We start from the raw sequence: 57,671 nt of genomic DNA, 5'->3' as shown, positions 1-57,671 counted from the left end.
ACCGCATCCACAACTGTGTTAAGTTTTGCCGATTTGTCTTGAATATCTTCAGCAAGCTTGTTTGTCTTATGTAGCAACTGTGCTGTCTCTGTGGTGATACCTTGCATCTGACCTTCAAGACCTTCTAAAGTTGATGCAACATTCTTTAATGTCAGCTGTAAGGATTTTAATGTTTTGGACAAATAGATGACAAGAATGAGGAAAGCAATTGCGATCAGTGCAACGCTTAGATATAGAATAATAATCATCTGATACCTCCTTTGCTGCGGGCATATTCAATTCATTACCCTCTCGTTGTATCATTCAAACATCGCCTAGAATGACCGATTGAATAATAATTCTACACTTATTCGCTAATTCCTGTCCACAGCGAACGAAAAAAAGCGGCACATGTTGACACATTTGCTCTTTTGTCACATTTTATTCAAAATAAAAAAAAGTGCCGCGTGAAACGGCACTTTTTTAAGCATTTATACAGCGACTTTTTCATAAGCGCGCAAATATTTTTGAATGTCTCCTGCTCCCATAAAGATCAGAATCGCATCTTCGTGCGCTTTCAGCACAGATGTATCTTCTTCCTCAATCAATTGGGCCTGCGGGATTTTTTCTCTTAAATCTTCAATGCTCAGCTTCCCAATGTTTTCGCGGGCTGAACCGAAAATATCACAAAGGTAGACATAGTCGGCTTTCTTTAGACTATCAGCAAATTCACTTAAGAATTGCTGTGTACGTGTGAAGGTATGCGGCTGAAAGACAGCCACAATATCACGGTCCGGATATTTTTGGCGAGCTGCTTCAATTGTGACTTCAATTTCAGTTGGATGATGTGCATAATCATCAATTAAGACCTGCTCACCGACCACTTTTTCATTAAAGCGTCGTTTCACACCGCCAAATGTCTTTAATGCGCCTTTGATAAGCTCTACATCAATGGACTCATAGTGACATAATGCGATAACAGCTAACGAGTTGAGGACATTATGATTTCCGTAGGCAGGAATGTAGAAGGTATCATAAAACGTATTGCGTACAAATACATCAAATGTAGTGCCTTCCGTATTTTTCACAACATTACGAGCTTGGAAATCATTTTCTTCGTTGAAACCGTAGTACACAACGGGTACCTTCGCTTGAATTTTTGGCAAGTGCTCATCATCACCGCAAGCAATAATCGCTTTTTTCACTTGAAGCGCCATGTTTTGAAACGCGTCAAACACGTCATCAATATCTGAGAAATAATCAGGGTGATCAAAATCAATATTGGTCATGATCGCATAATCTGGATGATAGCTGAGGAAGTGTCTGCGGTATTCGCATGCTTCAAAGACAAAATACTCGCTGTTTTCTTTCCCCATTCCAGATCCATCACCGATTAAGTACGAAGTAGGTTTTGCTGCCTGCATGACGTGAGCAAGCAGTCCTGTTGTCGATGTTTTGCCATGAGCACCAGTAATCGCAACGTTTGTGAATGAATCCATGTATTCTCCAAGAAATTTATGGTAACGAATGACAGGAATCCCTTCAGAAAGGGCACGTTCAATCTCAGGGTGTGTATCGGGGAATGCATTTCCTGCGATGACCGTCATCCCTGGCTGAATATTATCTGGGTCAAATGGTAGAATTTTAATATTTCGTTCTTCTAATGCTTTTTGTGTAAAGATATGTTTTTCGATATCCGATCCTTGGACAGTATACCCAGTATCATGAAGAATTTGGGCCAGTGGACTCATACCTGTCCCTTTTATTCCAACAAAATGATAAACAGTCATAATTGTACCTCCAACAAACGTCTATCTGACTTACAGTATATGACGCTCATTTCAATTTGCAACTTGTGATTTTTGCCTCTAGCTGATCACAGATCGCAGCTCCAAATAAAGATTTTTTTCCGATCTTCCTATTCTAATCAATATTAACTATGATTAGTATCCGACAACTTTCCCATTTCTAACACCTGTTTCCGCTTATTTTACATAAAAAAGCGTTTTGGCAGACATGCGAAAAGCGTCCAATTTCAAAATTGCACCTATGTGCTATCATACCATGTTTATAAAAAAAATGAAGTGGTTTGTTTAGATCAACTGTTCTAAGTCACTCAGCGTCATGAGTACTTCTCTTGGCTTACTGCCTTTCGCACCAGAAATCATGCCCTCGCGCTCCATCATGTCAATCAGTCTAGCTGCACGATTGTAGCCAATTCTAAATCTTCGCTGCAAACTTGATGTACTAGCGCTATTCTGCTCGATGGCAAAACGGCAGGCATCCATAAACAATTCATCTTCGTCTGTAATCGCAGAGCCTTGAAGCATTAGTTCCTCCTGTTCAAAAAGGAACACTGGCTTGCGCTGCTTTCTCACATGTGCCACCACTTGATCAATCTCACGGTCTGATACAAAGTTCCCTTGCAGCCTTGTCGGCTTGCCGGAGCCATTTTCTAAGAAGAGCATGTCTCCTTTTCCAAGAAGCTTTTCAGCACCGGCCATGTCAATGATCGTTCTTGAATCAACCTGACTTGAAACAGAAAACGCAATTCTTGTTGGGATATTGGCTTTAATGAGACCTGTGATGACATCAACAGAAGGTCTTTGTGTCGCAATCAATAAGTGAATGCCACATGCTCTTGCTTTTTGAGCAATTCGGCAGATGCTTTCTTCGACTTCATTTGGTGCGACCATCATTAAATCAGCCAGCTCATCGATCACCACGACGAGATAAGGCAGTTTTTCACCCATTTGTTTTTCTTTTACAAGCTCATTGAATCGTTTAATTTCTCTCACGCCAGAGTGTGCAAATAGTTCATAGCGTCTTTCCATTTCATCCACTACCCATTTCAGAGCAGCTGTTGCTGTCTTGGCATCGGTAATGACAGGACTCACAAGGTGCGGAATGTGGTTATACGGCGCTAATTCAACCATTTTAGGGTCAATTAAGAGCATTTTCACTTCATCTGGTGATGCTTTAAACATTAAGCTCACTAAAATCGTATTAATGCAGACACTTTTTCCTGAACCAGTTGCTCCAGCAATTAAGCCGTGCGGCATTTTTTGCAGATCAACCACGACAGGCTGGCCTGAGATATCTAATCCAAGTGCTGCTGTTAAAGGAGATGGATTGTCTCTAAACGCACTGCTTCTAATCATTTCTCTTAAGAACACCATTTTACTGTGCAGGTTTGGCACTTCGATCCCGATCGTGTTTTTTCCTGGAATCGGTGCTTCAATTCGAATATCCTTTGCGGACAAACTAAGTTTAATATCATCTGACAGGTTCGTGATTTTGTTCACTTTGACACCTGGTTCTGGATGTACTTCAAACCTTGTCACAGAAGGGCCCTGCGTGACATGGACAACACTTGCTCTTACATTGAAATTTTTAAGTGTCGCATTGAGCAGCTCTGCCCGCTCTTTCACCCATGTCCCGTCCTCTTCTTTTTGAGCTGGCGGTACATCTAATAGGGCGAGACTTGGAAAAACATACCCTTGTGTGTCGGCTGCTTTCTTTTGCCCTTGCACGCGCTGATCGCTTTTTAACATCATGACATTAAACGGAACCGTAGAGGTTTGACCGCTTGCGCGTGGTGGCTGCGGAGATGTCTGTTTTGGTTCTTCTTTCTTGACTTCGTGCGTTTGTTCTTGCTGCTCTTTCTGTTCTATGACTGTTTCTGCCGGTTCAGATGCAGTTTGTTCCTCTGTTACTTGTTCTACTGGCATCACTTGTTCTTCTTCAATTTCAGCTTCTTGAACCAGCTGATCTTCCTGCAGGTCATGTTGGACTGGCTCAGCTTCTTCATATGCTGCCGCTGGCGCTTCTTCTTGTTTGTCTTCTATTGGATCAGCTTCTACTTCTTCCACTGGTTCTGCTGACATATTTTCTGTTAACGCCGCTTCTTCTGCTGGAATGTCTACTTCCATTTCAATTGCTGGCTGCGAAGGTTCCGGTGTTTCGAAGGTCAACATGTCTATTTCCTCAGTATGATCTTCAAACTGCTCGTCTTTTATTTCTTCTTCATCGCTGGTGGCAGCCTGTTCCGGCTCGGACTGTACCGGCTGCTCCTGATAGACTTCGGCTTGCTGCTTATGTAAATCAGCTTCATGATGATCTTCTGCCTGGAAAGGCTCGTCAGTTAAACGTTCCATCGTCGATTGAACATGATCTTGAAAAGCGAGTTCCTCTTCCAATGTATGCGGGGTTACTTCTGGCTCCTTATCCGCTCTCTCTTTTGCTGATGCTGAAACCATTTCCTCGATACGTTTTTCTTTCTGAATAGATGGGATGTTCATTTGCTGCCTGACATTCCGTTCACGCTCTGCCTCTTCTGATAACAGTGTGACACGCTGCGCCGTTTCTTCTGCTGCTTTCCTTTGAACTGATCCTGCTTCTTCTTTTGCTTCTGCCTTTTTTGGACGCATATCCTGATGATAGCCATAGATCGGTGATGGAATTTGCTCTGGCTTGAATGGCTTTTTATTCATATCAGGCTGAAGCGTTTGTTTAGGCTGATAGGTTGTCTGTCTAGTCTTTGACTGTCTTGGTTTGGCGTGTTTTCTCTCCGGCTTCACTCCGTCACGCAGAGGTTCATCTGGAACGAGCGGAAACCGAAAGTTGCCTTTTGGATATTCATAATACACTTTCGTATCTTCGATTTTTTTATATTCTTTATGCTGTTCAAAAGCTGGCTGCTTTGGTGCAGCTAGATCTTCTTCAGGTCTTACAGCTTTTTCTTCTTTCTTTTCTTCTCCTAAAAATACACTAAAAAATTTATCTAACCAACTCATCATTTATCACTCACTTTAACTCCCCTTACGTTTTCTTGGGCGATTTTTAGTATACCATTGCTTTTTCATGCAGAAAAGCGAGAAAAGTGCCGGTTTATGCTGTTCATGCTGTCTGTAGATGAAAAAAAGTCACTAAGTACGTACTTAGTGACTTTTGGTATAACACATTCTTCGCTCCTATGTGCCCGTTTATGGGAGGTTAAGCTTTAAAGGGTTCGCCAGCTTGATGGCTATCATCTAAAACAAGTATCCCTTTTTCAGCAGGTGCGTCTGGAAGATCTAACTCTTTTGCTGAACAAATCATACCGCTTGATGGAACCCCTCTTAGCTCAGCATCTTTGATGACCATACCGCTTGGCATTACTGCGCCGACTTTCGCCACCACGACATATTGGCCTTGGTCAACGTTTGGTGCACCGCACACGATTTGTAAGGTTTCATCGCCCACATCAACTTGGCAAATGTTTAATTTATCTGCATTCGGATGCTTTTCTTTTTCCTTTACATAGCCGACAACAAATTTTGGTGATAGATCCACAGTCAACGTTTCACTGACACCGTTGCGGTTTAAAATTTCATTGATATCTTGAACAATGGTTTCAGAAAGCGGGACAGATCCGTTTTCTTCAATTTTCATGTAAGTAGATGCATTGAAGATATTAAAGCCTGTTGTTTCTTTTGTTTCTTGATTGAAGATTCGTACAACATCTCCAAACGTCTCATGTCCTACTTCTTCTCTCGTCACATCTTTCAATGAAATAAGGAGTGTGTCGCCTACACCTTCTGCATTATAAAAAACATTCATTCTTCAAAATTCCCTTCTACTGCTGTTTTGGTCTGCTTTTTGCAAGTATAAAGATCGGTTCAAGCTTACCCTCATCATACAAAAATGACAATGCGGTAATCGGAACCGTACCGCTGGCGAAGAAGCTCATCGACATCTGTCCTAAAATATCATAGCCTGAATCATTGCGAACATCTGCAATGATGAATACATCTTGATGAGGAACAGAAATCGCCATTTGTCCTTCTATTTTTTGCGCGTATTCTTGTAATAACGACTCATTTAAAAGTCTGCTGGCGTCATACCCGTCATTTGCGCGGAAGAAATAAAACAGGTTGCCTGCCACTTCATCCATTTTCACTACAGTTTCTAGTGAACGGACGTTGAAGCTTGCAGTTTCTCTGATTCGTTCTTTTGTCCAGTTTTCCTTTTGAAGCATCTTTTCATCAATTAATCGGTAGCTGCTTCCAAGGTCAAGTGCATAGTAGATTCTCGTTTCAGCTGTATGCTCATCAAATACGAGCGGAAATCCATCACTTGATGCCTCAGGAAAGGAAGTGGAACGAATGACCGGATAGATCTGCTTTTCTTTTCCTGAAATGTGCTGCGCTTCGCCTTTCATGGCACTCAGCGCTTCTTTCACATAATAAACAATCTCATCAATTGTTTCATCAGGCTTTACTTCCCACTTTGCAATAATTGGCGGGAGCTCTAGTGTGATGCCTTTGCCTGTTTGTTTATCTTCAATACGAAGTGTATCTTTTTCCCGATCAAACTGGTGTGACCAGCTGTCGTTCGTTAGACGGCTTTTGAGTTCATTCGCAAGCTGTCTTGATGTCATTTTTGCCATCGTTTTAGACTCTCCTTTCGTTATTTAGAAAGAGAATCTGTTAAAAATGCTTCAATCTCTTCCTTTGTCTTACGATCTTTGCTGACAAAGCGGTTAATCTCTTGTCCGTTTTTAAAGACTAAAAAGCTTGGAATGCCGTAAATTTCCCACTCTGCACAAGTGTCAATGAACTTGTCTCTATCGACATAGAAGTACTCAAATTCTGGGTAGTTTGCTTCAAGCTCTGGCAAGAATGGCTCAATAAATGTGCAGTCCGGGCACCAGTCAGCTGAAAATAGCAATACCGTTAAGTCTTCTTGAATCACTTTTTGTAATTCTTCGTTAGATTCAATTTTTTTCATGTTTCATTCCTCCAGTTTGTATGGTTAAATCTCCGAATTGTATATAGCCTTTCTTTCTCATCCATTCTGATACTACCAAACTAATCACTGCCGGGCCAACGATATGCAAGAGAGCTATCGATAGAAATACAGATGGATGAAACCCCATGACGGTGAGGGTCATGAGCTGTCCAACAAGCCCACTCGTTCCCATTCCCGCTCCTGCCGCATTATTGACCATCCCAAAGCCAATAATACCAATTGGCGCGAGAATCAGACCAGCAATCGTCGGCGGAATTAGGATGAGGGGGTTTTTCACAATGTTCGAAAGCTGCAACTTTGACGTCCCAATGCCGACAGCCGCAAGACCGCCAAAGCGATTTTCTCTAAAACCTGCAGCAGCAAAGCCAACCATCTGAGCACAGCAGCCAATCGTTGCAGCACCAGCAGCTGTCCCGCTTAAATCAAGCATGAGCGCAAGTGCAGCACTTGAAATCGGAGAACTGAGAGCAAGTCCAACAATGGTCGCTACCAGCATGCCCATGATCAGCGGACTTTGGTCTGTCCCCCACATGATAAGTCTGCCAAGCCCTGTCATCATCGCCTGAATGCCAGGACCGATGAAAGCAGCAGTGAAAAAGCCAGTGATAATGGTGACAAGCGGCGTTAAAATAATATCAATTCTTGTCTCACCACTAACCAGTTTGCCTATTTCCACCCCAATTAGAGCAGCCACGAAGCTTCCGGCTGGTCCCCCAAGCTCTGCTCCAGCGGCACCTGAGACAACACTTGCAAAAATGATTAATGGAGAAGCATTTAAGCGATAAGCAACTGCTACGCCAATTGCCGGCCCCATCAGACCCATAGCAAGCGTACCCATTTTCACAATGAGAGAAAGTGATAACAGACCACCTGCTGTTTTTAAAATCAGACCTACCACTAATGTAGCAAATAGACCTAAAGCCATATAAGAAAGTGCATCAATGAAATACACCTTTGGCGAAAGGGAGATCCCCTTTCTTTTCAAATAAGTCATCAACGTCGTCTTCCTGCTTTCTCATAGGAAAGACGAAGAGGCCTGTCCTTCCCATTATATGTAGTATTCTTACGATGAAAAATTGTCTCTACCATGAATATCATAATCATATTTTTTTTGCTTTATCAAGCACTTCTTGTGTAACATGAAAAGAAACAGGACAAACCTTTACTAAGTTTGTACAAAAGGAGGAGTTCGTTATGCAATTAACTGTTTATTTAGCTGGAGAAATTCATAGCCAGTGGCGTGATGAAATCAAGGAAAAAAGCCAATCTTTGAAGCTGCCGGTGACATTTGTCGGTCCAATGGAAAATCATGACCGCTCAGATAACATCGGTGAGGATATTTTAGGTGAGCAGCCGAATGCCATTTTCAAAGATGATGCAGCTTCTGATTTGAACAATTTTCGTACTGAAATTTTATTAAACAAAGCAGATGTCGTCATTGCGCGCTTTGGTGAGAAATATAAACAGTGGAACACAGCCATGGATGCGTCTGCTGCAATTGCAAAAGGGAAACCTCTGATTTTAATCCGTCCAAAAGAACTGCACCATCCGTTAAAAGAACTCTCAAACAAAGCAAATATCACTGTGGAAACTGTAAACCAAGCGATCAAGGCGTTATCTTACGTGTTTGAACAGCAATAAGAAAAAAGGCTGCTCTTATTGAAGAAGCAGCCTCAGATTGTTGACAAAGGGCTAAAATGATCTTTATTTTAGCCCTTTGTCTTCTTTTCAGCGTGATAGAAAACCTTTGCAGCCCTAGGAAGGACGAGTACCGGAGCGGAGCGAATTGTACATTCGTGAGCACCGGCACGCAGGACTGACAAAGAATGCGAGGGTTTGTCTACACGCTGAAGCTGCTCTCATTGAAGAAGCAGCCTTTTTCTATTCTATTTATACTTGTTGATAAATAGAATCCACTGTACTTTGATCACAATTTTTCACTAGGCGGACAATTAACTCTTTTGCCGCTGCGTAATCATCCACATGTAACACAGAATGACTTGTATGAATGTAGCGTGCGCATACCCCAATGACAGCAGAAGGCACACCTTGGTTTGAAATATGAACACGTCCAGCGTCCGTACCACCCGGTGATACGAAATATTGATATGGAATGTTGTTTGTCTCAGCAGTATCGAGTACAAAGTCTCTCATTCCGCGGTGCGTAATCATTGTGCGGTCAAAAATACGCAGAAGTGTACCTTTTCCAAGCTGGCCGAACTGTGTTTTATCACCTGTCACATCGTTTGCAGGACTTGCATCTAAAGCGAAGAAAAGATCTGGCTGAATCATGTTTGCAGCTACCTCAGCTCCTCTAAGCCCTACTTCCTCTTGAACAGTTGCTCCTGAATACAACTGGCATGAAAGTGATTCATCTTTTAATTCTTTTAATAATTCAATTGCAAGGCCGCAGCCATAACGGTTATCCCAAGCCTTTGCCAAAATCTTTTTTGGATTCGCCATTGGGGTAAATACCGTTGCAGGAACGATTTGCTGCCCTGGGCGAACGCCAAGCTCTTTTGCCTCTTCTTCACTGTCTGCACCAATATCAATAAGCATATCTGACGGCTTCACAGGTTTGCTTTTTTGTTCTGGCGTCAGAAGATGAGGAGGTGTACTCGAGACGACACCAGGAATTGGCCCGTGATCGGTATGAACGTCCACACGCTGCGCCAGCATGACTTGACTCCACCAGCCGCCAAGTGTTTGAAAACGAATCATTCCGTTTTTCGTGATCGATGAGACCATGAATCCGACTTCATCCATATGACCAGCTACCATAATTTTCGGTGCGTTTTCCGGCCCTTTGCGTACGCCAAACACTCCGCCAAGGCGGTCTTGAATGAGTTCATCAGAATATTTCTCAAGTTCTTTTTTCATAAAAGCACGCACATGGTGCTCATTTCCTGGAGTTCCCTGTAATTCTGTTAAATTTCGGAAAAGCGACAATGTTTCTTCGTTCATTCTACAGTTTACCTCGTTTCTATGTAATGACCATATATATTCCTATAAAAATAACACTCACTTTATACTATAAGAATTCTTTCGGTTTTCCAAGTATCTCTCTAAAAATTTTGAATATGCTTTCAAGTATTCGGATTCCTTAACATCAATGGACAAGTTTTGTATAATGGAAAAAACAGCAATACGGAGGTGCAGCACGTTGAAGTTAAAACATGTTTTGATTGGTGCGAGTATTGGAGTAGCCGCTGCAATTGTTGCAAAGAAAGTATTTTTCCCTACGTATATCTCATCTGAAAAAGCATTAAAAATTGTGAAATCTGCTTTTAAACAGCGCGGCCCGATTGATGGCTCTTGGATTTATACTGTACCAGAACCGTATACCGTAAATGGTGAAACGATTGATGTGTACAAATCTGGCATTACCCGCTCTGCCTTTGGCGAGCTTGAACAGTATGAAGTGATGATTGATGCCAAAACAGGCATGATCGTTGATGTAATTGATTCTGTTGCTTGATCAAGAAAGCTTCGCAAAGACATGTCCTTGCGAAGCTTTTTTTATATGGCTTTGATTTTTTTGTACACAGGATGCCACATCGCGTCCTGCACAGCCTGAATAAGATCATCAGGCGTTTCTTCTGCTATTCCTTCATCAATTGCTGCCTGCGCCACGCGGACGGCCACTGTTGCTGAAACGGTTCGAAGCTGATCGACACTTGGCAGCATCGCTGCACCCGGCTTCCCCACATTGACCATGCTTGCAATGGCTTCAGCACTCGCAACAAACATACTGTCTGTCATCAACCTGGCTTTTGACACAATCGTGCCTAGACCAAGACCTGGGAAGACAAGGGCATTATTCGCTTGTCCAATTTCATATGTGACACCGCCATATTCGACAGGATCAAATGGGCTTCCCGTTGTCACAAGTGCGCGTCCTTCAGTCCACTCGATCAGATCTTGCGGCTTTGCTTCTGAAAGAGGTGTCGGATTCGACATCGGTAAAATCGCAGGGCGCTCCACGTGAGACGCCATTTCTTTTACAATTTCCTCTGTAAATGCTCCTCCGACCGTCGAGGTGCCAATTAAGATTGTAGGTTTCGCCTGTTTGACGACCTCTAATAGATCAATCGAATGCTTTGGACCATTACGGGCATAATCCTTTACTTCGTCAGAACGTCTTGCATACGGCTTTTGAAATGGCTGAATGTCAGGTGAATCATCTGTGAGCAGCCCCGTTTTATCAATACACCAGAAATGATCATAGGACTCCTCTTCTTTGACTCCGTCTCTGACGATCGCATCACGGATTTGCTCGGCTATGCCAATACCTGCCGTACCCGCTCCAAAAATGACGATACGGTGATCTTTCAGCGGGATCTTCGAAGCTTTTGCACATGCCATAACTGCAGCAAGTGAAACGGCGCCAGTTCCTTGAATGTCATCGTTAAATGTACAAATGCGGTCCTTATATTTTTCCAATATCGCACGGGCATTCTTTGTACCAAAATCTTCCCAGTGAAGAAGTGCATTTGGGAAAGTAGCACGGGCAAGCTCGACATATTGATCAATGAACTGATCATAGCGCTCTCCTCGAACGCGGGAGTGCTGATTGCCAACATAAAGCGGATCATTTAAGAGACTTTCCTGGTTCGTCCCGGCATCAAGCACTACCGCCAGCACGCGGCTAGGATCAATGCCTGCTGCAGCTGTATAAACAGCAAGTTTCCCGACTGAAATGGCAATCCCGCCAACGCCCCAGTCTCCGATGCCTAAAATGCCTTCTGCATCAGTTGCAACGATTAAATCAATTGATTCATCAACACCATAAGAAGCAAAAATTTCTTCCATGCCTTCTAGATCATCAATCGATAAATAAAGCCCTCTCGGCTTTCGATACTCATGGCTATAACGCTGAATAGCCGTTCCTACAGTCGGCGTGTAGACAATCGGAAGCATTTCCGCCAAGTGCTCATTAAGTAATTTGTAAAAAAGCACTTCGTTTCTATCATGAAGTGATGTTAAATACACATTTTTCCCTAGCTCATCCGGCTGTGCCTTGAACTGCTCATATGCACGCTTTGCTTGATCCTCTAAAGTTAAAACCTTAGGCGGAAGAAATCCCTTTAACCCGAGCTCCTTCCGCTCTTCCTTTGTAAATGCAACCCCTTTGTTTAAATAAGGGACTGACATGACTTCCATCCCTCTTAATGGTGTTTCGATCACATCACCATGTACACGATAAAATTGGTTCACCTGCACTCTTCCTTTCACAAGTTCATTTTGTCGTTATTTTGTGTGAAAGGCGAAAAAAACATACAGATGATCTTTTATCTTCCTGTTTCTCTTTTGATTTCTTGTGTGATCTGCCCATCTTCGTCCCATTTTACAGCACGATAAATGGCATCATGATAAAACAAGTACCACGCATTTTTTTCTTCTGCAAATGCCTGCACTTTGCTTGGCTGGAATCGACGTCATTGGGTAATCATCATATGCCAAAACCCAAAGTGGATTTTTATGAGCGTGTGTAGGCATGATATCAGCTAAATGAATCGCTGTTTCGCCCTCACTTGTGAGCGTTAAAATACTATGACCATTGCTATGGCCGCCTGTATGATTCAGCTCAATTCCTTCTGTCACTTCGATACTTTCTTCAAATGTGACCACTTGATCTGCCACAGGCTCCCAGTTATCTTTCCAATATGTATTTCTAGACCGAATGTTCGGCGCTCTCATTTCATCCCATTCGATTTTCGATGTGATGATTTTTGCCTGCTGAAAAACAGACACGAGCTTATCGCCTTCACGTTTTGTTAATCCGCTGGCATGATCAAAGTGAAGGTGTGTCATTAATACGTAATCTATATCTGATGGGCACAGGCCAAGGGCCGCTAGAGATTCTTCCAATTTGGTTTCCTCTGTCACGCCGTAATTGCGTTTTTGTTTATCTGTCAGCTTCCCTGATCCGATGCCGGAATCCACTAACAGATGCAGTCCCTTCCACCGAATGAGAATTGGATCACATCGTAATTCAATTTGATTGCGTTCATTAACCGGGTATTTTTTTGACCATAAAGGCTTTGGCACGACACCGAACATCGCACCGCCGTCCATGTGCGTATCTCCCCCGTTTAACCAAAACAGTTCCATTTCACCTATTTTCATTGTCTCCATTGCTGTCATCCCTCCTATTTCTATCGTAGCAAATACAGCCAAAAATCGCATGCACCAATCTTTTCATAAAAAAAGCTGACTGCAATTTTTTTGCAGCCAGCTTGATGTCACTTGTTATTCTGGGAATTTGACTTCTGATCGATAGATGGGTTGTCCCATAGATGAGAATTTCTCTTCATATTCAGTCATCACGTTTCCTTCTAAGCCGTCCTCATGTAAATCTAGGCTGACATACGTTAAAAGAAGGCCATAGGCAGAAAAACTTTTTAAGGAATATTCAAATAACCCGCGGTTATCTGTTTTGAAATGTAATTCACCGCCTGGACGAAGAATATGTTCATATCGCTCTAAAAAGGTTTTAAACGTCAATCTGCGCTTTTCGTGTCTTGCTTTTGGCCACGGATCAGAGAAATTCAAATACACCCGGTCAATCTCATTTTCCGCAAACACATCTGTCAGCGTCTCAGCATTGATGTTCAAAAGCTTTACATTTTCAACATCTGTCTCTTTGATTTTATCTACTGCCGTCACAATGACACTTTTAAATAATTCAATGCCAATATAGTTGATATCAGGATGAAGCTTGCCCATTCCAGCAATAAAGCTCCCTTTTCCTGTCCCAACTTCGATATGGATTGGATGATCATTTCCAAACAGCTCATGCCATTTCCCTTTATATTGCTCGGGATTTGCTAAAGCAATATGAGCATTCTCAGCTAAGTAATCATCAGCCCATGGTTTATGTCGCATTCTCAATTTGATACACCTCTATTTTCTTTACATTTTATCAAGATACCATGAAACATAAAGACCCGCAAGACAGCATATTCTATGTCCATATAAAAAGACCAGCCCTTCGCTTGAGCTGGTCTGCCGCATGTATAAATTGGGCGCTGATTGCACAGTTTAACCTCATAAATGACACGCAGGAAAGGAGCATTTGTATGGGTTTAAACCGTCAACATCAGCTTCAATTAATCAAAGATATTTTAACCGATCACCAGCTGGATTGCTGCGGGACTGTTGCAGAATATGAACAGGTGGGACGCGTAATTCAATTAATGCTGGCAAAAGAAGATCTGGATCCCGACATTCGTCAGCTGTTAACAGATATTTATGATTACAGCCAAAAGGGCACCTCTGTCAGTTCAATTGATGCACATATCGAGGAGCATCAATCACATCTGTCTGAGTGGGTCGAAAACATTCCACTGTCTTAATGGATGTTTAACCTTTTTAAAAGTGCATTTAGCTCCGCTTGCACTTCTTTTTGCGCCTTTTCATTCCCTTTTCGTTTATGCCAAACGACAAACGATACGGTTTCAGCGAGCACGTACCACGCCATGCGCTTTCGCAAATTATCCGTCAGCGGGGCGCCGTACATAGAGAGCCAGCTTTCCCAGTTCTCTTCCTCAACATAATGGTATAAAAGCGGTCCAAGATCAATCGCTGGGTCTGCAATCATCGCCCCATCCCAATCGATCAAATAGAGCTGGTTTTCATCTGTCAGCAGCCAATTATTATGATTGAGATCACAATGACAGACGACCTTGTCCTCAAAATGGACAGCCTCCACATGCTTCTCTAAATACTGAATGGCAAGCGTGATGTCTTGTGAAACAATTTGCTCGTTTAAAATGGACTGTTTTAAATGCATCAGAATGGATTCTGGATCTAGAGAGTGCTTCTCTAATCGTTTCAGCATATCGAGCAATTCTTTTGATGTATGAATTTTTCTTAGCTGCTCTGCTACAGGACGATCATTCATGTCCTTTGGCTTCAGCTCTCTACCGCTCAGCCAGTGCTGTGCAGTAATTACATCTCCATTTTCCATCCGTTTTGTCCAGACAAGCTTCGGCACAATGCCTTCAGCTGACAAAACCGCAAGAAACGGTGACGTATTGCGTTTTAAAAATAGCTTTTGGTCATTGTGTGTTGCGAAGTACGCATCTCCCGTAGCGCCTCCAGCCGGAGAGATGTGCCATTCGCTACCTAATATTTGTCCCAACCAGTTCATATCAATTTTCAACCCATCATTCTTAAATAATTTAAATTAATCTTGCTTTTTTAGTCGACAAAATTCAGCCGATTGAGGATCAATTGGCTGTTTCTTTTTTTTATTTATATGATCATAAAACAAAAAGGACAGCTATTGAGAATGAGATGCTAAACAATAGCCGTCCTATAGATTTTATCGTTACATTCTTATACTCGTCAAGCAAAACTAAAAAATCAGGACAAGAACCTTACGAAAAAGAAGCCTTTTTTCATGGTTCTTTGACTGCGGACATACCGCAAGTTATTTAAGCACGTAATTTTAAGGATCGTTCACTTGCCTTCACAAAGACAGGCGTTGCACCGATCACTTCTCCATCTGCGTGAAATAAGATTTTTTCATCTGCTTCTAAGTACGCTTCCTCATGCTGAAACAGGGTAACCCCCTTCATCCCAAGGTGCTTTCGAAACACCATTGCACTTAGAAACAAGAGGACTTTGAATGGATTCAAATCTGTGACAACCATCGTTTGAAAACCTGGCTGCCTTGCACTCACTTCCGGTGCTGCTTCCAGCCCTCCCCCGTAATACGGGTGATTGCATACGATCACAAACCACACTTGTCGAAAGACTTTCTTCTCATTTTCAATAAATAACGCAAGATCAAATGGCTTAAACGACCATAGAGAATGGAGAAATGACAGCGGGTAGATGATAAAGCCAAGCCCCAGCCGTTTCAGCCACTTTTTTCCTCTAAAATGCACCGTTTTCCTCAGCACATGTGCATCAAAACCCACACCGATATGATTGAGAAAAAGAACAGATTGCGGACTTTCGGCATGATCTTGAAAGGAGCCGAGAGAAAATGTTTTGGTGAGCATTCTCTTTTGCTTTTTCACTTCTTTTAGGACATCATGACGATGGATACCGAGACCCTTCGCAGCATCATTCCAATGACCAGCAGGGACAAAACTAAGCTGCACATGATCGATTTCCTTTAAGCCATTCAGCACTTCATGAATCGTTCCGTCACCGCCAATAACAATCAATCGCTTCAGCCTGTCATCCTGCATGGCACTGATTTGTCTTGCCAAAACTTCTGCATGGCCTTCATGCTGGGTGAGAAACGATCGATAAGAGACCTCCACCTTTTGTAATTCTTTCTCTATGCTCCTCCATGTGCGGAGTCCTTTTCCATGTCCTGCTTCTGGATTAACGATAAAGTACCATTCATTCATATATTAGCTCCACTCGGGTCTCATTTTTCGTGACCTTCCATCATGCCTTTAATCGAGCCATTCCTGCCTTCTTTTGCTGTCTGTTTCACCATAAGCAAGCAGCGCCTTTGTCGCCTTAAATTGCTGATGTTTTGTCGGCGCCGTATTTTTCCGCTGCTTTTCAAACCACTCTTCTGCCTTCTTCTTATCGATAACCTCCATCCCATATGGAACTTCTGGTAAATCAATATAAGAGGTTCGGCTGATGAGAATTTTTTTCACAGGAAGGTCTACACCACTTTGCTGTAAGATCTTTGACACAACGGTGCCAGAACGCAGAAGGCTTGCACAAGGATTTAAGACGGACTGAACAGCTTTCCCAGTCGCCCGTTTTTCCCAAAAACGTTCCTTCGTTCCGATATAGACGCTGTCTGGCTCGGCCTCTAAGAAGGATAAACAGATTACTTCGAGCGGCGTTATGAGTATTGGACATAATTCCATCTCAGCTTTTTGAATGAGCAGCACCGGCTTGTACATCACAAAATAAGAATCTGGAAGCTGCCTCGCCAGCATTCGCAGCTTTTCATCATATCGAATATGATGGGAGACGGTTGAAATATGTGAAATCGTTGAGCTCGCCCATTTTAATTGCACTTCAAAGAGATGATCCTTAAAAAAGTGAATCAGCTTCGTTTCATCGGTAGGGACGTTTCTGAAAACCCCTTGCTCTATATCTGTCGGCTCGTTAAAAAGACTTAGGTCCCGTTCCTTTTTCATATCGGCTTCTTTTTGCTTTCTCTTTAAGGAGAATTTCTTTCTCTTTTCTTCCTCCTGTTCAGGCGCTTGTTGAGGAATTTGGTCAAATGGTTGCTGCGCCTCCTCTTTTGAAGCCTTTTTCAACTCGTCCCATCTTTGTTTTTTCAACCGATTGAATTGATTGATGTAGTGATGCGGGTCTTGTTCATATCGTGATATATAATCTTGAATTTTGATAATTTGCGCCATCTGCTGCTCACTCCAACTTCTAGAATCATTTATGTAATGTAAATTGTTTGATTGCGTGATAACGAGGGGTTTCCTTCGGACGTATTTCAAATAAAGTGATACGCGAAACCTCCATCACATATGGCTCTTTGCGTAAAGGCGCTTGTTCTTCATAAAGGTCATCCGCATTCCATTTGCGTGCAATCGTCATATGCGGATGAAACGGTCTCTTTTCAACAGGGTGTCCTGCTGACAAGACAGCCTCCTTTACCTTTTCTCTTAAATGCATGAGCGGCTCACTTTCATGAGGCTTTGCAAAAAAGACTCTCGGGCGTTCCTTCGCACCAAACTGCCCTACCTCATTCAGCTCTAGTGGAAATGCAGATGCTTCATTTGAAAGGAGGTCAAGCAGCTGGATGATCTTTTTTAAACGCTCTTCTGGAATGGCGCCTAAAAAGACAAGGGTTACATGATAATCATGTGGTGCTGTCCATTTTTGAAAGAGCAGTCCGCTCCTTTGATCAATGTCTTGTTTGATTTGATGCGCAAGTTGTTCAGGGATGTGAATCCCTATAAAATAATGACGGTTTTCTGACACAATATCACCTGTCCTTTTTTAACAAACTTTACGAATCCCCATTGATGATAGTATAACTAAAGAAATGCGGAATGAGAAGAAAGGGTGTCATCTGATGAAAGTTGCACAAAATATAGCTGAGCTGATTGGCGATACACCGCTTGTCAAATTACAGCGGCTCCAGCCAGAAAATGCGGCGGCTGTTTACTTAAAGCTGGAATCATTTAATCCTAGCGGAAGTGTCAAAGACCGCGCGGCTTACAATATGATCGTTGAGGCAGAAAAACAAGGGAAACTCACAAAAGGAGCAACCATTATTGAACCTACGAGCGGGAATACAGGGATTGGTTTAGCCATGAATGCTGCCGCAAGAGGCTACAAAGCTATCCTTGTCATGCCTGATACGATGACAAAGGAAAGAATCAATATTTTGAAGGCATACGGGGCGCAGGTCGTCTTAACCCCAGGAGAAGAAAAAATGCCAGGCTGCATCCGCAAGGCGGAAGAACTGGCTGCTCAAATTCCTCACAGCTTTATTCCGATGCAATTTGACAATAGAGCAAACCCAGATGCACATAGAGGAACAACAGCGGTCGAAATCATGGAAGCTGTGAAACAACTTGGACAGCCCCTTGGCGCCTTTGTCGCAACAGCTGGAACTGGCGGTACTATTACAGGAACTGGAGAGGAATTAAAAAAGGCATTCCCTCATTTAACCATCCGTGTAGCAGAACCTAAGGGATCTCCAGTCTTATCTGGCGGGGAACCTGGCAAACATAAGCTCGTTGGCACAAGCCCAGGATTTATCCCCCACATCTTAAACGAGGATGTCTATGATGAGATCGTGCAAGTAAGCGACGAAGATGCGTACCACATCACACGGGAGCTCGCTATGCTTGAAGGCATTTTAGTAGGCCCATCCTCTGGGGCGGCTTGCTATGCAGCCATTGAAACAGCGAAGCAATTGCCGGCAAATCAAATCGTGATCTGTATGACAGCAGATACGGGTGAACGATACTTATCAAGTGATGTTTTTCAAGATTAAAAAAGGAACAGGGCGATGAATCCCTGTTCCTTTTTCTCTTTCACGGTTAAGATGCTTAGACAGATTTCACCTCAGCCTGCTCCCCTGTGACGAGTAAAGCCTGTTCATCAGTAAGCGGACATAAATCAAGTGTCTGCTGATGCTTCTCCATGATTAGCTGTGCAGCCTCGCCTAAATAGGCATTGTGCATATGCGGTACTGGATAGCGGCTTATTTCATTGAAACCTTGAAATGATGAAAGCTCCGGCGCCTTCTCCTGCTCATCCATCATGGAGATATATTCAATGCTCGGCGCCATAATGATACTCCCCGCAGACTCTCCGATGTACAGCTTGCCTTTGTTGATTTCTTCTTTCAACACGTCATCGAGACGCTGCTTTCTTAACTCCTGCAATAAATAAAAAGTGTTGCCTCCTGAAACATAGATCACATCATTTTGTTTGATCATCTGTGTGATCTCTTCTACGGATTGTTCATCTACCTGCACAGTCTCAAGCTGCATCCCTAATTTCTGAAAGGCTTCCTTCGCTGCCTCCACATAGTGCGTGACTTCTTCTACAGCACTTGCCGTTGGAAAGAAAGTCACACGCTTACCTTTTAATGATTCACCTGCAAAGTCAGACAAGAGAGAATAACTGTCTTTGAATGAAGAGCATAAGAACATTTTTTTCACTATGAATCCCCTCTTCTCTTTTCCAATTTCTATTTTGCTAATTCATACATAGCTTGTGCATAAAGAGCTGCTGCTCTTAGTAAGTCATCAATTTCAATATATTCATCCTTTTGATGGGCGCAGTCTGGTCTTCCAGGAAATAGAGGTCCGAAGGCAACGCCAGCTTCTAAAGATCTCGCATACGTTCCTCCCCCTATGGCAATAAGGGTTGCAGGATCTCCCGTTTGCTCCTCATATACCCGCTGCAAGGTTTTCACAAGCGGATGATCTTTTGAGACGTGATGCGGAGGGCTGTCTTCGAATTTTAGAAGGGACGCCCCTTTGATGCTTTCAATTCCTTTTTTGACGTCCTTGCCGTCTGCAGTTACTGGATAGCGTACATTTAACCCTAGCTTTGCTTCCTCATTCTGTTTATAGCGGATTGTCCCAACATTCAATGTCAAATCTCCACTAATATCATCTTTGCAAGCAATTCCTAGCTTTTTCCCTCTTGTATCCTGATCAAATAAAGCGTTGATTTGGGAAGTAAAGGCGAGTCCCTGCTCATCTAATTCATGTCCGCATAAGAAATTCGCCATATGAATGCCCGCATTTGTCCCATGCGCCGGCTCCATGGCATGAACGGATACCCCTTTTAATGTAAAATGCAGTCCATCCGCTGTGCTTTTTACCTCACCAGATAATTGATGATCAGCAAGATAGGCTTCGAAGGCCGTTTTTAATGATTCAGCATCGTGTTCCTGTGTAGCAGTCACAGCTGCTGCTGCCTCATCTGGCACCATATTGAGCCTCATACCCGATGTAAATTGCTTAAGCGTATAGCGCTGTTGATTCACTGGTTGTTGATATGTAAATGATAGGGTGGCATCAATAATTCCTTTTTCCGCATGAATAATCGGAAAATCGGCGTCTGGTGCAAATCCAATTTGTGGCATTGCTTCATGCTTGAAATAATGGTCCACACAGCGCCAATCACTTTCTTCATCTGTTCCAATGATCATTCTGATTTTTTTCGACAGCTGCAGACCAGAATCTTTTAAGATCTTCAGCGCATAGAATGCCGCCATGGTTGGGCCTTTGTCATCAATAGCCCCGCGTGCAAAGATTTTATTTTCTCTGATGTCCGCTGAAAATGGCGGGGTTGTCCAGCCGTCGCCAGCAGGCACAACGTCCACATGGCACAGCACACCTACGATGTCTTCGCCTTCCCCATATTCAATATGACCTGCATAGCCGTCGACATTCTTGACTTTGAAGCCTTCGTCTTCCCCTTTTTTCAGCATATACTTGAGGGCATCATCAACTTTTTCACCAAATGGCTTTCCTTCTTTGCCGCCTTCTTCATCAAGGACACTTTCAATTTGTAAGAAAGATTGTGTGTCCTTGATCAAGTCATCTTTTTTTCGTATTACTTCAGCTTCCCAATTCATTTTTTCCATTCCTCCTTGAAAAAAGGTTGCAATCCACCCTTAAAACGAATATTATATAAATTGTTTTGTAATAATGTTCGTAAATGGAGGATTTTATGTTTCAGTTAAAAGAAAATCAAACCAACATAAAGAAAGAAATCATCGCTGGTATGACGACATTCTTTACCATGGTCTATATTGTTGCCGTCAACCCAGGAATTCTTTCAAAAGCAGGTATTCCTTTTGACCAAGTCTTTACTGCAACAATCATCGCTGCTGTCGTCGGTACCCTCTGGATGGCACTCTTTGCAAATTATCCGATTGCCATTGCACCAGGCATGGGGCTGAATGTCTATTTCACCTTTACCGTTGTCGGCGGTGGCGGCATCAGCTATCAAACAGCGTTTAGTGCGGTATTTGTTGCTGGTATACTCTTTATTATTTTATCGTTAACATCCCTTAGAAAACAACTCATTCAAGCCATTCCAGATAATTTAAAGTACGGCATTACAGCAGGAATCGGGCTTTTCATTGCGTTCATCGGCCTCCGTCAGTCTGGAATCATTGCTGCTGATCCAGAAAACCTTGTGAAGCTTGGCAATTTAAGCTCGCCTGTTGTCGTTTTAACGCTTGTCGGCTTAATGATTTCGGTTATATTAATGGTTCTGCAAATAAATGGTGCACTGTTTATCGGCATGTTAGCGACTACATTGATTGCGCTCGCAACAGGCCAGCTTCATTTCCCTAAAATGCTGATGGACGTCCCTGCACTGCCTGAAGGCATGCTGATTACCAATCCAATCGCTGCTTTTGGTGATGTGTTCTCTCATCATTTATATGCTGTCGTCTTCTCCTTCTTACTGGTGACGATTTTTGATACAACAGGCACTATGATCGGCGTTGCCGAACAAGCCGGATTAATGAAAAACGGCCAGCTGCCAAAAGTGCGCAGAGCCCTGCTCGCTGACTCTGCTGCAACGACGGTTGGTTCTATGTTTGGTACAAGCCCAACCACTGCTTATATTGAGTCATCATCAGGCGTTGCTGCTGGCGGAAGAACTGGGCTGACTTCTTTAACGGTCGCTGCACTGTTTATTGTGGCATTATTTTTTGGCCCGCTCGTTCAAGCGATTTCGTCTTTACCATCCATCACATCACCTGTTTTAATCATTGTTGGCTGCTTGATGATGAACTCGGTGTCACGCATTCGCTGGAACGAACTAGACGAGGCATTCCCTGCTTTTCTTGTCATTCTTTCGATGCCGCTGACTTCTAGTATCTCTACAGGAATTTCACTTGGATTTATTTCATATCCGCTTGTGAAATTCGCGAAAGGGAAATGGAGAGAAGTACATGTGCTTGTTCTCATCTTTGCGGTGTTATTTTTCATTCAGCTCTTTTTCTTAGAAGGATAACAGAAACAGAAAAGGCACATCCTTACATGGAATGTGCCTTTTTTGGCCTTCACTGAATTTTTTATTTTGTAAATTTTCTGAGTTTATTTTTCGAACGTTTGAACGTGACGGCTTCTATCGTATCCCTTATCATTATTGGGTTGTAACCGGATTCAAATCATGATATATACCATATTTCATTTCATGAAGACAAGTTTAAAAACACGTAAAGTTGACTTTTTGGTGGAACTAGATGCATAATAACGTGTATAATAGAATAAAACATTAAGAAACACGAACATTTACCATTGTTGCTTGTCCTTATTTCGCAGTTTTAGTGTAGTAAGTTGTGGTTAGTCAAGTCCATCCGATCTTATTGATAGGGAGTGGTTTTTTGAAACCTTCAACAAACCGTATGATGACTCGAATTAAATCAGTTTATATGTTCATTCAAGAGAAAGGTCTTGTGACGACACAAGAGCTGGTTGATGAATTCGGGATCACACCTAGAACCATTCAAAGAGACTTAAACGTGCTTGCCTATAACGATCTTGTTCATAGTCCAAGCAGAGGCAAATGGGAAACAACGAGAAAAAAAGTAAAAATATCATCTTAAGCGTATAATGAATTGTCCATATAACAAAAAGAACCGGCGATATGCCGGTTCTTTTCTTTTGCAGATTGTTGACAAAGGGCTAAAATGATTTTTATTTTAGCCCTTTGTCTTCTTTTCAGCGTGATAGAAAACCTTTGAAGTCTAGGAAGAACGAGCACTGGCGCGGAGCGAATCGAACATTCGTGAGCACCAGCGCGCAGGACTGACAAAGAATGCGAGGGTTTGTCTACACGCTGAAGAACCGGCGATATGCCGGTTCTTTTCTTTTATTCTTACGTTATTCACGATTCATTAAGCTGTCTAATTCTTCATCCGTCAATTCACGGTACTCTCCAGGTGCTAGATCTTCATCTAATGAGACAGCCCCCATTGTGAGCCTTTTTAAAAAGATCACTTCATTTCCCACCGCTTGGGCCATCAGCTTCACTTGATGGTACTTCCCTTCAGTAATCGTCAATCGGATGCGTGTATCTTCCTCTTCATTCGCATCTACTTCGACCTTCGCCGGCTTCGTGTGATAATCATCTAAGATAACAACACCCTCTTCAAGACGCTTAATGTCTTGATCACCTAAAGGATATTTCAAATGAACTTCATACGTTTTTGGCACATGCTTTTTTGGAGAAAGTAATTGATGAGCAAGCTGTCCATCATTTGTGAGGAGAAGGAGACCGACCGTATCCTTATCCAGTCTCCCCACAGGAAATGGCTCCCTTGCGATATCCTCCGGCTCGAGTAAATCCACAACCGTTTCATCCCGCAGATCTTCAGTGGCTGAAATCACCCCGTCCGGTTTGTTCATCATTAAGTAAATGAATTCTTTATATTCTACACGCTCTCCGTGTACGAGCACTTCATCATTTGATGGATCAACATGATCTTTCACCTGCTTCGCCACTTCCCCATTCACTGTGACCGCCCGGGCCTTGACAAGCTTTTTCACATCTTTTCTTGAACCAAAGCCGCTGTTAGCAAGTAATTTATCAAGCCTCATGAATATCTACCTCTTCTTAACTCTTTTTTCTTAAAAATTTCGGCATACGGCTGCCAAGTACACGCTCTAGTAATCCCACCTTATAAGATAAGAACATATACACACCGCCGCCAGTGATCATGGAAATCAAAATGACGATACCCGCTTGTACTATTCCGCCTTCATAAGAAATCACTTGGCTCACAAGCTGACATGTCACATAAGCCACCACAGCCATGATCGCCGTTAAAATACCAATCAGAATAAAACGTTTGAAAATTCTGCGGAACGAATAGCCGGCATGGCGTTTAATCATGATAAACATATACAAGATAGATGCACTGTAGCCTAATGCCGTTGCCAGTACAGAACCATTTCCTTGCAGCCAGCTGATCAGCGGGATGTTCAGAACCGTTTTAATAATGATCCCTAACAAAAGACTAACGATAGCAAATTTTTGTTTGTTAATCCCTTGCAGAATCGCTGCATTAATGGTGAATAAAGAAAACAATAATGCAACAGGTGCATACCAGAACAAAATGGAGATCCCAATCTCAGGGTGAACTGATGGATAGAAAAACCAATAAACCGGTCCAGCCAATGCTGAGATACCAAATGATGCAGGCAGTACGAAAAATAAAATGATCTGCATCGTCTGATCAATTTGTCTATTAAGCAGCTTGTAATTACGTGCTGTAAATGATTCTGTAATCGTCGGAATCAAGGTTAAGCCAAACGCTGTTGCAAGTGACACAGGAATCATTACAAGCTTCGGTAAATATAACGTCACAATGGACAATACCGCTGTACTTATATCCTGATGCCCTGATGCAATCATGGCTCTGTTAATTGTGTTTGTATCAATATAAGAGTAAATTGGAATCGCAAGTCCAACAAATACATAAGGCGCCGCATAGCTAAACAGCTCTGTAAACATTTGCTTATAAGATAAATCAGAGTGAGCGCCTGTATTCGGCTGCATAGATAAGAGCCGGTCCTTCCGCTTCAGCCAATATAAATAAAGCGTAAATAAACCGCCAAATGCACCGATCAGTGCGGCAAATGTTGCATACCCGACAGCAATGACAAGCCCGCCGTCAAGCACCTTTAAAATAATAAACGTCGCCGTTAATAGGAAGATGATTCTGACAAGTTGTTCAATCACTTGGGAAACAGCTGTTGGTCCCATCATGGAGTGCCCTTGGAAGAAACCCCGTACAAGACTCATGATCGGCACAACCAAAAGGCCTAAGCTGACCATCCGAATCACATATACCACTTGATCGACAGTCAAACCGCCTGTTTCATTTGATCCGCCAAGCTGAATCTTGGCAAAAATCGGTGCGGACAAATATAAAATAGAAAAGGCGATAATCCCGGTGACAAGCATGACCGACATACCCGCCCTGAACATTTTTCTTGTTGTCTCATAATCGCCGATCGCATTATATTTGGAAACAAATTTTGATACCGCTGTTGGAAAACCAAGCGTAGCAATACTTAAAAAGATCGTATACTGATTGTATCCATATTGAAATAGCGCACCACCAGTTGCTCCAACCATTGCGCTAAATGGAATTAAATAAATCATACCAAGAATACGAGAGAGATACGTCCCTATCGTTAAAACCAACGTACCACGAAGCAATTTATTAGACATGCGCTTAACCACCATTTTTCTAATGAATATTCAACTTAACTATTTTACCACATCAATTCAACACACAGGTAACAAATCCAATACTGAAGTCACAAAACCAATCAATTCATATTTCAGCCTTCCCTAATCTTCGTTATAATAGAAAAATGACTGAAAGTAGAAAGAGGAATGTAACATGAAACATTATGATGTCATTGTCATTGGCGGCGGACCTTCTGGACTGATGGCCGCGATTGCATCAGCAGAGCATGGCGCTACTGTTCTGTTAATTGACAAAGGAAACAAACTTGGCAGAAAGCTGGCCATTTCTGGCGGCGGACGGTGTAACGTCACTAATCGCCTTCCAGTAGAAGAAATCATCAAGCATATTCCCGGAAACGGCCGTTTTCTATATAGTGCATTTTCTGAGTTCAACAACGAGGATATTATTTCATTTTTTGAAAACCTTGGCATTGAACTAAAAGAAGAAGACCATGGACGTATGTTCCCTGTATCAAACAAAGCACAATCTGTTGTGGATGCCCTTCTAGACAGGCTCCGCGCCCTCAATGTCACCATTCGAACGAACGAAAAGATTAAAACGGTTCTGTATCAAGACGGACAAGCAGCTGGAATTGTTACAAATAATGATGAAAAAATTTCAAGTAAGGCTGTCGTCATTGCTGTCGGCGGAAAAAGTGTACCGCATACCGGCTCTACTGGTGACGGCTATGCATGGGCAGAAGCAGCAGGTCATACCATTACAGAGCTTTTCCCAACAGAGGTACCGGTCACATCAGATGAACGATTTATTAAAGAAAAAGTGCTTCAAGGTCTTTCTTTAAGAAGTGTGGCTGTCAGTGTTCTAAATAAAAAAGGGAAACCCGTCGTCACACATGTCATGGATATGATCTTTACTCACTTTGGTTTATCGGGTCCAGCTGTTCTTAGATGCAGCGGATTTGTTGTGAAAGAATTGAAAAAGCAGCCGGCAGTCCGCCTGCAAATTGACTTATATCCGAAGCTGAATGACGAGGAGCTGTTCCAAAAGCTTCATCGTGACCTAAAAGATGAACCGAAGAAAGCCATTAAAAATGTCCTTAAATCTTGGATGCAAGAACGCTATTTATTGTTTCTATTAGAACGGAACGGTATTGATCCACAAGACACATTCTCTGGTCTAGCCAAGGATAAACTGCGTGCATTTGCCCATGATTGCAAACATTTTATTGTGCATGCAAATGGTACCCTATCCTTGGACAAAGCGTTTGTGACAGGAGGCGGCGTTTCTGTGAAGGAAATTGAACCGAAGAAAATGGCGTCTAAAAAAATGCCCGGTCTTTATTTCTGCGGAGAAATTCTAGATATCCATGGCTATACAGGCGGTTACAATATCACGTCAGCACTTGTGACAGGCAGGCTTGCCGGCATGAATGCTGCACTAGAAGCAAAGGAGAGAGTTCAATGATCAGACGTGCACTACCGATTGTTCTTGCGGTCGTTATTAGTTTGACAGCTGCTGTTTTCTTGAAGCTGTCGATTACCCCGTTAAAAGTCGCCATTGTTTTGGCGTTTACCATTTTCGCTGTATGTTTAAAAGAATACGTCTACCGTCTTCGCAAACGAATTGAGGAAAAATCGTCTTCCCATATCGATAGTTGATAAATGGAAGCAAAACATGTTACGGTAAAGTAGAGGTCGAGTGAGAAGCTCGCCTCTTTTTGTTTGAAATAAGTTGAGTTAGGGGATATTAAGCTAAGTCCTCTGCTTAAACGTGTAGAACAACAGGAGAGTGAGATGGTGTGAAAAACGTATCAAGTGTATTTTGGATTGTGATTGCGATCACATTTGTTGCCGTGATGTGGGGAGCGTTTTCTCCAGACACATTGCAAAATGTCACAGATCAAATTCAAACATACATTACAAATGACTTTGGCTGGTATTACTTGTTAGTGGTATCACTGCTTGTCGGCTTTTGTCTATTCTTTATCTTTAGCCCAATCGGTAAGATTACGCTAGGAAAACCGGGGGAAGAGCCTGAATTTGGTCTATTTTCTTGGTTTGCTATGCTATTTAGTGCCGGTATGGGAATTGGTCTTGTTTTTTACGGAGCAGCTGAACCGATCAGCCACTATGCTATTCAGTCACCAACAGGGGAGACTGAAACTGCACAGGCCTTCCGCGATTCCCTTCGCTATACATTTTTCCACTGGGGGCTTCATGCATGGGCGATTTATGCCATTGTTGCACTTTGCATTGCTTACTTTAAATTTAGAAAAGATGCACCTGGCTTAATCAGTGCAACGCTGCAGCCTGTTTTAGGAAATAAAACGAATGGATGGATCGGAAAAACCATCGATTGTATTGCGGTATTTGCAACTGTAGTTGGTGTTGCGACAAGCCTAGGATTAGGTGCAGCACAAATAAACGGTGGGTTGAATTATCTTTTTCATATTCCAATTGCCTTTAGCACACAATTGATCATTATTATCATTGTGACGGTGCTTTTCCTTGCATCTGCTTTGAGCGGAATTGGAAAAGGCATTAAATACTTAAGTAATATCAACATGGTATTAGCAGCTGTTCTGATGTTTTTCTTACTTTTGGTAGGTCCAACTGTTTTTATCTTAAATTCATTTACTGACTCGATTGGACAATACTTATCCAATATCGTTCAAATGAGCTTCCGTCTATCTCCAAATGATCCTGAAAAGAGAGAATGGATTAATGGATGGACAATCTTTTATTGGGCATGGTGGATTTCTTGGGCACCATTTGTCGGGATCTTTATCGCTAGAGTGTCACGCGGGCGAACGATTCGCGAATTTTTAGTGGGTGTCTTAGTCGCTCCTTCTATCCTAGTATTCCTATGGTTCTCGATTTTCGGTGTATCTGCAATGGACTTACAGCAAAAGAATATTGTCGATGTTGCAGGTCTATCAACTGAAACGATGCTCTTCGGTGTGCTTAATGAATATCCGCTGGCGATGATTACATCGATACTAGCACTCATATTAATCGCCGTATTCTTTATTACATCGGCTGATTCAGCTACATTTGTGCTTGGAATGCAGACAACCTACGGATCATTGAATCCTTCTGGCAGTGTCAAAGTCAGCTGGGGTATTATCCAATCTGCTGTTGCTGCTGTGCTTTTATTTTCAGGGGGACTCGAAGCCTTGCAAAATACAGCCAAGCTCGCAGCCTTGCCGTTCTCCGTTGTCATCATATTGATGATTGTCTCGCTGTATAAATCACTAAATGATGAACGAAGAATCATCAAACAAGCCAATCAAGTCAATAAACCAAGAAGTCCAAGAGTAAAAAAAGCATAATCGCAAGCAAGAAAAAGCCGTTCCTCATCCGAACGGCTTTTTTCTATATACACAATTTAAGATTGTCTGGAGCTTGAGGATTCCTTTAAAATAGTATTGAATTATCACTTTCTACATAATGGAGGTTTATATGACGTTACCTACGTTCAAGTACAACCCAGACCCAGTTTTGTTAAACGTGATTAAAAAAGAGCATACGACATGTCCTGTTTGTGAGAAAGAAAGAGATTATGTGTACCATGGCCCTTTTTATGCTGTTGAAGATGTGGAGGGAATTTGTCCTTGGTGCATTAAAGATGGATCAGCGGCTAAAAAATACAATGGAACCTTTCAAGACGATGCGAGCTGTGATGACGTCGATCAAGAGGAATATATCGATGAGCTGATCTTCAGAACGCCAGGCTATCGCGGATGGCAGCAGGAATATTGGTTAAGTCATTGCGGAGATTTTTGCGCAATCGTCCAGTATGTCGGCTGGAAAGAGATTGAACATCTAGAGGAAGAACTCGCCGAGGATATCGAAGACATTTGCAGCGGCGAAGGATTAACGAAAGAGAACCTAAAGCAATGGCTCGTCAACGGAGGAGACTTACAGGGCTACCTCTTCCAATGTGTTCACTGCAACAAGCACCGTTTATATATTGACGCCAGCTAACCAAAGAAAAAGGACCCTTCAAGCAGGTCCTTTTTTTGAAACCGTCTATTTTTTATATAAAATGAGTGCAGAAAAACAGTAGAGCTGTTCCCCTCCCTGCTCACAGATCACCGCTACATTGTACTTGATGTCAATGATTTGGTCGTCATCCATTCCTTTTAAAAAATGATTGATTTCACTCTGCAAATCTTTCTCATGCTCTTCATCAAATACAGCTACCTTTAGCACCTATGCCACTCTCCCTTCTCTCGCTACTCTATCTTTATGCACATAGAGAGAGGCATATGAACAAAAAAACCTTTCATCCTATCGATGAAAGGTCTTCAATTTATAACTTCGGTTTTGTTTCTCCTGTCCAAGCAAGCATCCCACCAACAACATTGGTCGCTTGGTAGCCTTGATCTTCTAGGTAATAGCAGACATTTTCACTACGTTTACCAGAGCGGCAAATAATATAATATTCCTGCGTTTGATCGAATGCATCCAGCTTCTCAGGGATATCGCCCATTCGAATGTGGATTGCTTCCGGGATCATCCCTTCTGCTACCTCTTCATCCTCACGTACATCGACAAGCTGAATGGCGTCTTCCTGCTCAAGCTTTTGTTTTAATTCTTCTATTGAAATTTCTTTCACTGACACGAGTCTCATCTCTCCTTTTCATCACGGTGACACCATTATAGCAGATGGTTCACTTCACTGCGTATTCACCCGCTTCGATTGAAGGAAAGACGGCAGCAGCTTCTTCACTTCGGCTGTCTCGTGCTCACTTTCAAACTCTACCTTTTTAAAGACTTGATAGGCCAGCCACATATGACCGTAGGCAAGTATGCTCACACTAAAAAATGGCACGATTCCCGGTAAATAAGCAAACAGAACAAACAGCACAGCCGAGAAAACAAGCATAGAGAGTGTATATTGCAAATATGACACACCCAGCAGAAGAGAGAATTTCAGATAGAGACGTTTTTTCCAATCATAATGAGCAAGCAGCGGAAAAATATAAAATAAGCTCACAAAAAACAGAAAACCAAAAATATATATAGCAAAGCGAAGCACATGTAGGAACCAGCTCGTCGGATAAATATAAGCAAGGTCGACATAAATAATCGTTCCAATGATGAACAGCACCACTCCAATCATGTTAGAGCGGACAAACTCCTCCCGGTATACCTTCCAAAAAGTGCGGAATACATTGACCTGCTCATGCCCTTGAATCCACTTTCTCATCACGGAAAATAACGCAGTGGTCGCAGGCATCAAGCCAAAGATCCCAAGCCCTAGGATAGTGAACAAAAGCCATAACAAATTCGTATAGGCGAGTCTCATCACCCACTCACACATCCTCAGCATTCTGCTCATTGAACCATCATGATCCATCTCTTTCCCCTCCTCTCTTTCTCTTTACACCTTCTCTTTATGAAACAATTCATCAATTTCAATTGGGCGTTTTTCTGCGGCAGATCGCCACATGCCTTCTCCAAGAGCAATCGAATAAGCACCAGCCTCTGCACCTGCTAAAATGTCGTAGTGAATCAATGGATCTTTTCCTATAAATAAATCAGCCAAAAGCAGAGGATCTCCTCCGCCATGTCCGCCTGGCTGCTTGACGACTTCAATTGTCTCCTTTGATCCAAACATCGGGTAATAAGAAATTGTTTGTTCTGGGAATTGAAAAGGAATTCTTGATGGCACATGAAACTCATTTGTTTCAATACGCCCCTTCGTCCCATTAATAGCCAGACGATAGCCTTCATATGGGGCGGAGAATTGAATCGAATAGCTGAGCAGAGCCCCTTGATCATAAGCGACTGACGCCACATATGTATCCTCAATATCAATTTCCTGATCAAAAATGCACGCATCCGGGCGATAATTTGAGTACTGCTGCGTTTGCTCCTGACCGGATTCAATATGGTCGTCCTCCACCTTCGAGCGCTCAACCCGCGGATTCCACCTTGCTTCATAATGACAGATATCCTTCACATGACATGTTCCGCAAAATCTATTTTCCTCCCCGTGCAAGGGATTCCAAGGGCTTTCGCTGCCGTAATAGTTCAGCGCCCCGTAGGCAAATACTTGCTTCGGCTTTTGATCAATCCACCAGTTGACCAGATCAAAATGATGCGTCGACTTATGAATAGACAGTCCGCCAGAGAATTGACGTGTACGGTTCCACCTTTTGAAATAACTAGCACCATGATACGTATCAATCAGCCAGCTCAGTTCAACGGATGTGACCCTTCCAATTTTCCCGTCTAGAATCAGTTCTTTTATCTTTCGATGGAAGGGATTGTAGCGATAATTAAAGGTGACCGTGACCTTTCCTTTACTTTCCGCCTCTTTTTCCATCACTTTTTTGGCGTCTTTTGCTGTTGTCACCATCGGCTTTTCGGTGATGACATCTAGATCATGGTCAAGTGCCTGCATGATATACGTGACATGTGTATCATCCCTGCCTGCCACAATGACGATATCTGGTTTTGCTTTCTTGACCATCTGATCAAATGCATCTTCATGAAAAAACGAAACGCCCCGGAGTGATGGAAAACGCTCCTGACAAAGTGTATACCGCTGATGATCTATATCTAGGAGCCCTGTAATCTTATACTGCTCATTGAAATCCTCTGTAAGCGGTCGAATAAACATATTGAACGCACGATGACTCAGCCCGCAAATCACGACCCGTTTCACATTCCTCACCCCATTTTCTATTGGTTTTCACGAAGCTGTTTCATGAGAGACAGCGCCTCTTTCGTCTTGTCAGCATACACGGGAATAAAAGCGACCATATCTCGATGTAATTGAAAGGTATAACCGTTGAGTTTTTTCTTTCCTTTATTGATTTGTACCGCATAATCGACCGTTTTCCCTGTCTTTTTGTCCTCGACCGTATATGGTCCTGCTGCTTGATCGCCTATTTCCATCTCTTCCAGCAGCTGAAAGCTTTCAGGATCATCATACGTTCTAAACATTTCTTCTGGGACAAGCATCACGTCCCCCTCTTTTGAGGTAATTTCAACAAGAAGCTTTTCAGGAACCGCCGGAAAGATGTGGACGCTATAAGTCTCTTGTTCCGGCTGAAAAGCCTTCTCCACTAATTGATCCTTCATTCCCTTTGACATATCAGAAAAAATCAGGACATCGATACCGTTTGTTTTCCCCTGACAGGCAGATAAACAAAAGGCAGCGATGAAACTGATGAGCCATACGGCGGCTCTTTTTTGCCTTCTCATGCCTTTTGAAAAACAGACAGCTTTTCTAGCTCAGTTAACGCCATAATAAAAGCGCCTGCCCCGTGCAAGTCATTTGTGCTTCGCTCTCTTCCAACGTAATAATCATAAAATCCCGCAGATGTTCCAATACAGATATCGTTGATGGTAAAATCACCATTTTCTTTCTCAGCCGTCTTATGCTGAATCAAGCCTTGATATGCTTTGACCACATGATCAACATAACGGAGACCTACATACCCTTCATTCATGGCCTTTGCCATGGCGTACATGAATAAACACGATCCCGAGCTTTCAAGCCAATTGTCACTGTGATCTCCTTTATCAATGATTTGATGCCAGAGACCTGTCGTTTGATCCTGGTACTTTGCCACACTTTCCAGCATATCTGTCAGTGTTTCCTTCCACACTTTCCGCATCTCATGCTGCTCGGGCAGGTCCTCAATCATATCTGCCAATGCAAGGACATACCAGCCAAACGATCTTGCCCAAAACTCTGGGGAACAGCCGGTCTTTAGATCAGCCCATGGCATCGTTTTTCGTTCATCCCACGCGTGATAATATAGACCAGTTTGTTCATCTTTCGTATGCTTTCTCATGAGATGCTCTTGATGGATGACCATATCCACAAGTGACTCTTCACCTTTAAGCTGAGCATACTTTAAGGCAAAAGGACCGCCCATGTAGAGACCATCGAGCCACATTTGATAAGCATAATTATCTTTATGCCAAAATCCGCCCTCAGACGTGCGGTTTAGCGTACGATAAAGTCCACGCAGCTTCTCCGCTGCGAGCACATACCGCTTCTCTCTCGTTCGTTCGTAAAGAGGGAATAAAATGAGCCCTGCTTGTATGGCATCAAGCTCATCCCTGCGAAATAACAGATTACCGTACTCATCAATGAGTGAATCCGCATAGTTTTTCACATAATCGAAATACGCCTCGTTCCCCGTTGCCTCATATAGCTTCATAACGCCGCAAAGGAAAACGCCTTGATGATAATGCCATCTTCCAGCTGGCGGCAGCTCAATCGGTGTATACGCTTTCATAATGGTTTGTGCTAATTTCTCTGCATGCTCAAGCGGTGATCCCTTTTCAATCGATAATGTCATTCTTCCTCATCTCCCTTTTTAATAAATACCTTCTTCCCCGAATTTCTTCGCTAAACGGTTTGCCAGCATGACCAAAATAAGTCCGACGGCTGCTTTAAATAAACCAACAGCGGTACTATAACTGAATTGTCCTTGCTTAAGACCTGCTGTATAAACGTACGTATCAAAAATCTCCGCTACTTCCCGGTTCGTTGCGTTCAGTAATAGATAGACATGCTCAAAGCCAAGCTCAAGCGTATCACCAATTTTCAAAATAAGCAGAACGACAATGACACTTTTGATGGCAGGAAGTGTGATGTGCCACATTTGTCTCAATCTCCCCGCACCATCCATTTTTGCTGCTTCATATAGCTGCGGATCTACCGCTGTAATCGCCGCAAGGTAAATGATCGTCGACCAGCCTGCTTCCCGCCAAATCACCTGTAAAATGTACATTGGTCTAAACCATTCCTTACTAAGGAGGAAGTTAATCTTTTCCCCTCCAAAGAAAGCAATCAATTCATTAATTAACCCGCCATCCACTGTTAACAAAACAAAAGATAAGGACACGACAATGACCCATGACATGAAGTGAGGGATATAAATCATCGTCTGTACAAATTTCTTAAACAATGCCAATCTCACTTCATTTAAAAGAAGGGCTAATAAGATCGGAATTGGAAAGAAAATCACAACATTCATGGCAAATAAAATCAGCGTATTTTTTAATAAGATGAAAAATGTTGGTTCTGTAAACAAGCGAATAAAGTGTTTGAAGCCCACCCACTCACTGCCAAGAATGCCGAGAAACGGCTGGTAATCTTGAAAGGCAATGATGAGCCCCCACATTGGCACATATTTAAAGACAAGAAAATAAATGAGCCCCGGCAAAATCATTAAATACAAAAACTTTTGACTAAGCAGTTGATTAAGTAAGCGCTTTCTTTTTTCGTTTTTCAAAGCTGCCGCAGGCACACCCTTGGCAGTGACATCCTCTGTTTTCATTGATAAAGCCTCCCCTCAAGCTGATGCATGTGTTAACTGTATCTTAAGGATGAAAAATCCGTCTACAATCATATCAACAGATCATATTTTCATAGGTGAAGCTACTCAAAACGTTACATAAAACATAAGAAAATGATCCTAATCTCAGAAAATGATTATTGACAAACCTACCAGATTTTTGGATTAATAAATTAAGGGGAAAAGATTGTTTCGTTTGAAATGGGGGGTTTTATGAAAAGAAGGCAGTATAAATTTTATTACAAGCTTGTGACGTTTTTTTTCATACTTAGTACGATTCCAGTTATCATTGTCGGTATTTTTTCTTATCAGCATTCGCAAAAAACAGCACTTGAAAATATCTCAAATGAAAAGCTCGACAGCGTCAAACAAATGCAATCCAATATTGAGCATATTTTAAAAACGGTTGATCATTCTCTCACTCACTATGTCAGTTCGACACCTCTCCTTCAAACACTGGCAGAACCTTTAAATCCAGACCAATTCCAGCTTTATAATCAAGTACAGCAGGAACTGAACTACCTGCAAACCTTTGACACCGACCTTTCCAATATTACACTCGTCAGTAAAATGGAAGATTGGTACATGAACAATTCGGGGCTTTATCATGTCACAAGCGAAGACCAAGAAAAAGCGCTGACCTCTTACCTCAATATACCAAGTCACTCCAGCTGGGCACTTGAAGAGAATAATCCACTTGTTGCGACTAAAGAAGGTAAAGCATCCTTTTGCAAGTACAATGTGAATTTAATCAAACAACTGCCTATGAACAGCGTTCAAAAAAAGGGAATCGCTGTCGCCAGCATTCCAAGCTGCGTGATTGCTGATAACATGCCTGACTTCTCTCAATCAGATAGCATGTTTGTCATTGATACAAACGGAAAAGTGCTGCTACATAATCGCAAAGAACAAATTGGTGAATCGCTGAAATATCAAGATTTCGTCAAGCATGTGCTCTCACTTGAAAAACGATCAGGACAATTTGATATGAAGATCGACGAACTCAACTATCAAATCACATTTCAAAAATCAGATTATAATGAATGGACGTACCTATCCTTTGTTTCTATTCCAGAACTTAAGCAGCAAACGAAATCAATCGGGTGGATTACCTTTATTATCTGCACTATTTTGTTAGCGCTTTCATTGCTATTTTCATGGTTTGGTTCCAGACACTTTTATAAACCAATCCGCTTATTATACGAGTCATTTGCACGCAATGAATCATTTTTGCAAAAACAGCCTTTTCAAAATGAATTTGAGTTAATTGAATCGAGTATTAAACAAATGAAAGATCAAAACAATGATTTAGAGGAACGGATTGAGCAGCAAGTGACACATTTACAGCAATACTTTATGGTACGGCTGCTGCTTGGAAAGCTGACAGATGAAGAAGTAAACAACCGGTTCCAAAGCTTAGGCTTTCCTCAGGGCTGGTCTCAATTGTCCATGCTCGTGACCCAAATCGATACGTTAAAAGGAACTCCTTATGAAAAAAAAGATGCTGATTTGCTTTTATTTGCGATCAATGGACTGATCGAGCAGATTATTCCGCAAGAGGAGCACCTTCAGCCAACCGTTGTCAATGAACATCAAACAACGATTATCCTTAACCACTCAAAGTCAGACGAAGAGTTTACTGAATATTTAAACCAATTAGCAGAAACCATTCAGCAGCGTATCGAAGAAGAGCTTGGTTTATCGATCAGCATTGGGATCAGCCGCCAGTTTAAGGAGCTTACGATGGCAAAACACGCTTACATTGAAGGAAAAGAAGCCTTAAAATACAGACTCAAAGCAGAGAAAAAATCCATTATCTTATATGAGCATATCCAGCAAGGAAAGGCGTTCAAAACCCATTTTCCAAAACAGCTGCAGCATGATTTATTTGATGCGGTGAAAGCTGGCGATCAAGGCAAGGCGGATCACTATTTACATGTGCTCTTGCAATCCATTTTCTCTAAAAATGCAGGACCGCACGAATACCAGATCGCCCTCGCTCGTTTTTTAAACAATTTAATTGAGCTGATGCATTTGCTAGGTATTGAATTATTTGAGATCGAAGACAACAAAATGCTCTATGATACGATTTTTGAATTTAAAACCTTTGAAGATACAGAAGCATGGCTGAAACATGAGATCATCCGGCCAATTATTGACCAGCTTGCTGCACGTGAAGACTCACAATACAAAAACATCTCAGAAAAAATCATTCATATTATTCATCAAGAATTCGACTCAGATCTCACCTTGGATGAAATCGCCACACGCCTGCATTACAATCCTAATTATTTAAGCAGTATTTTCAGAAAGGAAATGGATATCTCCTTTAGTGAATATCTCTCTTCCTACAGACACCATGTCGCTAAAAACTGGCTTGTAGAAACCGATATGTCCGTCAAAGAAATTTCGGAAAAACTGAAATATAAAAACCCGCAAAATTTCATCCGATCCTTTAAAAAGCTGGAAGGCACAACTCCTGGTAAATACCGCGACCAGAAAAAAAGCACGTAACACAAAGAGTCCCGCTCTCACACGAAAGCGGGGCTCTTTTATTTAAACTGTTCATTTAAGATGCTGTCTTCCAGCACTGAAAGCGGCTCTCCATACACACGTTCAATATGAGCTGCTCCCCAATCGCATAGCGCATTGAGAATTCTTTCGAGTGACTGTCCGTATTCACTTAATTCATATTCCACTTTAGGCGGCACCTGTTCATAGACAATCCGGTTAATGACGCCATCACTTTCAAGCTCTCTCAGCTGCTGCGTCAGCATTTTTTGTGTGATGTTTGGCATAAGCCGCTTCAATTCGCTCGTACGTTTTTTCCCGTGTGTCAAATGACATAAAATCACACACTTCCACTTCCCGCCTATGACATCAAGCGTTGCTTCCACAGAGATATTATATTTTTTCTTTTCCATCGAATATTCACTCCTCTTTGTACGAATAGGCACTTTTTAGTACCTATATTACAAAAAAGTACGTACTTTTTTTTTCGTCATCTATGTTAGATAATAACTCTTGCCGATCGGCTTCGTCTATCAAAATGTCATCACAGAAGGATGTGAACTTACTGATGAAGAACAAGCAAAACCATTTTGCTCTGCTCGCACTAGCGATTAGTGCTTTTGCTATAGGAACAACTGAGTTCATTAGTGTCGGTCTTTTGCCAATGATCTCAGAGGACTTTGGAGTGAGCGTCAGTCAGGCGGGCTGGACTGTCTCTTTATATGCACTTGGTGTGACATTTGGAGCGCCTATATTGACTTCCCTTACTTCCACGATGAAAAGAAAGACATTGCTTTTGCTCATTATGCTCGTCTTTTTGATTGGTAATACACTTGCCACCATTGCCCCGACCTTTTCAGTGCTGTTAATCGGCCGGGTGATTTCAGCCTTGTCCCATGGAATCTTCATGTCCATTGGCTCTACGATTGCTGCAAGCCTTGTCGTGAAAGAAAAACGGGCAAGCGCCATTGCCTTTATGTTCACTGGTTTAACAGTAGCGACTGTGACAGGTGTGCCATTCGGGACATTTCTTGGTCATGAGTTCGGCTGGCGGACATCATTTGGTGTGATTGTGATCATTGGTCTGATCGCACTGATATCCAACTATTTTCTTGTTCCGTCTCAATTAAAGCAGGGTGTGAAAACATCTTTTAAAGATCAAGCTGTCTTATTAAAAACAAAAAGAATCTTGCTTTTATTTGTCATTACAGCCACAGGGTACGGAGGAACCTTTGTCGTCTTCACATATTTATCTCCTCTCTTGCAGCATGTCACAGGTCTTGCGCCTGGGGCTGTGGCGTTGATCCTGCTTTTATACGGCATCACGATCGCAGCTGGAAATGTCATTGGCGGAAAAGCTGCTAATGCACAGCCAATGAAAGCACTGATCTATATGTTTATTATCCAAAGCATCATCTTGTTTATCCTTAGCTTCACTGCAGGATTCACAGTGTTAGGCATTGGAACCGTCATGCTGATGGGTCTGTTTGCTTTCATGAATGTACCTGGACTGCAAGTAGCCGTCGTTGATTTTGCCGAAAGATACACCCCTGGAGCAGTCGACGTCGCATCTGCTATGAATATCGCTGCCTTTAATGCCGGTATTGCCATTGGCTCATTTTTAGGCGGCATCGTGACAGATTCACTTGGTCTTGTGCATACAGGCTGGGTCGGCGGCATCATGGTCCTCATCGCAGCCATTCTTACGATGATCAGTTATCAAATGGAACAAAAAGAACAAATACAAACCAACTAAAGGAGTTTTTATTATGGAACATTTACAAAGTACAAAAACATTAAACAATGGAGTCCGCATGCCAGGCTTTGGCCTTGGTGTATTCAAGGTGGAAGATGGAGCAGAATTAGTTGATGCTGTCAAAACAGCCATTCAATTAGGCTATCGCAGTATTGATACAGCAGCTATTTATGGAAATGAAGAAGGTGTTGGACGAGGCATACAGCTTGGTTTAGCAGAAACAGGACTGCGCCGCGAGGACATTTTTGTCACATCAAAAGTGTGGAATGCCGATTTAGGATATGAATCTACCCTTCATGCATACGAAGAAAGCTTGAAAAAACTTCAGCTTGACTACCTTGATCTGTATTTAATCCATTGGCCAGTTGAAGGAAAATACAAAGAAGCTTGGCGTGCACTGGAAACCTTGTATCGTGAAGGAAAGGTCAGAGCCATCGGAGTGAGCAACTTCCAGCCGCATCACTTAGACGAGCTATTAAAAGATGCAGAGATCAAACCAGCTATCAATCAAGTAGAATTTCATCCAAAGCTAACGCAGGAAACACTCTATACGTATTTGAACTCTCATGGCATTCAAATGGAAGCTTGGTCACCGCTGATGCAGGGTGAACTGCTGCATCACCCGCTGATCACAGAGCTGGCAGACACGTACAGTAAAACACCTGCTCAAATTATTTTGCGCTGGGATGTACAAAAAGGTGTCATCACCATCCCAAAATCAACGAAAGCACATCGTTTAAAAGAAAACGCTGATATATTTGATTTTGTCTTAACTGATGAGGATATGAAACGTCTTTCTGACTTAAATGAAAACAAACGTATCGGTCCAGATCCAGACAACTTCGACTTTTAATCAAAACACCCCCGCTTTTTTGCTTTGCGGGGGTGTTCCTATTGATCATTTTGATTTTTTAAAGGAAGCCTCATATTCTTCTATGATTTTATTCCCACCATTTGATTTCCATTTCTCTACATCTTTCTGAAATTGATCTTCACTGATGTCTCCAAGAATGAACTTATACGTCGCATCATCGATGATTTTCTTCAATTCGTTTCCACGCTCTGATGCTGTTTCTGAATACAGGCTTTCAGCAGGATTGGCAACGATGATGTTTTTATTGTCTTCTTCTAGCTCTTCATATTTAGAACGAACTGCATCCCCTTTATTTTTCAAGTAACGTTTATCAATTCCTACAAGACTGACAAGTGGCTGGACATCTGTCTGCCAGCCTTTCACTTGGCTTTCTTCCCTGACAAATGTATTTCCTTCTTCTTTCTTATAATGCTGGCCATCGATACCGTACGTCATGAGACCATACACATCTTCTTCAGCAATGCGGTCAAAGAAGGCCAAAATCCGCTTTAATTCTGCCTCTGATTTCACGCTTGTTTTAGGGAATGCGAAGATGCCATTATGACCACCTGATGCCCACACACGTTCTTTGCCATCTGGGCCTTTGATTCGGTTGATAATATCTACTTTCATGTTTTTATCTGTCGCATCATCTCGCAGGTTCACGGCATCTACCATATTTCCAACATAGATGCCTGCTTTTCCTTGTGAGAATAATTCCTGCTGCTGTGTTTTGCTTGTCACTGGGAAGTCTTTGTTGATATAGCCATTATCACGCAGCTTTTTCATGTATTTCATTGTATTCATATATTCATCTGTCATAAAGTCTGGCGTGAATTTCCCGTTTTCTTCTTTCCAGTCTGTAGGCATACCTTCATATGAACCAAGTGTTTTAAATGCTCCATAAATTAAATCGTTCCGATCCGTAAAGCCAATTGTATCCGCTTTTCCGTTTTGATTCGGGTCTTTTTCAGTAAAGGCTTTGGCTACTTCATATAGATCATCCAATGTTTTTGGTGTATCCAAATTTAAATTTTCAAGCCAATCCTTTCGAATGACAATCCCTTGTCTTGAAAGTGGTCTTTCTCTATAGATGCCATAAAGCTTGCCGTCTATAGAGGCGTTTTTATTAATCAGTTCGTTCATCTTACTTAAATTTGGATAATCCTTTAAATACGGACCGACTTCCCAGAACATGCCTGATCTGAACGCATTAATCGCAGACGAATTTTTAATGTCTTGAATCGTCACAATTTGCGGCAAATTCCCTGCTGCAAGTGCGGAATTTAACCGATCTTCCTTCACAGCATCAGGCACCCATGTAATATCAAGCTCTGTATTTGTGAGCTTCTCAATCTCTTTTAAAACGGAATCCTTCGGCGGCTGCTGATGATATAAAATCGCCATCCATGTCAGCTTTACCTTTTTGTCTAAATCAACCTTCTCATCTGATGAGTTTGCCCCTTTACTTGAACATGCTGACAAAATACCGCTTGCTGCAAATAACAGGACAAACGCAATCAGCCATAATTTCTTTCTCCCCATAAGATCCCTCCGTTGTTCCATCTTTTTAACCCTTTACAGAACCTAGTAATGCCCCTTTGTTGAAATGCTTTTGAATAAATGGATAGACAAGCAGAACCGGAATGGTCGCCACAACAATGACAGCCATTTTAATCGTTTGGTCTGGCGGTGGTGTGGATGAGCCCATATCCGACATATCTCCCTGCATTCCGCTTGAGACAATGACAATCTGTCTCAGCAGCACCTGAATCGGCCATTTCACTGAATCATTTAAATACAGAATGGCGGTCATATACGTATTCCAATACGTCACGGCATAAAAAAGTGAAATGGTTGCAATGGCTGGCAAAGAAAGTGGCAGCACAATTTTAAAGAAAATCCCTAAATCGTTACAGCCGTCCATCTTCGCTGATTCCTCAAGACTTGCCGGTATGTTTTGAAAAAAGTTTTTCAAAATGATTAAATTGAACGCATTGATTGCAACCGGTAGAATAAGTGACCAATACGTATCAAGCAGACCAAGTGTTTTCACCACAATAAACGTCGGAATCATACCTCCGCTAAACAGCATCGTGAAGACAACGAGAAACATCAGTGTTCTCCGGCCTTTTAGCTCCTGGCGAGACAGCCCGTATGCCATAAGCGAGGACAAAAACATGCTGACAGCTGTTCCAACAAGCGTCACAAAAATGGACACAATGAGACTGCGATACACAATATCTGTAGAAAAAATGTATCGATATGCCTCTAAAGAAAACGTCGTTGGGAACAAGATAAACTTCTTCGTGATGACCTCTTCTACTGTTGCAAAAGAGGCGGCAATGACATGGATGAACGGAAGCACACAAATTAATGCGAACATGAGTAGAAAAGAGTAATTAAATAAATTGAACAATCGGCCTTTAATAGAACGATCTATGTTCATCACGCCCTTTCTTTGAAAGCGTTATCATTTCAACTGAAAGTAAGCTGCAGCCTGTGACGATATCGTGATTAAAATGTAACAAACGAGGGAAGAAAGCGTCTATAATCATCTTGACAGACCAACTGAATAGATCATGTCAGCCGTGCTTTTATACTCATGAAACAAAAGAATAAGATCATTAGCTCTTGACATGATTATGCCCTATGCCTGATCATTTTCTTCGAGTATTTCCGTCGTATTGACATCTGGTTTGTAGCCTAACTCCTGCTTCGTTTTCTCAGTAGACCATGGCTTTCCTTCATTCTCTGATACAGCATAATAGGTCCCAAAGGGAATATCCGATTCAATCGCTGCCTTTGTCATACCTGCAAGATCCTCATGTGACAGCAGTGTTCTTTTTGTTCTTTGTTTTTTGTGTAATGCCTTCATTTCATCTGTTACAACTGTTCCAATCCGTAAATTGATGACAGACATTCCCGTTTGATCGTGGAACAAACGGCCCAGCTGTTCGGATGCAAATTTTAAAATGCCATATACATTTTTAGTCGCAGGCACATCGTCAGTTGTAATCTGCCGTCCAAGTAAGGAGCGTCCATCCTCTTCATAACGATCCGTCACATGGTTGCTGCTTGCAAAAATGACTTTTCGTATGCCAAGCCGCGCGGCTGAACGAAACATATAATAGGTACTCCTCCAAAAAATATCAGTCATTTTTGCAAATTCTTCATGATCCATCACATCATGCGTCATGTCAATGTTTAGAAGATGCAAGATGACATCTGTATCCCGCGGAATTGCCTCATATACATTCTGTTCATTCGCTGCATCGGCTAAAATGACTCCTTCTACACAGCTCGTCAGATCAATAATCGTGACACTGTATTCAGTAGAGAGCGCTTTTGTTAAAAGGCGTCCAATTACACCGCACCCGCCAATGATGGTGATTTTTTTCATCTGTCTCCTCCTTTCTTTTGACGTAGTATGTCCAAGCGTTTTCTTGATTACAGCCACTTTTTCAAAAATCGTGTCGCCTCGTGACGCATAGCGGCTGTTTCAAAATGACCTGCATGAAGATGGGCAAGCTGATATCGTTCTTTCAATGAAGCAGCTTGATAGGTTTGACTCAATACCTTTTGAATCCTTCCAACGCCTTCAGCAGGCGTGAGCTGATCAAGTTTTCCAACTAAGCTTAAATGCGGTCTTGGAAAAATCATTTCTTGAATGTCCGCTGCTGTAAAATACTTTGCTAATCTCGGTACATAGTAATAAAAGCCATGCCTATCCAAATTGTTCGTTTCAATTAATGTATGATGATCCACCTGTGCGCAAAGATCAATACACACACTTACCCTCTCATCAAGTGCAGCCGTCCACCAGGAAAGGAGACCGCCCATTGACATCCCAAAGACAGCTAACCGGTCCGCCAGTACATCAGATCGAGATAGCAAATAATCAATCGCACACATGCTTTCATACAGCATCATGCCCCACATCACTTTTCCTGTTAAAAGCATTTCCTTAAAAATTTCACTTTCTGTTCTTCCTCTTCTCTCACCAAACCCTGCATGATCAATGGCGAGTACACTATATCCTTTTGACGTAAACTCTTTTGCATATGAAGTCGCTTGCAAATAATGAGCACCCTCTAACAGCTCTTCCTTCCCGTTCACGTAATTACCGCCATGAGAGTGTTGGAACAGTACTACGGGTCTTTTTTTCACCGTATCCTTCGGTTTCACGAAATAAGCAGGGACTTCCTCTACACCATTCATAGAGAGAATAAGTGTTTCCACTACATATGATTCACGTTCCTCCATTTTTAACGTATAAGCCTCCACGCGATGACGTTCTGGCATTTCTCCTAACAGACTGAGCAGTTGTTCACGTTTGCTTTCCTTTTCCATTGACGTCACTCCTCATTTTCTTGATCACCTGTTAAAATACGAGACCGATGCAGGAATCACCTTGTTTTCGACAAAATTATGTCCCGGGAAATAAAGAACACCCACCGGTTCATACCGATGGGTGTCATCATTAGTTCGCAACAATATTGACAAGCTTCCCAGGAACCGCAATCACTTTGCGAATGGTTTTCCCTTCAAGCTGTTCTTTTACGCGTGCATCATTTTTCGCAAGCTCTTCTAACTGCTCCCTTGTTGCATCAGCAGGAACGGTTAATTTTGCTTTCACTTTACCGTTAAGCTGTACGACAATTTCTACTTCATCGTCGACAAGCTTTGACTCATCATATTGAGGCCATGCTTCATAAGAAATAGACCCTTCATGACCAAGTTTATTCCAAAGCTCTTCTGCAAGATGCGGTGCAATTGGAGAAAGAAGCTTTACAAAGCCTTCTGCATATTCTTTCGGCAGTGTATCAGCCTTATAGGCATCGTTGATAAACACCATTAATTGTGAAATGCCTGTATTGAAACGCAAGCCTTCATAATGATCAGTTACCTTCATGACGGTTTCATGATAGCTGCGTTCTAATGCGCCGCCAGATTGCTCTGTCACTTTATCACTGAGTGAGCCATCTTCATTTGTAAATAGACGCCATACACGATCAAGGAAACGACGAGCACCATCAAGTCCTGTTTCAGACCAAGCAATTGACGCATCTAAAGGCCCCATGAACATTTCATAAAGTCGTAATGTATCTGCACCATGAGATTCTACGATATCATCCGGGTTGACCACATTTCCTTTTGATTTACTCATTTTTTCATTGTTTTCCCCAAGAATCATGCCTTGGTTGAACAATTTCATGAAAGGTTCTTTTGTTGGAACAACACCGATATCATACAAGAATTTATGCCAGAAGCGTGCATATAGAAGATGTAGTACAGCGTGTTCTGCTCCGCCGATATACACATCAACTGGAAGCCATTTCTTCAGCTTCTCAGGAGATGCAAGCTCTTCTGAGTTATGAGGATCAATATAACGTAAGAAATACCAGCAGCTGCCTGCCCATTGCGGCATTGTATTCGTTTCACGGCGGCCTTTCTTACCTGTTACAGGATCTACAACCTCAACCCAGTCTTTAATATTGGCCAATGGTGATTCACCTGTACCACTTGGCTTAATCTCAGTTGTCTTAGGCAAGATCAGTGGAAGCTCTTCCTCTGAAACAGCTGAAGATGTTCCGTCTTCCCAATGAATGATTGGAATCGGTTCACCCCAGTAGCGCTGACGGCTGAATAGCCAGTCTCTTAAACGATATGTGACTTTCTTTTCACCCTTTTGATGTTCTTCAAGCCATGCAATCGCTTTTTCAATCGCCTCTTCTTTTCCTAAGCCATTTAGGAAATCAGAGTTAATGTGCTTTCCATCACCTGTGTAGGCTTCTTTTTCGATGTCTCCGCCTTCTACAACTTCTTTGATTGGAAGATCAAAGGTTTTGGCGAATTCATAATCACGTTCATCATGAGCAGGTACGGCCATAATCGCCCCTGTTCCATAAGTGGCTAACACGTAATCTGCAATCCAGATCGGCATTTTTTCACCATTTAACGGATTGATGGCATATGCCCCTGTGAAAATACCCGTTTTCGTTTTGGCAAGATCTGTCCGCTCTAAATCACTCTTCGATTGAATTTCTTTGATATATGCTTCGACTGCTTCTTTTTGAGTAGCTGATGTAATTTTTTCAACTAGTGCATGTTCTGGAGCAAGCACCGCATAAGTTGCACCAAATAGTGTATCAGGACGCGTTGTAAAAACCGTAAACTGTTCGTTATGCCCTTCTACTTCAAAATGAACGTGCGCACCTTCAGAGCGTCCGATCCAGTTACGCTGCATATCTTTGATGCTTTCAGGCCAATCAATGTCCTCTAAATCTTCTAACAGCCTGTCCGCATATGCTGTAATCTTTAGCATCCACTGCTTCATAGGACGTCTTTCAACAGGATGGCCTCCGCGTTCACTTTTTCCATCAATGACTTCTTCGTTTGCAAGCACTGTGCCAAGCGCTGGGCACCAGTTCACTGGTACTTCATCGATATAGGCCAATCCTTTTTCGTACAATTTTAAGAAAATCCATTGTGTCCATTTGTAGTAATTCGGATCTGTCGTGTTGATTTCTCGATCCCAATCATACGAGAACCCTAGTGATTGAATTTGGCGGCGGAAGTTATTGATGTTCTCTTCTGTAAAGGCCGCCGGGTCATTCCCTGTATCAAGTGCATACTGTTCTGCCGGGAGACCAAATGCGTCCCATCCCATTGGATGAAGAACATCATATCCCTGCATACGTTTCATGCGTGATAAAATATCCGTTGCTGTATAGCCCTCAGGGTGCCCGACATGAAGCCCTGCTCCTGATGGATATGGAAACATATCAAGCGCATAAAACTTCGGTTTATCTTCCGAGTCAGATGTGGCGAATGTTTTATGTGTCAGCCAATAATCCTGCCACTTCTTTTCAATTTCCCGATGCTGAAAACTCAATGTGAAAACCTCCTTTAATATGTACGGCTTTATCTGCTTTGATGACCACTGCAAGAATTCAGATTTTTCTAAAATCAACAAAAAACCCTCATCCCTGGAAAGGGACGAGAGATTTTTTGGTTCCCGCGGTACCACCCTTGTTAGCGTAACATGCTGTTCGTACGCTCACTTAATATCTTTAACGCAGACATGCGACAGAAGCTTTAACGCAACTGCAACTCTGAGGCGAGTTCAGAAGCAGATTTGATTGACTTTCACCAGCCGTCAATTCTCTAAAGACAAATACTGCTTTCCTACTACTCCTCTTCACTGTTCTTATCGTAACCGTCATCTAAGTAGTATTTTATAGAATTATGATCATAAGTGCAAGCAGGTTTGTATACAATGGGAATGTACCCTAGACTAGGGTAAAGTAGAGGATATTATTCGTGTGGAGATCGGTTATGACGGCTGGAGTCTGCATCCTGTGAACGCTGATCTCTTACAAAATCAAAGCTTCGCAGAACTGCTTCTCCTCCGTAACCTGAAATAATTGATAAGATGATCAAGTGCAGACTAGATTCGGGATTTGAGGATAAGACAAGCAGTGTAGCGGCAATCATCCCAACGAGCCAATCTTCAATAAACCCTAAGTAAATAAACTTTTTTGTCATTCTGGGCTTCTCTAGCCTGCCTTTTTTCTTTACGTGACCGAGAATGCCCATGACCCCTCCAATGGCGCAAGCAATAATGACTTGTTGCAGCATTTTCATCACCTTCCTAAAGCCCTTAGAATAGTAAAGCGACTTCAGGCTGTCCAGCCCCCTGTAATGCCATTCTGCTGTTCCGTCATAATCCATGTAAAAGGTCTATTCTCTCTAACGAAGAAAAAAAGCTTGTTTCTTCCATTATATGTGAATGACCTAAAAACAATCTTGATGCATTGGAATCATTTTTACCTAATCCATATTAACTATTTTTGTCATTTTATGAATGTTGAGTAATTGATTCCTTCTTTTTCTAATGAAAAGTCTCCTTACTTACTCTATTCTAATGGAGGACAAACTATGATGACAAATTTAACAAAGCGTTTGCAATCGTTGAAACAGAACATATGTTATGTTACGTTTATAAGGATTCATTTGGTTGAAAAGACAACCACTTGATATGTCTTATAGCAGCAAAGGAGGGTAATATGGTCAGCTCGAACATTTTCGGCTTGCAAAAACAGCTTGAACTCATCAAAAAAGCGCTGGATCATGCGCGCATCGGTGTTGTCATTACAGACCCTTCCTTAGAGGATAACCCTATCGTTTATGTGAATCATGGCTTTACACAAATGACTGGATACAAACCAGATGAGATTCTTGGGCGTAATTGTCGATTCCTTCAAGGAAAAGACACGGATCAAAAGCAGCTTGCTTTAATTCGTCATGGAATTCAAAACAAAACACCTATTACCACACAGCTAAAAAATTATAAAAAAGACGGCACTTTTTTTTGGAATGAACTCAATATAGATCCTCTATACATTGAACAAGATGACAAAACATTTTTCATTGGTTTTCAAAAGGATATTACGAAACAGAAAGAATATGAACAGCTCCTAGAAGATTCCTTACAGGAAGTCACCTCTCTTTCGACGCCAATCGTCCCAATCAAAAATGGTGTATCTGCCCTTCCGCTTATCGGGAAATTATCTGAAGAGCGCTTTGATGCCATTGTCGCTAAGTTAACCTGTATATTAGATGATTCAAAGGATGATTATTTAATTGTCGACCTTTCTGGTTTAATCGAAGTCGATGATTCCGTCGCAGCACGCATTTTCAAACTGCATCATCTTCTCAATCTAACGGGAACCGAACTAATCATCACTGGAATCAAACCGCAGCTTGCGATGAAAATGAAAGACCTCGATACAGATTTCCAGAATACGATCACTTATTTGACAGTAAAAGAAGCCATAAAAGGATTACCATTAGCTGAAAACCCTGTGTAAACAGGGTTTTTTTAGTTGAACCGCTTCCCAAAATGGAAAAATGAGGTATGATAGGTGTAAATAGCAATTTAGGGGGGCTGTTAGATATGTTGTTACTCATCATAGGTCTTTTATGTGTCTGTTTTGCCATCGGATATGCCGTCAATTTCTTCTTACTCAAACGCAAGAACGAGCTGATTTTTTCAAAGAAACTATTCTATCCTTTTTTGATCATTGGTCTCTTCTTTTCCATTATGTCATTACCGCTTGCTGCTGCAAATTCACCAAAAGCACAAGCCGATCCATCTTCCGAACAGCTTTTAAAGGATCAAAAGGAGCTCTCAGCTGACATTTCGAGCTTAAAAGCTGATAAAGAGTCGCTTACCTCCTCTTTAGAAGACGCGGAGAAGGAAAAAGAAAAGCTGGAAAAAAAACTAGAAACGATCACCTCAGAAAAAGAAACGGTCAAACAGCAAGAAAAGACCATTCAATCGCTTGAAGAGAAAATAGACAAGCTTACCTCCAGCAATGAAACACTTAAACAAGAAAACAAGAATAGTAGCAGCGATACGAAATCTTCCACCGTCCAGCGATCTGCTCCTAAAGATGAAGGAAAAAGCACAGGCGGTCATGAATCACAAAAGGAAACAAAAAAAGAATCAGCTGCCTGTAACATTAAAGGGAGTGTCAACGGTATTTATCACACACCAAGCAGCAGATACTACTCTAGAACAAAGAATGTAACCAAAATGTTCTGCTCCGTAGAAGAGGCTGAGACGTGCCAGGATACAGGGCACCTAAGCAATAGCGATGTTTAATTAAGATTAAAAAGAACCTCCTGAGCGCCCAATCGGGTTTTCAGGAGGTTCTTTTTTAAATTTCTCTTCTTAAAGCTGATAATACATTCGTTTTTGTTGCCTTACGTGCCGGGTTCAGCCCTGAGATGATCGCTACCCCTGCGCTGATCACTGTTGCTGTAATCACAAGGCTAAGCGGAATATAGGAAAAAGTAATCGAGAATTGATCGCTTGATCCTCCCTCAGACATGGACGACAAAATGGCTGGGATGATTAAATTAACGGCGAAACTAATCAAATATGAGATGATAATACCGATGATTGATCCGATGACTCCAATATAAGCACTTTCCATTAAGAACATTCGCTTGATAATGGATGGATTCGCGCCAATGGCTTTCATAATCCCAATCTCTTGTGTTCGCTCTGTTACCGCCATGGTCATCGTATTGAAAATACCGATGGCAGAAATAATGACTGCAATACATCCGACAAAAATAAGTCCAATTTTGAAGACTGTAAAGAACATAGCCATTCCTTCTAGCTGATTCGTCACAGAGATGACTTGGTAGCCTTCATCTGTTAGTTTATCCGTGAGTGCACCGACATTGTCGAATTTATCTGCATAAACAGAGGTCATTTTCTCGACATTTCCTGCTTCAGGAGACAGGTCGAGTATTTGGCCAAATTCTTTTTCATAAGCATTCGGAATCAGAATTTTATGATCCTCCTGCCACTCCAAATTCGGCTTTTTCAAAACACCTACTACACGGAAATCAAATGTTTTTTCTTTGACGACTTCATTTTCTTCATTTAGTTTTGGCACTTTGATTTGAATCACTTTATTTAAAATATCCTTCGTGTAGCCTTTAGGCTCCTTCGGTGTTTCTTCACCATTTGACGTCTGATTTAATTCTTTTTCATAGGCTTCGCGTTCTTTTTTTGTCCACAGTTGCTGCGCCATATGATACCCAACCACAATTTCGTTCGCTGACGTTGGGACTTTTCCTCGGTCTAGTTCAAGCCCTGCTTCTTTTTCTTCTTTCATATCGGTCAAAGCAGCCTGCGTTTCACTTGAACGGTTATCGAGCTCGACGTTAACCGATGGAATGATCGATGTTCTTGAGACAACAGATTTTACATGATCATATTTCTTTAAATCATCAATCTTGACGTCTCCTTTTTCTTTTCCTAACACTTTAATTTCTGTGATGATTTGCTGCTTCATAATTTCATCTTGAGCTGATTTTTGCAAACCAAAACCGACAGACGCTAAAACGATTAAGAAAGAGCATGCCATTGTCGTCGCAAGAATGGTCATAAACACACGCAATCTATTTTTCTTCATGTTTCTTCTTATGAATTTGACCTGATCTCTAAATTTCAATGGATTGTTCCCCTTTCTTTAATACACCATCGTGAAGCTGGAACGTTGTGTCTGCGATTGAAGCGACTTCATCGTCATGTGTAATGATGACGAATGTAATTCCTTTTTCACGATTGAGCTGCTGGATAAAGGCTAGAATTTCTCCTTCAGTTTCTGAATCGAGACTCCCTGTTGGTTCATCCGCTAAAATAATAGATGGATTTAAAATCAAGGCTCTTGCAATACTCACACGCTGCTGCTGTCCGCCTGACAGCTCATTTGGGTAATGTCCTGCGTGATGTTCAAGACCTACTCGTTTCAGCATTTCTTTTACTTTCTCTTTTCGTTCAGACGGCTTCACACCTTTTAAAGTGAGCGGAAGTTCAACATTCTCATACGTTGTTAAGCTCCCAATCAACTGAAAGCTTTGAAAGATAAAGCCAAAGTGGTCTAAGCGAAAGTCTGCCCATTCTTTTTCATTAAAGCCAGTCACATTGGTGCCATCAATGGTAATTTGTCCACTCGTTGGCGTAATATAACCTGATATTAAGTTCAACAAAGTCGATTTCCCTGAACCACTTCGTCCAACAATACAAGCAATATCGCCTCTTTTAATGGACAGGTCAATCCCTTTTAGTACAGGAATTTCATTTTCCCTGCCTTTTTTACCAATTTTAAATACATGATCTAATGCTTGAATCTGAATCATCTCTACTCCCCTGCTCTCTGTTTATCTTTTTCGATAGATTAAGAAATAACTCGTTAGTGCGCCCACAGCTCCACCGATGAGCATGCCAGCAATATAACCAAATATGGAATTATCTGAAGCAAATCCAAACCACCCAAACCCTAGAACACCGAAGACAATGACCATAATCTGAATCGGTCTATCCATATTTGAGTAAAGGAAGAAGCGGCCATTTCTTTCAATTGGATGTTTTATAAAGCTAATTAAGCCAATTAGATAGAACAGAACCATCATGACAATAGGTATAATGAATTCTTCACCCGTGAACCAATAAGGATAATCGGGTTGGAAAGGGTGCGTTGTAATATAAGTAATTGGAGACATAGGCACTAACAAATACGTGAAGCTCTTATCTACCCAACTACCACTTGTCTTGATGATAATATCTAAATGAAGAAGCGGTAATCCGATCACTAAAAAGGGTAAAGTAGCTGTGCTGAACCCAACAATTGCTTGTGAAATGGAACTTCCAGTTAAAGTACCCGCTGCAAAAAATAAACTATAAAACATCAAGGAGGTGACAAGCGAAATGACATAACCATTATGAAAACCAGATGTTTCCAACGGATTAAGTCCTAAAATAAGTAAATAGGTAAGAATAAAAGAAACGGCATGAACGACTGCAATGATTCCAGCACCTAAGAAAAACTTTGTGTGATAAATTGCACTTCTGCTAAACGGTAAAGATAAGGTAAAGTCCATGTGCCCTTTATTTCTCTCAAATCCCAGCTGAATGACAGCAAAGAAGAGCCCCATTAACCAAGAAAGGGAGAGGAAAGCATCTGTATTAAAGAAATATGAAAAACGCGGTGAATCGACAATACACTCTGTATCGTTTAGACACGTTTGAAAAGAAGAATATTCCATTAAGAATGCGAAGGGTGTCGCAAGCGTAGCAACGAGCATCACTAAAATGAATGTCAGCTCAGACTGCTTCCACTCCTTATATAATAATTGCCGCTTTACCATCTGCGTTTCCCTCCAAACTTCGCAATGAATACTTCTTCTAAATTCACAGGCAGTTCATGCCATACTTTTGGCTTTAGTGACTTCAAGTACTCTTTAGCCTCCACGTCGGTTTTAAGAACAAGCGCTGTATAGAAAACGCCCGCTTGATCCAAAATCGCAACGCCATTTTTACGAATACTTAAGTTCATATCTTCTTCAAAGGCCATTTGGATTTTGACATAGTCATCCTTTAATTCATCTAAATCCATGACACTTGTGAGTTCATTTCCTTCTAAAAATCCGATTCGATTACACATACGCTCAATGTCTTCTAAACGGTGAGATGTAATGAGAATCGATGTTTCACGTTCTGCCACTTCGTCGATCATGAGCTGAAGCACATCATTTCTTGTCACAGCGTCGATTCCATCAGTCGGCTCATCCAATAAAATGACCGCTGGTTTGATCGCAAAGCTTAAAATGAGCGACAGCTGTTTCTTTAATCCTGTCGACAATTCACGATATTTCACTTTTTCCGGGATCTCATACCGGTTCACAAGCTCATTGGCATATGTCACGTCAAACTTTGGATACAGTTGTTTTAAAAGCTTTACAAGCTGTCCATAATTGTACCTGTCAAAGTAAGGATTTACGACCGGCATATATACAATATTTTGCTTGACTAGCGGGTGGTCTTTCACCAGCACGTCTTTGAAATAAATCTCTCCTTCATCCGGAAGAAGAATTTGCTGTATCAATCGGAGAAGCGTTGTTTTTCCAGAGCCATTCCGCCCTAACAGACCGAAGATCTCACCTTTTCCTATTTTGAAGGAAACGTCACTGAGGACTTGGCGTCCATTTAAAGTTTTTGATACATTTCTGACCTCAATCAACTTGTTTTCCTCCTTTAAGACTTGAGCCGATCTCTTCTAGCCATTCCTTCAGTTGATGAATATCAATACCGGCATAATGAGCTTCTATGATGAGTTGTCTTAACTGTTCTTTCATCTCGAGCACCTTCCCTTCATTCAGCTTTAACTGAGCACCTTCTGTTACATACGTACCACGGCCTCTTAGCGTTTCAATAATCCCTTCCCGTTCAAGTTCTTTATACGCTTTGCTGACGGTGTTTGGGTTGGCAATAATAATGGTGGCGAGCTCTCTGACAGAGGGCAGTTTGTCACCTGGCTTCATCACGCCTTTTAAACATAAAATTTTGAGCTGCTCAATGATTTGTTCATATATTGGCGCAGCGCTTCTTGGATCTATTTGGATCATGATGGCTCCCTCTTTCCTCATTCATGCTTTTGCAGTCCTATCGCTTGTTCATGTCCTTGCATTAAAGGGACCGAATTGGGTATCAAATCTTTTTGAACTTCAAAACCAATGAAAACGAGAACGAAAAAAAATGTACATGCTAACGCAACAGCCAGCACCATCCACTTCAAATTGATTGGCTTTTTTTCTTTTTTCATGGTTGAACACCTTTCTTCACTTTTTAAGTGTCTGTAGTGTATTAGTTGATGTAGTACACTTAATACAATATAGACACTTAATTGAAAAGTCAAGAGACTCTAGAAAAAAATAGGCTGTTTTCGTAAAGATTGTTGCTCTCTTGATTATACTGTTAAAAGGTTGTTACAGTGGGCATTCGGGAGGCGTTTAAGTATGTGGGAAAATGTTTATGAAGAGTTCAGCAATTTAACCAAATCAGAGCAATTAGCCTTGTTTAACGTAATGAAACAAGACTTGTTTCCAGACGAACCAGATAAAATGACAAAACTACTTAAAAGCATTCGTGAAGCCAGATTTGCTTCTGGTTTATGGTTGTACCCAAAATTGCTGAACGCCTTAAAATACACATTTCCGCCGCATTTTATTGGAGACATAAAATCTTGAACGCATCAGGCAGTTTCGGATTTAATCAACTTTAAGGTATCGTTGAAAGTGATGAAACTTTCTTTCGTGAGTCTATGAAGGGGCGAGAAATCACCCATAGAAAAGCCAAAAAGCGTGGAGAAAAGGACGAAAAGAGAGGTATTTCTAACCTTAAAATGCTGTTGTCGTAGCACAAGACCGTAATGGAAGTGTAATTGCAAGGCAGGAACAGATCGTGTTAAAGCAGAAGGGTGAGTATATTCACCCTTCTGCTTTGCTATGCACTGAAACAGCAACAAATTATAAAAAGTTCGCAAAGATAACAGGATTACAACATGAACAGTCAATGAGCGTCAAAAACAGCGTGTAAAGAAGTGGATTTACCACATTTAACACGTTAATAATTTTTCATAATCGCCTGTAAAAGTGTATGGAGCGTTTTCAAGGAGTTGCAAAAAAATATTGGACAACTACCTCTACTGGTTCCGATGGCTTGATAAGGAAAAGAATTTAGCATTTGAAAAACGAGTAGAGCAAAGGCTTGTTTTAGCGTGTCAAAAATCTAATTATAGTACAGTTTAGATGTTGAGAAGTGCAATAATAAAAGACCCCAATATTAAGGTCTCTACAAGGTTTTAATTAGATACTATTACTTGGTTTTTGGACTTGCTTTTGAACAGGATTAGCACCCACCATACTAATAAAAATATATAGCCTATAACTGTATAGATAGACCAAACTGCCCCCTGTTGCAATTGACTAAATAAGTGTTCAAATTCATTCATTCCTTCTACTCTACCAATGCTATTTATCAGGCTAATAATCGGAATTGTAACAGTAAATACAATGGTTAGAATGGACAATCCCCTATGTTTATTTTTCACAACACTGAATATTGCAGTTCCAAATGTTGCTAAGAAAAACAAGTAATATAATGCCCAAAACCAATTAGGAAGGGTCTCCAACATTTTTTCTACCCCCTTGATTAAAGATATTTGCAATTTCTTTATATAACATATTTTAACAGAATAAAAACCAATTACAAATATATATCCAAAAACAACAATCTTTGCGAAAACATCCAAAAAATAAAACAGACCCTTTAAGAAGGATCTGTTCATCAAACATTATCGTAAGAAATTCCTAATATCATTTGGTTTTGCAAGCTCTGAATTTGAACACGCGCCCTGTCTAACCGTTCTCTTTGCTGGTCATTGGCGACATCTTTTAATTTTTCTAATTCGTTGACCGTATTCTCAAGCATGAGCTGTGCTTTAGAAAATTCTTCCTCATTATAATGTTCCTGTCGTGAGCTCAAATCAAATTGCTCACTTGCAAACTCAAGGGTTTCAGTACTTTTTTGGATAAATTCATCGATCGACTGCCTTGTTGCCATCTTACATTCCCTCCATTTCATCATCGCTCCCGCCTATTTTGCCCATGTAAAGCTTTTTCACTAAAGAAAATGTTGGACAGATTCAATTGTCCTCCTTCGTGATTTTTGTTAAACTTTAAGGATGCCTATTATTACGCAAGGAGGTTACTGACTTGGATCAGCATAACCCTTTTTTATATTCAAACAGCGAAAAACGTTATCACACATGGAACTACCATTTGCGTGAACACTTTGGTCATAAAGTATTTAAAGTAGCCTTAGACGGCGGCTTTGACTGCCCAAACCGTGATGGTACCGTAGCCCACGGCGGCTGTACATTTTGCAGTGCCGCTGGTTCTGGTGATTTTGCAGGAAACCGGGCTGATGATCTCATCACTCAATTTAATGAGATCAAAGACCGGATGCATACAAAATGGAAAGACGGAAAATACATGGCGTATTTTCAGGCGTATACAAACACACACGCGCCGCTTCCTGTCCTAAAAGAAAAATATGAAACCGTCATGAACCTGGATGGTGTCGTAGGTCTATCCATTGCAACAAGACCTGACTGTCTGCCGGATGACGTAGTGGAGTATTTAGCCGAATTAAACGAACGCACTTACCTATGGGTAGAGCTCGGTCTTCAAACGGTACACGAACGGACAGCGATGCTCATTAACCGTGCTCATGATTATGAATGCTACGTTGAAGGTGTAGAAAAGCTGAGAAAACACGGAATTCGTGTCTGCTCGCATATTATCAACGGATTGCCTCTTGAAAACCGGGACATGATGATGGAAACAGCAAAAGCTGTTGCGGATTTAGATGTGCAAGGAATTAAAATTCATTTGCTTCACCTTTTAAAAGGGACCCCAATGGTCAAGCAATATGAAAAAGGAAAGCTTGAGTTTTTAAGCCAGGAGGAATATGTTCAGCTTGTTTGTGATCAGCTGGAGATTCTTCCTCCAGAAATGATTATTCATCGTATTACAGGAGACGGCCCAATTGAATTAATGGTTGGTCCAATGTGGAGTGTAAATAAGTGGGAAGTACTAAATGCCATTAATGCTGAGCTTGAAAGACGTAACAGCTACCAAGGGAAACGTTTCGTCAGATTGGAAGAAGCAGCAAAATGATTTTGAAACGCATGCTTCCTTTTAGTAAAGAGCTGTTAGAACGCGCGTGTCAAAAAGGCGACATCGTCATAGATGCAACAATGGGAAACGGCCACGATACACTCTATTTAGCTGACCTTGTAGGAACTGATGGTCAAGTGTTTGCATTCGACGTGCAAGAGGAAGCCTTGCAGCAGACAAGCAAAAGGCTTGGCGATCAATATCCTTACGTTCACCTGATCCATGATGGACATGAAAAACTGGCGGATCATCTGCCGAAGGATGTTTATGGACATATATCTGGTGCAGTGTTTAACCTTGGGTATCTGCCCGGAGGCGATAAAGCCGTTACCACTCAGGCGCATACAACCATTGAAGCGATTAAACAACTCCTCGAATGGCTCAAACCCGGAGGACTGATCGTCCTTGTGATCTACCATGGACATCCCGAAGGTAAAAGAGAAAAAGAAGTGCTTCTCGACTATTGCAGATCACTGTCTCATGAAGAAGTACAAGTTTTATCATATCAATACATGAATATTCAAAACGACCCGCCTTTTGTGGTCGCCATTGAAAAAAAGCTAAAATGATGTGCATTTTAGCTTTTTTCTTTTCAGCATGATAGAAAACCTTTGCAGACCTGACACCGAACGCGATGGTTTGTCTACACGCTGAAGCTCAAATCTAATGGATTTGAGCT

Annotated in this window: 57 protein-coding genes, 2 pseudogenes and 1 other annotated feature (1 of these 60 running past the window's edge); of the genes and pseudogenes, 18 read left to right on the top strand and 41 right to left on the bottom strand. The window is 41.7% G+C overall.

Annotated elements, in window-relative coordinates:
* The 7 genes from AOQ70_RS05665 to AOQ70_RS05635 form a co-directional block, all read right to left on the bottom strand.
* Positions 1–248, bottom strand: the 5' portion of a protein-coding gene (locus AOQ70_RS05665; RefSeq protein ID WP_039180688.1) for a DUF948 domain-containing protein. It extends 172 nt beyond the left edge of the window; 248 of the gene's 420 nt are visible here — the first part of the coding sequence; the start codon lies at positions 246–248; its stop codon lies off the left edge, out of view.
* Between the two features lie 222 nt (positions 249–470).
* Positions 471–1,769 (bottom strand): UDP-N-acetylmuramate--L-alanine ligase, encoded by a 1,299-nt coding sequence (gene murC / locus AOQ70_RS05660; protein WP_039180691.1) that lies wholly within the window; start codon positions 1,767–1,769, stop codon positions 471–473.
* 303 nt (positions 1,770–2,072) lie between these two features.
* Positions 2,073–4,778: a DNA translocase FtsK gene (locus AOQ70_RS05655; RefSeq protein ID WP_059375157.1), complete on the bottom strand. Its 2,706-nt coding sequence runs from the start codon at positions 4,776–4,778 to the stop codon at positions 2,073–2,075.
* A gap of 196 nt (positions 4,779–4,974) precedes the next feature.
* Complete coding sequence (gene ytpR / locus AOQ70_RS05650) at positions 4,975–5,580, bottom strand: YtpR family tRNA-binding protein (RefSeq protein ID WP_039180694.1); 606 nt, start codon at positions 5,578–5,580, stop codon at positions 4,975–4,977.
* A gap of 16 nt (positions 5,581–5,596) precedes the next feature.
* Complete coding sequence (locus AOQ70_RS05645) at positions 5,597–6,409, bottom strand: DUF1444 domain-containing protein (RefSeq protein ID WP_082700818.1); 813 nt, start codon at positions 6,407–6,409, stop codon at positions 5,597–5,599.
* A gap of 20 nt (positions 6,410–6,429) precedes the next feature.
* Positions 6,430–6,750, bottom strand: coding sequence for a thioredoxin family protein (locus AOQ70_RS05640; RefSeq protein WP_024424860.1), 321 nt, complete (start codon positions 6,748–6,750; stop codon positions 6,430–6,432).
* Positions 6,737–7,765: a PTS transporter subunit IIC gene (locus AOQ70_RS05635; protein ID WP_047203488.1), complete on the bottom strand. Its 1,029-nt coding sequence runs from the start codon at positions 7,763–7,765 to the stop codon at positions 6,737–6,739. Before AOQ70_RS05635 ends, AOQ70_RS05640 begins: the two co-directional genes overlap by 14 nt.
* A gap of 200 nt (positions 7,766–7,965) precedes the next feature.
* Here AOQ70_RS05635 and AOQ70_RS05630 point away from each other — a divergent pair, with 200 nt between their 5' ends.
* The gene (locus AOQ70_RS05630) at positions 7,966–8,412 is read left to right on the top strand and encodes a YtoQ family protein (protein WP_024426182.1); all 447 of its coding nucleotides are present in this window, start codon (positions 7,966–7,968) and stop codon (positions 8,410–8,412) included.
* Positions 8,413–8,661: 249 nt separating this feature from the next.
* On the opposite strand, the gene AOQ70_RS05625 is transcribed toward AOQ70_RS05630, so the two are convergent.
* Complete coding sequence (locus AOQ70_RS05625) at positions 8,662–9,735, bottom strand: M42 family metallopeptidase (protein WP_059375155.1); 1,074 nt, start codon at positions 9,733–9,735, stop codon at positions 8,662–8,664.
* A gap of 199 nt (positions 9,736–9,934) precedes the next feature.
* Here AOQ70_RS05625 and AOQ70_RS05620 point away from each other — a divergent pair, with 199 nt between their 5' ends.
* Positions 9,935–10,249, top strand: coding sequence for a PepSY domain-containing protein (locus AOQ70_RS05620; RefSeq protein WP_003217759.1), 315 nt, complete (start codon positions 9,935–9,937; stop codon positions 10,247–10,249).
* Between the two features lie 41 nt (positions 10,250–10,290).
* Here the strand turns inward: AOQ70_RS05620 and AOQ70_RS05615 are convergent, their stop codons facing one another.
* From AOQ70_RS05615 to trmB, 3 genes and pseudogenes are all read right to left on the bottom strand, one after another.
* Positions 10,291–11,988 carry an NAD-dependent malic enzyme gene (locus AOQ70_RS05615; protein ID WP_082700817.1) on the bottom strand — a complete coding sequence of 566 codons (1,698 nt, stop codon included), beginning with the start codon at positions 11,986–11,988 and terminating at the stop codon, positions 10,291–10,293.
* 74 nt (positions 11,989–12,062) lie between these two features.
* Positions 12,063–12,909 (bottom strand): annotated as a pseudogene (locus AOQ70_RS05610) (YtnP family quorum-quenching lactonase).
* Positions 12,910–13,023: 114 nt separating this feature from the next.
* Positions 13,024–13,665, bottom strand: coding sequence for a tRNA (guanosine(46)-N7)-methyltransferase TrmB (gene trmB / locus AOQ70_RS05605; RefSeq protein ID WP_039180713.1), 642 nt, complete (start codon positions 13,663–13,665; stop codon positions 13,024–13,026).
* Between the two features lie 188 nt (positions 13,666–13,853).
* Between trmB and AOQ70_RS05600 the strand changes: the two genes are divergently transcribed.
* Entirely contained in the window at positions 13,854–14,129 is a 276-nt protein-coding gene (locus tag AOQ70_RS05600; protein WP_025092409.1) for a YtzH-like family protein, read from the top strand.
* Here the strand turns inward: AOQ70_RS05600 and AOQ70_RS05595 are convergent.
* The 4 genes from AOQ70_RS05595 to thpR all read right to left on the bottom strand — a co-directional run bounded on the left by AOQ70_RS05595 (position 14,126) and on the right by thpR (position 17,703).
* On the bottom strand, positions 14,126–14,926 hold the full coding sequence (locus AOQ70_RS05595; RefSeq protein WP_039183266.1) for a phosphotransferase family protein: 801 nt from the start codon (positions 14,924–14,926) through the stop codon (positions 14,126–14,128). The genes AOQ70_RS05600 and AOQ70_RS05595 overlap by 4 nt on opposite strands.
* Positions 14,927–15,212: 286 nt before the next feature.
* The gene (locus tag AOQ70_RS05585; protein ID WP_059375148.1) at positions 15,213–16,142 is read right to left on the bottom strand and encodes a YegS/Rv2252/BmrU family lipid kinase; all 930 of its coding nucleotides are present in this window, start codon (positions 16,140–16,142) and stop codon (positions 15,213–15,215) included.
* 48 nt (positions 16,143–16,190) lie between these two features.
* Positions 16,191–17,126, bottom strand: coding sequence for a hypothetical protein (locus tag AOQ70_RS05580; protein ID WP_039180723.1), 936 nt, complete (start codon positions 17,124–17,126; stop codon positions 16,191–16,193).
* Between the two features lie 25 nt (positions 17,127–17,151).
* Positions 17,152–17,703: an RNA 2',3'-cyclic phosphodiesterase gene (gene thpR, locus AOQ70_RS05575; RefSeq protein ID WP_041086687.1), complete on the bottom strand. Its 552-nt coding sequence runs from the start codon at positions 17,701–17,703 to the stop codon at positions 17,152–17,154.
* Between the two features lie 94 nt (positions 17,704–17,797).
* Between thpR and cysK the strand changes: the two genes are divergently transcribed.
* Positions 17,798–18,727 carry a cysteine synthase A gene (gene cysK, locus AOQ70_RS05570; protein ID WP_039180729.1) on the top strand — a complete coding sequence of 310 codons (930 nt, stop codon included), beginning with the start codon at positions 17,798–17,800 and terminating at the stop codon, positions 18,725–18,727.
* A gap of 55 nt (positions 18,728–18,782) precedes the next feature.
* Here the strand turns inward: cysK and AOQ70_RS05565 are convergent, their stop codons facing one another.
* Together AOQ70_RS05565 and pepV are read right to left on the bottom strand one after the other, a co-directional pair.
* Positions 18,783–19,400 (bottom strand): Type 1 glutamine amidotransferase-like domain-containing protein, encoded by a 618-nt coding sequence (locus AOQ70_RS05565; protein WP_039180732.1) that lies wholly within the window; start codon positions 19,398–19,400, stop codon positions 18,783–18,785.
* A gap of 29 nt (positions 19,401–19,429) precedes the next feature.
* Positions 19,430–20,830 (bottom strand): dipeptidase PepV, encoded by a 1,401-nt coding sequence (gene pepV, locus AOQ70_RS05560; protein WP_059375145.1) that lies wholly within the window; start codon positions 20,828–20,830, stop codon positions 19,430–19,432.
* Between the two features lie 95 nt (positions 20,831–20,925).
* Between pepV and AOQ70_RS05555 the strand changes: the two genes are divergently transcribed.
* Both AOQ70_RS05555 and AOQ70_RS05550 read left to right on the top strand, forming a co-directional pair.
* Complete coding sequence (locus AOQ70_RS05555; protein WP_059375142.1) at positions 20,926–22,224, top strand: NCS2 family permease; 1,299 nt, start codon at positions 20,926–20,928, stop codon at positions 22,222–22,224.
* A gap of 373 nt (positions 22,225–22,597) precedes the next feature.
* Positions 22,598–22,819 (top strand): DeoR family transcriptional regulator, encoded by a 222-nt coding sequence (locus AOQ70_RS05550; RefSeq protein WP_008356419.1) that lies wholly within the window; start codon positions 22,598–22,600, stop codon positions 22,817–22,819.
* A gap of 277 nt (positions 22,820–23,096) precedes the next feature.
* Here AOQ70_RS05550 and AOQ70_RS05545 read toward each other — a convergent pair whose 3' ends face one another.
* Both AOQ70_RS05545 and AOQ70_RS05540 read right to left on the bottom strand, forming a co-directional pair.
* Positions 23,097–23,813, bottom strand: coding sequence for a pseudouridine synthase (locus tag AOQ70_RS05545; protein WP_047203498.1), 717 nt, complete (start codon positions 23,811–23,813; stop codon positions 23,097–23,099).
* Between the two features lie 16 nt (positions 23,814–23,829).
* The gene (locus AOQ70_RS05540; RefSeq protein ID WP_047203499.1) at positions 23,830–25,452 is read right to left on the bottom strand and encodes a putative polysaccharide biosynthesis protein; all 1,623 of its coding nucleotides are present in this window, start codon (positions 25,450–25,452) and stop codon (positions 23,830–23,832) included.
* 175 nt (positions 25,453–25,627) lie between these two features.
* Between AOQ70_RS05540 and AOQ70_RS05535 the strand changes: the two genes are divergently transcribed.
* From AOQ70_RS05535 to AOQ70_RS05520, 4 genes are all read left to right on the top strand, one after another.
* Positions 25,628–26,899: an NAD(P)/FAD-dependent oxidoreductase gene (locus AOQ70_RS05535; protein WP_058838208.1), complete on the top strand. Its 1,272-nt coding sequence runs from the start codon at positions 25,628–25,630 to the stop codon at positions 26,897–26,899.
* Entirely contained in the window at positions 26,896–27,093 is a 198-nt protein-coding gene (locus AOQ70_RS05530; protein WP_024424878.1) for a hypothetical protein, read from the top strand. The genes AOQ70_RS05535 and AOQ70_RS05530 overlap by 4 nt, the downstream gene beginning before the upstream one ends.
* 140 nt (positions 27,094–27,233) lie before the next feature.
* The gene (opuD, locus tag AOQ70_RS05525; protein WP_039180749.1) at positions 27,234–28,766 is read left to right on the top strand and encodes a glycine betaine transporter OpuD; all 1,533 of its coding nucleotides are present in this window, start codon (positions 27,234–27,236) and stop codon (positions 28,764–28,766) included.
* A 130-nt stretch (positions 28,767–28,896) separates the two neighbouring features.
* On the top strand, positions 28,897–29,421 hold the full coding sequence (locus AOQ70_RS05520; protein ID WP_039180751.1) for a CbrC family protein: 525 nt from the start codon (positions 28,897–28,899) through the stop codon (positions 29,419–29,421).
* 45 nt (positions 29,422–29,466) lie between these two features.
* Here the strand turns inward: AOQ70_RS05520 and AOQ70_RS05515 are convergent, their stop codons facing one another.
* The 7 genes from AOQ70_RS05515 to AOQ70_RS05485 all read right to left on the bottom strand — a co-directional run bounded on the left by AOQ70_RS05515 (position 29,467) and on the right by AOQ70_RS05485 (position 34,748).
* The gene (locus tag AOQ70_RS05515) at positions 29,467–29,649 is read right to left on the bottom strand and encodes a sporulation protein Cse60 (RefSeq protein WP_024424881.1); all 183 of its coding nucleotides are present in this window, start codon (positions 29,647–29,649) and stop codon (positions 29,467–29,469) included.
* Positions 29,650–29,749: 100 nt separating this feature from the next.
* A complete protein-coding gene (locus AOQ70_RS05510; RefSeq protein ID WP_024424882.1) occupies positions 29,750–30,061 on the bottom strand; it encodes a rhodanese-like domain-containing protein in 312 nt (103 codons plus the stop codon).
* A gap of 54 nt (positions 30,062–30,115) precedes the next feature.
* Entirely contained in the window at positions 30,116–30,799 is a 684-nt protein-coding gene (locus tag AOQ70_RS05505; protein ID WP_059375139.1) for a YesL family protein, read from the bottom strand.
* Between the two features lie 24 nt (positions 30,800–30,823).
* Positions 30,824–32,113, bottom strand: coding sequence for a Gfo/Idh/MocA family protein (locus AOQ70_RS05500; protein WP_039180762.1), 1,290 nt, complete (start codon positions 32,111–32,113; stop codon positions 30,824–30,826).
* A gap of 17 nt (positions 32,114–32,130) precedes the next feature.
* Complete coding sequence (locus AOQ70_RS05495) at positions 32,131–32,655, bottom strand: hypothetical protein (protein ID WP_058838204.1); 525 nt, start codon at positions 32,653–32,655, stop codon at positions 32,131–32,133.
* Entirely contained in the window at positions 32,652–33,764 is a 1,113-nt protein-coding gene (locus AOQ70_RS05490) for a glycoside hydrolase family 88/105 protein (RefSeq protein WP_059375136.1), read from the bottom strand. The genes AOQ70_RS05495 and AOQ70_RS05490 overlap by 4 nt, the downstream gene beginning before the upstream one ends.
* An 18-nt stretch (positions 33,765–33,782) precedes the next feature.
* Positions 33,783–34,748: an ABC transporter permease gene (locus AOQ70_RS05485; RefSeq protein WP_059375133.1), complete on the bottom strand. Its 966-nt coding sequence runs from the start codon at positions 34,746–34,748 to the stop codon at positions 33,783–33,785.
* 231 nt (positions 34,749–34,979) lie between these two features.
* Between AOQ70_RS05485 and AOQ70_RS05480 the strand changes: the two genes are divergently transcribed.
* On the top strand, positions 34,980–37,280 hold the full coding sequence (locus AOQ70_RS05480; protein WP_059375130.1) for a helix-turn-helix domain-containing protein: 2,301 nt from the start codon (positions 34,980–34,982) through the stop codon (positions 37,278–37,280).
* Positions 37,281–37,318: 38 nt separating this feature from the next.
* On the opposite strand, the gene AOQ70_RS05475 is transcribed toward AOQ70_RS05480, so the two are convergent.
* A complete protein-coding gene (locus AOQ70_RS05475) occupies positions 37,319–37,690 on the bottom strand; it encodes a winged helix-turn-helix transcriptional regulator (RefSeq protein ID WP_034322520.1) in 372 nt (123 codons plus the stop codon).
* A gap of 155 nt (positions 37,691–37,845) precedes the next feature.
* Between AOQ70_RS05475 and AOQ70_RS05470 the strand changes: the two genes are divergently transcribed.
* Together AOQ70_RS05470 and AOQ70_RS05465 are read left to right on the top strand one after the other, a co-directional pair.
* Complete coding sequence (locus AOQ70_RS05470) at positions 37,846–39,033, top strand: MFS transporter (protein ID WP_039180778.1); 1,188 nt, start codon at positions 37,846–37,848, stop codon at positions 39,031–39,033.
* Between the two features lie 10 nt (positions 39,034–39,043).
* Entirely contained in the window at positions 39,044–39,886 is an 843-nt protein-coding gene (locus tag AOQ70_RS05465) for an aldo/keto reductase (RefSeq protein ID WP_180272432.1), read from the top strand.
* A gap of 45 nt (positions 39,887–39,931) precedes the next feature.
* On the opposite strand, the gene AOQ70_RS05460 is transcribed toward AOQ70_RS05465, so the two are convergent.
* From AOQ70_RS05460 to AOQ70_RS05435, 6 genes are all read right to left on the bottom strand, one after another.
* A complete protein-coding gene (locus AOQ70_RS05460) occupies positions 39,932–41,431 on the bottom strand; it encodes an extracellular solute-binding protein (RefSeq protein WP_039180784.1) in 1,500 nt (499 codons plus the stop codon).
* A gap of 25 nt (positions 41,432–41,456) precedes the next feature.
* The gene (locus tag AOQ70_RS05455) at positions 41,457–42,317 is read right to left on the bottom strand and encodes a carbohydrate ABC transporter permease (protein ID WP_106025828.1); all 861 of its coding nucleotides are present in this window, start codon (positions 42,315–42,317) and stop codon (positions 41,457–41,459) included.
* A 219-nt stretch (positions 42,318–42,536) separates the two neighbouring features.
* On the bottom strand, positions 42,537–43,289 hold the full coding sequence (locus AOQ70_RS05450; protein ID WP_059375128.1) for an NAD-dependent epimerase/dehydratase family protein: 753 nt from the start codon (positions 43,287–43,289) through the stop codon (positions 42,537–42,539).
* A 47-nt stretch (positions 43,290–43,336) separates the two neighbouring features.
* Positions 43,337–44,239, bottom strand: coding sequence for a dienelactone hydrolase family protein (locus AOQ70_RS05445; protein WP_059375124.1), 903 nt, complete (start codon positions 44,237–44,239; stop codon positions 43,337–43,339).
* 130 nt (positions 44,240–44,369) lie between these two features.
* Positions 44,370–46,784, bottom strand: coding sequence for a leucine--tRNA ligase (gene leuS, locus AOQ70_RS05440; protein ID WP_039180797.1), 2,415 nt, complete (start codon positions 46,782–46,784; stop codon positions 44,370–44,372).
* 97 nt (positions 46,785–46,881) lie between these two features.
* Positions 46,882–47,103: a binding site (T-box leader), on the bottom strand.
* A 103-nt stretch (positions 47,104–47,206) separates the two neighbouring features.
* A complete protein-coding gene (locus tag AOQ70_RS05435; RefSeq protein ID WP_228280384.1) occupies positions 47,207–47,536 on the bottom strand; it encodes a DUF4257 domain-containing protein in 330 nt (109 codons plus the stop codon).
* A 422-nt stretch (positions 47,537–47,958) separates the two neighbouring features.
* On the opposite strand from AOQ70_RS05435, the gene AOQ70_RS05430 reads away from it, so the two are divergent.
* Together AOQ70_RS05430 and AOQ70_RS05425 are read left to right on the top strand one after the other, a co-directional pair.
* Positions 47,959–48,762, top strand: coding sequence for a PAS domain-containing protein (locus tag AOQ70_RS05430; protein ID WP_039180805.1), 804 nt, complete (start codon positions 47,959–47,961; stop codon positions 48,760–48,762).
* A gap of 86 nt (positions 48,763–48,848) precedes the next feature.
* Positions 48,849–49,559 carry a sunset domain-containing protein gene (locus AOQ70_RS05425; RefSeq protein ID WP_231730830.1) on the top strand — a complete coding sequence of 237 codons (711 nt, stop codon included), beginning with the start codon at positions 48,849–48,851 and terminating at the stop codon, positions 49,557–49,559.
* 55 nt (positions 49,560–49,614) lie between these two features.
* On the opposite strand, the gene AOQ70_RS05420 is transcribed toward AOQ70_RS05425, so the two are convergent.
* From AOQ70_RS05420 to AOQ70_RS05395, 6 genes are read right to left on the bottom strand one after another with little or no spacing between them, the layout of a single operon-like run.
* Complete coding sequence (locus AOQ70_RS05420) at positions 49,615–50,925, bottom strand: ABC transporter permease (protein ID WP_039180812.1); 1,311 nt, start codon at positions 50,923–50,925, stop codon at positions 49,615–49,617.
* Positions 50,915–51,613, bottom strand: coding sequence for an ABC transporter ATP-binding protein (locus AOQ70_RS05415; RefSeq protein ID WP_039180816.1), 699 nt, complete (start codon positions 51,611–51,613; stop codon positions 50,915–50,917). Before AOQ70_RS05415 ends, AOQ70_RS05420 begins: the two co-directional genes overlap by 11 nt.
* Before the next feature lie 21 nt (positions 51,614–51,634).
* Complete coding sequence (locus AOQ70_RS05410; RefSeq protein WP_058838197.1) at positions 51,635–52,621, bottom strand: ABC transporter permease subunit; 987 nt, start codon at positions 52,619–52,621, stop codon at positions 51,635–51,637.
* On the bottom strand, positions 52,615–53,493 hold the full coding sequence (locus AOQ70_RS05405) for an ATP-binding cassette domain-containing protein (protein ID WP_039180822.1): 879 nt from the start codon (positions 53,491–53,493) through the stop codon (positions 52,615–52,617). Before AOQ70_RS05405 ends, AOQ70_RS05410 begins: the two co-directional genes overlap by 7 nt.
* A complete protein-coding gene (locus AOQ70_RS05400) occupies positions 53,486–53,878 on the bottom strand; it encodes a GntR family transcriptional regulator (protein ID WP_019743690.1) in 393 nt (130 codons plus the stop codon). The genes AOQ70_RS05405 and AOQ70_RS05400 overlap by 8 nt, the downstream gene beginning before the upstream one ends.
* Positions 53,879–53,895: 17 nt before the next feature.
* Complete coding sequence (locus tag AOQ70_RS05395; RefSeq protein ID WP_039180825.1) at positions 53,896–54,075, bottom strand: hypothetical protein; 180 nt, start codon at positions 54,073–54,075, stop codon at positions 53,896–53,898.
* Positions 54,076–54,268: 193 nt separating this feature from the next.
* Here AOQ70_RS05395 and AOQ70_RS19520 point away from each other — a divergent pair.
* Positions 54,269–55,060 (top strand): annotated as a pseudogene (locus AOQ70_RS19520) (IS1595 family transposase).
* A 53-nt stretch (positions 55,061–55,113) separates the two neighbouring features.
* Here AOQ70_RS19520 and AOQ70_RS05385 read toward each other — a convergent pair.
* Positions 55,114–55,446, bottom strand: coding sequence for a hypothetical protein (locus AOQ70_RS05385; protein ID WP_039183270.1), 333 nt, complete (start codon positions 55,444–55,446; stop codon positions 55,114–55,116).
* A 152-nt stretch (positions 55,447–55,598) separates the two neighbouring features.
* Entirely contained in the window at positions 55,599–55,874 is a 276-nt protein-coding gene (locus AOQ70_RS05380) for a YtzC family protein (protein ID WP_039180834.1), read from the bottom strand.
* A gap of 152 nt (positions 55,875–56,026) precedes the next feature.
* Between AOQ70_RS05380 and AOQ70_RS05375 the strand changes: the two genes are divergently transcribed.
* On the top strand, positions 56,027–56,992 hold the full coding sequence (locus AOQ70_RS05375; protein ID WP_017358356.1) for a TIGR01212 family radical SAM protein: 966 nt from the start codon (positions 56,027–56,029) through the stop codon (positions 56,990–56,992).
* Positions 56,989–57,561: a tRNA (mnm(5)s(2)U34)-methyltransferase gene (locus tag AOQ70_RS05370; protein ID WP_041086761.1), complete on the top strand. Its 573-nt coding sequence runs from the start codon at positions 56,989–56,991 to the stop codon at positions 57,559–57,561. Before AOQ70_RS05375 ends, AOQ70_RS05370 begins: the two co-directional genes overlap by 4 nt.
* The last annotated feature ends 110 nt before the right edge of the window (positions 57,562–57,671 follow it).

Source organism: Bacillus sp. AM 13(2015) (assembly GCF_001518755.1).
In the GTDB taxonomy this organism is placed as follows: Bacteria; Bacillota; Bacilli; order Bacillales; family Bacillaceae; genus Bacillus; species Bacillus safensis.
Note: the sequence above shows the minus strand (reverse complement) of the source record. Positions and strands in the feature narration are given on the sequence as shown.

Excerpts from the sequence above, each read along its gene's own strand:
- murC (WP_039180691.1), bottom strand. The coding sequence starts at position 1,769 with ATGACTGTTTATCATTTTGTTGGAATAAAAGGGACAGGTATGAGTCCA.
- AOQ70_RS05655 (WP_059375157.1), bottom strand. The coding sequence starts at position 4,778 with ATGATGAGTTGGTTAGATAAATTTTTTAGTGTATTTTTAGGAGAAGAA.
- ytpR (WP_039180694.1), bottom strand. The coding sequence starts at position 5,580 with ATGAATGTTTTTTATAATGCAGAAGGTGTAGGCGACACACTCCTTATT.
- AOQ70_RS05645 (WP_082700818.1), bottom strand. The coding sequence starts at position 6,409 with ATGGCAAAAATGACATCAAGACAGCTTGCGAATGAACTCAAAAGCCGT.
- AOQ70_RS05640 (WP_024424860.1), bottom strand. The coding sequence starts at position 6,750 with ATGAAAAAAATTGAATCTAACGAAGAATTACAAAAAGTGATTCAAGAA.
- AOQ70_RS05635 (WP_047203488.1), bottom strand. The coding sequence starts at position 7,765 with ATGACTTATTTGAAAAGAAAGGGGATCTCCCTTTCGCCAAAGGTGTAT.
- AOQ70_RS05630 (WP_024426182.1), top strand. The coding sequence starts at position 7,966 with ATGCAATTAACTGTTTATTTAGCTGGAGAAATTCATAGCCAGTGGCGT.
- AOQ70_RS05625 (WP_059375155.1), bottom strand. The coding sequence starts at position 9,735 with ATGAACGAAGAAACATTGTCGCTTTTCCGAAATTTAACAGAATTACAG.
- AOQ70_RS05600 (WP_025092409.1), top strand. The coding sequence starts at position 13,854 with ATGGGTTTAAACCGTCAACATCAGCTTCAATTAATCAAAGATATTTTA.
- AOQ70_RS05595 (WP_039183266.1), bottom strand. The coding sequence starts at position 14,926 with ATGAACTGGTTGGGACAAATATTAGGTAGCGAATGGCACATCTCTCCG.
- AOQ70_RS05585 (WP_059375148.1), bottom strand. The coding sequence starts at position 16,142 with ATGAATGAATGGTACTTTATCGTTAATCCAGAAGCAGGACATGGAAAA.
- AOQ70_RS05580 (WP_039180723.1), bottom strand. The coding sequence starts at position 17,126 with ATGGCGCAAATTATCAAAATTCAAGATTATATATCACGATATGAACAA.
- cysK (WP_039180729.1), top strand. The coding sequence starts at position 17,798 with ATGAAAGTTGCACAAAATATAGCTGAGCTGATTGGCGATACACCGCTT.
- pepV (WP_059375145.1), bottom strand. The coding sequence starts at position 20,830 with ATGAATTGGGAAGCTGAAGTAATACGAAAAAAAGATGACTTGATCAAG.
- AOQ70_RS05555 (WP_059375142.1), top strand. The coding sequence starts at position 20,926 with ATGTTTCAGTTAAAAGAAAATCAAACCAACATAAAGAAAGAAATCATC.
- AOQ70_RS05545 (WP_047203498.1), bottom strand. The coding sequence starts at position 23,813 with ATGAGGCTTGATAAATTACTTGCTAACAGCGGCTTTGGTTCAAGAAAA.
- AOQ70_RS05540 (WP_047203499.1), bottom strand. The coding sequence starts at position 25,452 with ATGTCTAATAAATTGCTTCGTGGTACGTTGGTTTTAACGATAGGGACG.
- AOQ70_RS05535 (WP_058838208.1), top strand. The coding sequence starts at position 25,628 with ATGAAACATTATGATGTCATTGTCATTGGCGGCGGACCTTCTGGACTG.
- AOQ70_RS05530 (WP_024424878.1), top strand. The coding sequence starts at position 26,896 with ATGATCAGACGTGCACTACCGATTGTTCTTGCGGTCGTTATTAGTTTG.
- AOQ70_RS05520 (WP_039180751.1), top strand. The coding sequence starts at position 28,897 with ATGACGTTACCTACGTTCAAGTACAACCCAGACCCAGTTTTGTTAAAC.
- AOQ70_RS05505 (WP_059375139.1), bottom strand. The coding sequence starts at position 30,799 with ATGGATCATGATGGTTCAATGAGCAGAATGCTGAGGATGTGTGAGTGG.
- AOQ70_RS05495 (WP_058838204.1), bottom strand. The coding sequence starts at position 32,655 with ATGAGAAGGCAAAAAAGAGCCGCCGTATGGCTCATCAGTTTCATCGCT.
- AOQ70_RS05490 (WP_059375136.1), bottom strand. The coding sequence starts at position 33,764 with ATGACATTATCGATTGAAAAGGGATCACCGCTTGAGCATGCAGAGAAA.
- AOQ70_RS05485 (WP_059375133.1), bottom strand. The coding sequence starts at position 34,748 with ATGAAAACAGAGGATGTCACTGCCAAGGGTGTGCCTGCGGCAGCTTTG.
- AOQ70_RS05480 (WP_059375130.1), top strand. The coding sequence starts at position 34,980 with ATGAAAAGAAGGCAGTATAAATTTTATTACAAGCTTGTGACGTTTTTT.
- AOQ70_RS05475 (WP_034322520.1), bottom strand. The coding sequence starts at position 37,690 with ATGGAAAAGAAAAAATATAATATCTCTGTGGAAGCAACGCTTGATGTC.
- AOQ70_RS05470 (WP_039180778.1), top strand. The coding sequence starts at position 37,846 with ATGAAGAACAAGCAAAACCATTTTGCTCTGCTCGCACTAGCGATTAGT.
- AOQ70_RS05460 (WP_039180784.1), bottom strand. The coding sequence starts at position 41,431 with ATGGGGAGAAAGAAATTATGGCTGATTGCGTTTGTCCTGTTATTTGCA.
- AOQ70_RS05450 (WP_059375128.1), bottom strand. The coding sequence starts at position 43,289 with ATGAAAAAAATCACCATCATTGGCGGGTGCGGTGTAATTGGACGCCTT.
- AOQ70_RS05445 (WP_059375124.1), bottom strand. The coding sequence starts at position 44,239 with ATGGAAAAGGAAAGCAAACGTGAACAACTGCTCAGTCTGTTAGGAGAA.
- AOQ70_RS05435 (WP_228280384.1), bottom strand. The coding sequence starts at position 47,536 with ATGAAAATGCTGCAACAAGTCATTATTGCTTGCGCCATTGGAGGGGTC.
- AOQ70_RS05430 (WP_039180805.1), top strand. The coding sequence starts at position 47,959 with ATGGTCAGCTCGAACATTTTCGGCTTGCAAAAACAGCTTGAACTCATC.
- AOQ70_RS05425 (WP_231730830.1), top strand. The coding sequence starts at position 48,849 with ATGTTGTTACTCATCATAGGTCTTTTATGTGTCTGTTTTGCCATCGGA.
- AOQ70_RS05415 (WP_039180816.1), bottom strand. The coding sequence starts at position 51,613 with ATGATTCAGATTCAAGCATTAGATCATGTATTTAAAATTGGTAAAAAA.
- AOQ70_RS05410 (WP_058838197.1), bottom strand. The coding sequence starts at position 52,621 with ATGGTAAAGCGGCAATTATTATATAAGGAGTGGAAGCAGTCTGAGCTG.
- AOQ70_RS05400 (WP_019743690.1), bottom strand. The coding sequence starts at position 53,878 with ATGATCCAAATAGATCCAAGAAGCGCTGCGCCAATATATGAACAAATC.
- AOQ70_RS05395 (WP_039180825.1), bottom strand. The coding sequence starts at position 54,075 with ATGAAAAAAGAAAAAAAGCCAATCAATTTGAAGTGGATGGTGCTGGCT.
- AOQ70_RS05385 (WP_039183270.1), bottom strand. The coding sequence starts at position 55,446 with ATGTTGGAGACCCTTCCTAATTGGTTTTGGGCATTATATTACTTGTTT.
- AOQ70_RS05380 (WP_039180834.1), bottom strand. The coding sequence starts at position 55,874 with ATGGCAACAAGGCAGTCGATCGATGAATTTATCCAAAAAAGTACTGAA.
- AOQ70_RS05370 (WP_041086761.1), top strand. The coding sequence starts at position 56,989 with ATGATTTTGAAACGCATGCTTCCTTTTAGTAAAGAGCTGTTAGAACGC.